The 55,284-nt window shown below is 70.3% G+C and carries 51 protein-coding genes (2 of these 51 running past the window's edge); 24 read left to right on the top strand and 27 right to left on the bottom strand.

Annotated elements, in window-relative coordinates; translation table 11 throughout:
* From purU to PARN5_RS0107665, 5 genes are all read right to left on the bottom strand, one after another.
* On the bottom strand, window positions 1-330 hold the 5' end (the start) of the coding sequence (purU, locus tag PARN5_RS0107685; protein WP_017999191.1) for a formyltetrahydrofolate deformylase. It extends 555 nt beyond the left edge of the window; the window shows 330 of its 885 coding nt (coding positions 1-330); it begins with the start codon at window positions 328-330; the stop codon falls past the left edge of the window.
* A gap of 130 nt (window positions 331-460) precedes the next feature.
* Window positions 461-1,345, bottom strand: a complete 885-nt coding sequence (folD, locus tag PARN5_RS0107680) for a bifunctional methylenetetrahydrofolate dehydrogenase/methenyltetrahydrofolate cyclohydrolase FolD (RefSeq protein WP_026155261.1) — start codon at window positions 1,343-1,345, stop codon at window positions 461-463.
* A 219-nt stretch (window positions 1,346-1,564) separates the two neighbouring features.
* Entirely contained in the window at window positions 1,565-4,345 is a 2,781-nt protein-coding gene (locus PARN5_RS0107675; RefSeq protein WP_017999189.1) for a patatin-like protein, read from the bottom strand.
* 108 nt (window positions 4,346-4,453) lie between these two features.
* Entirely contained in the window at window positions 4,454-6,172 is a 1,719-nt protein-coding gene (locus tag PARN5_RS0107670; RefSeq protein WP_017999188.1) for a hypothetical protein, read from the bottom strand.
* Complete coding sequence (locus tag PARN5_RS0107665; RefSeq protein WP_017999187.1) at window positions 6,172-7,314, bottom strand: iron-containing alcohol dehydrogenase; 1,143 nt, start codon at window positions 7,312-7,314, stop codon at window positions 6,172-6,174. Before PARN5_RS0107665 ends, PARN5_RS0107670 begins: the two co-directional genes overlap by 1 nt.
* A 184-nt stretch (window positions 7,315-7,498) precedes the next feature.
* On the opposite strand from PARN5_RS0107665, the gene PARN5_RS0107660 reads away from it, so the two are divergent.
* Entirely contained in the window at window positions 7,499-8,266 is a 768-nt protein-coding gene (locus PARN5_RS0107660) for a DeoR/GlpR family DNA-binding transcription regulator (protein WP_026155258.1), read from the top strand.
* Between the two features lie 6 nt (window positions 8,267-8,272).
* Here the strand turns inward: PARN5_RS0107660 and kynU are convergent, their stop codons facing one another.
* Both kynU and PARN5_RS0107650 read right to left on the bottom strand, forming a co-directional pair.
* A complete protein-coding gene (gene kynU / locus PARN5_RS0107655; protein ID WP_017999185.1) occupies window positions 8,273-9,517 on the bottom strand; it encodes a kynureninase in 1,245 nt (414 codons plus the stop codon).
* Window positions 9,518-9,542: 25 nt separating this feature from the next.
* The gene (locus PARN5_RS0107650) at window positions 9,543-10,193 is read right to left on the bottom strand and encodes a carbonic anhydrase (RefSeq protein ID WP_017999184.1); all 651 of its coding nucleotides are present in this window, start codon (window positions 10,191-10,193) and stop codon (window positions 9,543-9,545) included.
* A gap of 144 nt (window positions 10,194-10,337) precedes the next feature.
* Between PARN5_RS0107650 and PARN5_RS0107645 the strand changes: the two genes are divergently transcribed.
* The 5 genes from PARN5_RS0107645 to PARN5_RS0107625 all read left to right on the top strand — a co-directional run bounded on the left by PARN5_RS0107645 (window position 10,338) and on the right by PARN5_RS0107625 (window position 15,389).
* Window positions 10,338-10,715 (top strand): hypothetical protein, encoded by a 378-nt coding sequence (locus PARN5_RS0107645; protein ID WP_017999183.1) that lies wholly within the window; start codon window positions 10,338-10,340, stop codon window positions 10,713-10,715.
* 61 nt (window positions 10,716-10,776) lie between these two features.
* Window positions 10,777-12,171, top strand: coding sequence for a leucyl aminopeptidase family protein (locus tag PARN5_RS0107640; RefSeq protein WP_017999182.1), 1,395 nt, complete (start codon window positions 10,777-10,779; stop codon window positions 12,169-12,171).
* A complete protein-coding gene (locus tag PARN5_RS0107635) occupies window positions 12,168-13,019 on the top strand; it encodes an NlpC/P60 family protein (protein ID WP_017999181.1) in 852 nt (283 codons plus the stop codon). The genes PARN5_RS0107640 and PARN5_RS0107635 overlap by 4 nt, the downstream gene beginning before the upstream one ends.
* A gap of 20 nt (window positions 13,020-13,039) precedes the next feature.
* Window positions 13,040-14,095, top strand: a complete 1,056-nt coding sequence (locus tag PARN5_RS0107630) for a saccharopine dehydrogenase (RefSeq protein ID WP_017999180.1) — start codon at window positions 13,040-13,042, stop codon at window positions 14,093-14,095.
* Window positions 14,096-14,186: 91 nt separating this feature from the next.
* Window positions 14,187-15,389, top strand: coding sequence for a PQQ-dependent sugar dehydrogenase (locus PARN5_RS0107625; protein WP_017999179.1), 1,203 nt, complete (start codon window positions 14,187-14,189; stop codon window positions 15,387-15,389).
* A gap of 5 nt (window positions 15,390-15,394) precedes the next feature.
* Here PARN5_RS0107625 and PARN5_RS0107620 read toward each other — a convergent pair whose 3' ends face one another.
* The 10 genes from PARN5_RS0107620 to PARN5_RS0107575 form a co-directional block, all read right to left on the bottom strand.
* Entirely contained in the window at window positions 15,395-15,766 is a 372-nt protein-coding gene (locus PARN5_RS0107620; RefSeq protein ID WP_017999178.1) for a DUF3775 domain-containing protein, read from the bottom strand.
* A gap of 45 nt (window positions 15,767-15,811) precedes the next feature.
* Complete coding sequence (locus tag PARN5_RS0107615) at window positions 15,812-16,459, bottom strand: sulfotransferase family 2 domain-containing protein (RefSeq protein ID WP_017999177.1); 648 nt, start codon at window positions 16,457-16,459, stop codon at window positions 15,812-15,814.
* The gene (mutL, locus tag PARN5_RS0107610) at window positions 16,456-18,261 is read right to left on the bottom strand and encodes a DNA mismatch repair endonuclease MutL (protein WP_026155257.1); all 1,806 of its coding nucleotides are present in this window, start codon (window positions 18,259-18,261) and stop codon (window positions 16,456-16,458) included. The genes PARN5_RS0107615 and mutL overlap by 4 nt, the downstream gene beginning before the upstream one ends.
* Window positions 18,262-18,358: 97 nt before the next feature.
* Window positions 18,359-19,672 (bottom strand): pitrilysin family protein, encoded by a 1,314-nt coding sequence (locus tag PARN5_RS0107605; RefSeq protein WP_017999175.1) that lies wholly within the window; start codon window positions 19,670-19,672, stop codon window positions 18,359-18,361.
* Window positions 19,669-21,060, bottom strand: a complete 1,392-nt coding sequence (locus tag PARN5_RS0107600) for a pitrilysin family protein (protein ID WP_017999174.1) — start codon at window positions 21,058-21,060, stop codon at window positions 19,669-19,671. The genes PARN5_RS0107605 and PARN5_RS0107600 overlap by 4 nt, the downstream gene beginning before the upstream one ends.
* An 86-nt stretch (window positions 21,061-21,146) precedes the next feature.
* The gene (locus tag PARN5_RS21805; RefSeq protein ID WP_017999173.1) at window positions 21,147-21,719 is read right to left on the bottom strand and encodes a DUF3035 domain-containing protein; all 573 of its coding nucleotides are present in this window, start codon (window positions 21,717-21,719) and stop codon (window positions 21,147-21,149) included.
* 32 nt (window positions 21,720-21,751) lie between these two features.
* Entirely contained in the window at window positions 21,752-22,402 is a 651-nt protein-coding gene (gene lspA, locus PARN5_RS21800) for a signal peptidase II (RefSeq protein WP_017999172.1), read from the bottom strand.
* A 38-nt stretch (window positions 22,403-22,440) separates the two neighbouring features.
* Window positions 22,441-24,030, bottom strand: a complete 1,590-nt coding sequence (purH, locus tag PARN5_RS0107585; RefSeq protein ID WP_017999171.1) for a bifunctional phosphoribosylaminoimidazolecarboxamide formyltransferase/IMP cyclohydrolase — start codon at window positions 24,028-24,030, stop codon at window positions 22,441-22,443.
* A gap of 37 nt (window positions 24,031-24,067) precedes the next feature.
* The gene (locus PARN5_RS0107580; protein WP_017999170.1) at window positions 24,068-25,717 is read right to left on the bottom strand and encodes a heparinase II/III family protein; all 1,650 of its coding nucleotides are present in this window, start codon (window positions 25,715-25,717) and stop codon (window positions 24,068-24,070) included.
* A gap of 39 nt (window positions 25,718-25,756) precedes the next feature.
* Window positions 25,757-27,019, bottom strand: coding sequence for a transcription antitermination factor NusB (locus PARN5_RS0107575; RefSeq protein ID WP_017999169.1), 1,263 nt, complete (start codon window positions 27,017-27,019; stop codon window positions 25,757-25,759).
* Between the two features lie 54 nt (window positions 27,020-27,073).
* Between PARN5_RS0107575 and PARN5_RS21795 the strand changes: the two genes are divergently transcribed.
* The 6 genes from PARN5_RS21795 (at window position 27,074) to PARN5_RS0107545 (ending at window position 33,686) form a co-directional block, all read left to right on the top strand.
* Window positions 27,074-27,247 carry a DUF1674 domain-containing protein gene (locus PARN5_RS21795; protein ID WP_017999168.1) on the top strand — a complete coding sequence of 58 codons (174 nt, stop codon included), beginning with the start codon at window positions 27,074-27,076 and terminating at the stop codon, window positions 27,245-27,247.
* Between the two features lie 158 nt (window positions 27,248-27,405).
* A complete protein-coding gene (locus PARN5_RS0107565) occupies window positions 27,406-28,560 on the top strand; it encodes an efflux RND transporter periplasmic adaptor subunit (protein ID WP_017999167.1) in 1,155 nt (384 codons plus the stop codon).
* On the top strand, window positions 28,560-31,658 hold the full coding sequence (locus PARN5_RS0107560) for an efflux RND transporter permease subunit (protein ID WP_017999166.1): 3,099 nt from the start codon (window positions 28,560-28,562) through the stop codon (window positions 31,656-31,658). The genes PARN5_RS0107565 and PARN5_RS0107560 overlap by 1 nt, the downstream gene beginning before the upstream one ends.
* Complete coding sequence (gene selD, locus PARN5_RS0107555; RefSeq protein ID WP_017999165.1) at window positions 31,655-32,698, top strand: selenide, water dikinase SelD; 1,044 nt, start codon at window positions 31,655-31,657, stop codon at window positions 32,696-32,698. Before PARN5_RS0107560 ends, selD begins: the two co-directional genes overlap by 4 nt.
* Before the next feature lie 93 nt (window positions 32,699-32,791).
* Window positions 32,792-33,208: a hypothetical protein gene (locus PARN5_RS0107550; protein WP_157403952.1), complete on the top strand. Its 417-nt coding sequence runs from the start codon at window positions 32,792-32,794 to the stop codon at window positions 33,206-33,208.
* Between the two features lie 61 nt (window positions 33,209-33,269).
* The gene (locus PARN5_RS0107545; protein ID WP_017999163.1) at window positions 33,270-33,686 is read left to right on the top strand and encodes a PaaI family thioesterase; all 417 of its coding nucleotides are present in this window, start codon (window positions 33,270-33,272) and stop codon (window positions 33,684-33,686) included.
* Here the strand turns inward: PARN5_RS0107545 and PARN5_RS0107540 are convergent.
* The gene (locus tag PARN5_RS0107540; protein ID WP_017999162.1) at window positions 33,683-34,378 is read right to left on the bottom strand and encodes a fumarylacetoacetate hydrolase family protein; all 696 of its coding nucleotides are present in this window, start codon (window positions 34,376-34,378) and stop codon (window positions 33,683-33,685) included. The two genes, PARN5_RS0107545 and PARN5_RS0107540, sit on opposite strands and share 4 nt — an antisense overlap.
* Before the next feature lie 113 nt (window positions 34,379-34,491).
* Between PARN5_RS0107540 and PARN5_RS0107535 the strand changes: the two genes are divergently transcribed.
* From PARN5_RS0107535 to PARN5_RS0107525, 3 genes are read left to right on the top strand one after another with little or no spacing between them, the layout of a single operon-like run.
* Window positions 34,492-35,145: a protein-L-isoaspartate O-methyltransferase gene (locus PARN5_RS0107535; RefSeq protein WP_017999161.1), complete on the top strand. Its 654-nt coding sequence runs from the start codon at window positions 34,492-34,494 to the stop codon at window positions 35,143-35,145.
* Between the two features lie 23 nt (window positions 35,146-35,168).
* A complete protein-coding gene (locus tag PARN5_RS0107530; protein WP_017999160.1) occupies window positions 35,169-36,572 on the top strand; it encodes a TolC family outer membrane protein in 1,404 nt (467 codons plus the stop codon).
* 27 nt (window positions 36,573-36,599) lie between these two features.
* Window positions 36,600-37,538, top strand: coding sequence for a hypothetical protein (locus tag PARN5_RS0107525; protein WP_026155253.1), 939 nt, complete (start codon window positions 36,600-36,602; stop codon window positions 37,536-37,538).
* 479 nt (window positions 37,539-38,017) lie between these two features.
* Here PARN5_RS0107525 and PARN5_RS0107520 read toward each other — a convergent pair whose 3' ends face one another.
* The 3 genes from PARN5_RS0107520 to surE are packed head-to-tail and all read right to left on the bottom strand — an operon-like array spanning window position 38,018 to window position 40,648.
* Window positions 38,018-39,166: a LysM peptidoglycan-binding domain-containing protein gene (locus tag PARN5_RS0107520; protein ID WP_017999159.1), complete on the bottom strand. Its 1,149-nt coding sequence runs from the start codon at window positions 39,164-39,166 to the stop codon at window positions 38,018-38,020.
* Window positions 39,167-39,197: 31 nt separating this feature from the next.
* Window positions 39,198-39,848, bottom strand: a complete 651-nt coding sequence (locus tag PARN5_RS0107515) for a protein-L-isoaspartate(D-aspartate) O-methyltransferase (protein ID WP_017999158.1) — start codon at window positions 39,846-39,848, stop codon at window positions 39,198-39,200.
* 8 nt (window positions 39,849-39,856) lie between these two features.
* Complete coding sequence (gene surE / locus PARN5_RS0107510; RefSeq protein ID WP_026155252.1) at window positions 39,857-40,648, bottom strand: 5'/3'-nucleotidase SurE; 792 nt, start codon at window positions 40,646-40,648, stop codon at window positions 39,857-39,859.
* 188 nt (window positions 40,649-40,836) lie between these two features.
* On the opposite strand from surE, the gene PARN5_RS0107505 reads away from it, so the two are divergent.
* Entirely contained in the window at window positions 40,837-41,760 is a 924-nt protein-coding gene (locus PARN5_RS0107505; protein ID WP_017999156.1) for a sulfite exporter TauE/SafE family protein, read from the top strand.
* Window positions 41,757-42,560: a TIGR02186 family protein gene (locus tag PARN5_RS0107500; protein ID WP_017999155.1), complete on the top strand. Its 804-nt coding sequence runs from the start codon at window positions 41,757-41,759 to the stop codon at window positions 42,558-42,560. The genes PARN5_RS0107505 and PARN5_RS0107500 overlap by 4 nt, the downstream gene beginning before the upstream one ends.
* Here PARN5_RS0107500 and PARN5_RS0107495 read toward each other — a convergent pair.
* From PARN5_RS0107495 to PARN5_RS0107475, 5 genes are all read right to left on the bottom strand, one after another.
* The gene (locus PARN5_RS0107495; protein WP_026155251.1) at window positions 42,557-43,699 is read right to left on the bottom strand and encodes a GNAT family N-acetyltransferase; all 1,143 of its coding nucleotides are present in this window, start codon (window positions 43,697-43,699) and stop codon (window positions 42,557-42,559) included. The genes PARN5_RS0107500 and PARN5_RS0107495 overlap by 4 nt on opposite strands.
* A 63-nt stretch (window positions 43,700-43,762) precedes the next feature.
* The gene (locus PARN5_RS0107490; RefSeq protein ID WP_017999153.1) at window positions 43,763-44,524 is read right to left on the bottom strand and encodes a glycerophosphodiester phosphodiesterase family protein; all 762 of its coding nucleotides are present in this window, start codon (window positions 44,522-44,524) and stop codon (window positions 43,763-43,765) included.
* Window positions 44,521-44,961 (bottom strand): RidA family protein, encoded by a 441-nt coding sequence (locus tag PARN5_RS0107485; protein WP_017999152.1) that lies wholly within the window; start codon window positions 44,959-44,961, stop codon window positions 44,521-44,523. Before PARN5_RS0107485 ends, PARN5_RS0107490 begins: the two co-directional genes overlap by 4 nt.
* A 9-nt stretch (window positions 44,962-44,970) precedes the next feature.
* A complete protein-coding gene (locus tag PARN5_RS0107480; protein ID WP_017999151.1) occupies window positions 44,971-45,435 on the bottom strand; it encodes a YbjN domain-containing protein in 465 nt (154 codons plus the stop codon).
* A gap of 42 nt (window positions 45,436-45,477) precedes the next feature.
* Window positions 45,478-48,906 (bottom strand): AAA family ATPase, encoded by a 3,429-nt coding sequence (locus tag PARN5_RS0107475; RefSeq protein WP_017999150.1) that lies wholly within the window; start codon window positions 48,904-48,906, stop codon window positions 45,478-45,480.
* 151 nt (window positions 48,907-49,057) lie between these two features.
* Between PARN5_RS0107475 and PARN5_RS0107470 the strand changes: the two genes are divergently transcribed.
* Entirely contained in the window at window positions 49,058-49,411 is a 354-nt protein-coding gene (locus tag PARN5_RS0107470; RefSeq protein WP_017999149.1) for a CidA/LrgA family protein, read from the top strand.
* Window positions 49,408-50,124: an LrgB family protein gene (locus PARN5_RS0107465; protein WP_017999148.1), complete on the top strand. Its 717-nt coding sequence runs from the start codon at window positions 49,408-49,410 to the stop codon at window positions 50,122-50,124. Before PARN5_RS0107470 ends, PARN5_RS0107465 begins: the two co-directional genes overlap by 4 nt.
* Window positions 50,125-50,172: 48 nt before the next feature.
* Here PARN5_RS0107465 and PARN5_RS0107460 read toward each other — a convergent pair whose 3' ends face one another.
* A complete protein-coding gene (locus tag PARN5_RS0107460; protein ID WP_017999147.1) occupies window positions 50,173-50,493 on the bottom strand; it encodes a DUF6280 family protein in 321 nt (106 codons plus the stop codon).
* 349 nt (window positions 50,494-50,842) lie between these two features.
* Here PARN5_RS0107460 and efp point away from each other — a divergent pair, with 349 nt between their 5' ends.
* The 5 genes from efp to mmsB form a co-directional block, all read left to right on the top strand.
* Window positions 50,843-51,406, top strand: coding sequence for an elongation factor P (gene efp / locus PARN5_RS0107455; RefSeq protein WP_017999146.1), 564 nt, complete (start codon window positions 50,843-50,845; stop codon window positions 51,404-51,406).
* Window positions 51,407-51,499: 93 nt separating this feature from the next.
* On the top strand, window positions 51,500-51,805 hold the full coding sequence (locus PARN5_RS0107450; protein WP_017999145.1) for a GNAT family N-acetyltransferase: 306 nt from the start codon (window positions 51,500-51,502) through the stop codon (window positions 51,803-51,805).
* A gap of 273 nt (window positions 51,806-52,078) precedes the next feature.
* Complete coding sequence (gene chvE, locus PARN5_RS0107445; RefSeq protein WP_017999144.1) at window positions 52,079-53,143, top strand: multiple monosaccharide ABC transporter substrate-binding protein; 1,065 nt, start codon at window positions 52,079-52,081, stop codon at window positions 53,141-53,143.
* Between the two features lie 61 nt (window positions 53,144-53,204).
* On the top strand, window positions 53,205-54,779 hold the full coding sequence (mmsA, locus tag PARN5_RS0107440; RefSeq protein ID WP_017999143.1) for a multiple monosaccharide ABC transporter ATP-binding protein: 1,575 nt from the start codon (window positions 53,205-53,207) through the stop codon (window positions 54,777-54,779).
* Window positions 54,772-55,284, top strand: the 5' end (the start) of a protein-coding gene (mmsB, locus tag PARN5_RS0107435; protein ID WP_017999142.1) for a multiple monosaccharide ABC transporter permease. The gene runs 672 nt beyond the window's last position; only the first 513 of its 1,185 coding nucleotides appear in the window; its start codon is at window positions 54,772-54,774; its stop codon lies off the right edge, out of view. Before mmsA ends, mmsB begins: the two co-directional genes overlap by 8 nt.

The raw sequence follows: 55,284 nt of genomic DNA, 5'->3' as shown, positions 1-55,284 counted from the left end.
CGCGCCGATGCGCCAGCGATACAGAAGGTCGTTCAGGCAGTGGCCGAAGCGGCTGACCATGATCACGACCTTCATCTTCTCGGCCTCGTCATGGAAGGCGGAGACCATGCCGAAGGCCTTGGCGGTCTCGGCGAAATCGGCGCGCAGCTCCTCGAGGCCGACGCCCTCCTCGGACAGGAAGCTGACGCGCATGAAGAACTGGTCGTTCTCCATGTCGTCGAACTGGCTCGAGTCGGTGATGTTGCAGCCCTTCTCGGCAAGATAGCCCGAGATGGCGGCAACGATGCCCCGCGTCGTCGGGCAGGCTACGGTCAGGCAGTATTTGGTCATCGTGCTCTCCACTGTGCCCGGGCGGGGGCCCGGCTTCTTTCTTGTGCAAATATCCCGGGGGAACGCGCCCGTGGCCCCACCCTGGGGCCGCGGGCGCGTGGGGGCAGAGCCCCCGCGCCCCCCGGCAGTCTCAGCCGACCAGCTCGGGGTCGGGCAGCCCGTTCGCCCGGCAACAGGCGGTCAGCGTATTGGCCAAGAGGCAGGCGATGGTCATCGGCCCGACGCCGCCCGGCACCGGGGTGATGGCGCCGGCGACCCGGGCCGCGCTGTCGAAATCCACGTCGCCGACCAGCCGGGTGCGGCCATCCTCCTCGATGCGGTTGATGCCGACGTCGATCACCGTGGCGCCGGGCTTGATCCAGTCGCCGGGGATCATCCGCGGCCGGCCGACGGCGGCGACCAGGATGTCGGCGGTGCGGCAGACCTCGGCCAGGTTCCTGGTGCGGCTATGCGCGATGGTGACGGTGCAGCTGTCGCCCAAGAGCAGCTGCGCCATCGGCTTGCCGACGATGTTCGAGCGCCCGACCACGACCGCGTTCAGCCCCGAGAGATCGCCCAGCCGGTCGCGCAGCATCAGCAGGCAGCCCAGGGGCGTGCAGGGCACCATGCTCTTCTGCCCGGTGCCCAGAAGGCCGACGTTCAGGATATGGAAGCCGTCGACGTCCTTGGAGGGCTCGATGGCGTTGATCACCGCCTCGGCGTCCATATGCGCGGGCAGCGGCAGCTGCACCAGGATGCCATGCACCGCCGGGTCATGGTTCAGTTTCTCGACCAGCGCCAGCAGCTCTTCCTGCGCCGTCTCGGCCGGCAGCTTGTGCTCCCAGGAGGCCATGCCGGCCTCGCGGGTCTGGATGCCCTTGTTGCGGACATAGACCTCCGAGGCCGGGTCCTCGCCCACCAGCACCACCGCAAGACCCGGCACGATCCCCCGCGCCTTCAGACCCGCAACCCCGGAGGCAACACGCCCCCGCAAACCCAAAGCAAACGCCTTCCCGTCAATGATCGTCGACGTCATACACCGTTCTCCTTCGCTTTCCGCCCCTGCCGGCCGGTTCGTTCCGACCGCCATTGCGGATAGCGCAGGCACCGAGACCTGCAAACCCATACCTTGGCTGAGGCTTGCCCGGTTCCGGTCGCGCCCGTCTTGCCATTTTCGCAACCTTTTTCAGGCCGATCCCCGCCGCGGCCGGGCAGTTTTGCGACGGAAGGATGCGATTTTGCGACCCGGCTTGCGTCAGCCCAGCAGAGATTTTGCGACAGTGACAAGGCCGGTCGCCATCAACCCCACGGCGATCAGCCCCAGGAACCAGCGCAGCGCCTGCGGCAGCGTGCCGCGGCCGCGCAGATAGCGGCCGAAGGAATAGAGCACCAGCCAGACCGCCACCGACAGGACCAGCACGAGCCAGCCGGCCCGGGCCATATCCGAGCCGGTCCACCAGCCGAGGAACCCGACCAGCAGCCCGGCGAACATGGCCAGATACAAGAGCTTGTCCGCGACCATGCGCCGATAGCTGCCCGGCATGGCAAAGCGCGTGAAGCCCGAGAGCAGCCCGCCGCCCGCCCGCAGCGCCGCCGCTGCCCGGGCGCCCAGCATGCCCAGGATGCCGTCGTCGGGCAGGTCGTCGATCATCCGCGACAGGATCGCCATGCTGCGGCTGCTCCAACCGGCGATCTGCGGCGCGCGCGGTCCGATCGGCTTCAGCTCGCTATAATTGTCGCGAAACCGCCCCAGGTCCAGGGCCGGGGCGTCCTTGACCCCCAGCGCGCGGGCGGCGGTGTCCTCGAAGGCGTCCTCGTCGACCTGGGCGTCGCGCAGCTTGGCCTTCAGCAGCGCCAGCCGCCGGCCCTGGCCGGTCTTGTCGGCATATTCCTCGGCCAGGATGCGGTTCTGCAGCCGGTCGGTCCAGAGCTGGCGTTCCTCGGGCGTGCGGTCCGACATCAGCGCGGCAACGATGCGCTCGGCCCCGTCGAGCCGGCCCCAGAGGATGTCGTGTTCGCGCCAGTCGCGGTTCAGGAAGCCGCCGAAGGCGCCGACCGCGATGCCGGCCAGTTTCGCGGGCCGCGGGTTCAGGGCGCTGTCGGCCGGGCTGATGCGGAACACCTCGACCTGCGCATGTTCCTGCACGTCCGAGCCTTCGAGGAAGGGATAGGTCATCACGTCGTGCCAGTGGAAGTCCTCGTAATCGGCCAGGATCTCCGGCAGGTCGCGCAGCCCCTCGCGGATGCGGGCGCTGCCCTTGTCGAATTCGCGCCGCATGTCGGTGCCGAGTTGCCGCAGCGCCCGGTCGACCAAGGGCCGGATCGCCGGCAGTTCATAGACCTTGCGCGCCAGCCGGTAGCGCCGCTCCAGCGTCGGTTGCTGCATGGCCTCGCTGTAATGGGCGGCGATCTCGGCCGTCAGCGTCTCGATCTCGGTCCTGGTCAGCAGCCGGGCGGCATCGGCTTCGCGCGGGTCGGCCAGGCGCCGCACCGCGACCAGTTCGCGCTCGACCAACTTGCGGGCCGCGCGCAGCAGCGCGGGGGATTGCGGCGCCGGCGGGTTGTCCGCGTCCAGACTGTCGTCGATCTGCCGGCGCAGGTGGATCAGCCGCCGCAACCGGAAGCCGATGTCGTAACGCGACAGGAAGGCGTTCTCGGTTTCCCGGCCATCCTCGCGATAGGCCGAGAAATGCCGGTCGCGCCAGGCGCGCAGGATCTGGCGCAGATACAGCGCCTCGTCCGAATCCGGCGCATAGCCCGCCAGCCGGGCGACGATGGCGGTCAGGCTGTCGGTCGTGTCATAGACCCGCAGGTGGTGATAAAGCGCATAGCTGTCGCCATAGTCCCGGCCCGTCAGCAGGTCGGCCAGGTCCAGTTCGGTCAGATCACGCGGCTTTTCGCGCAATTCCTGCTCATGCGCTGACCGATGGATATGGGCCTTGTCCTTCTTCCAGCGCGCCTGCAGGGTGCCCAGCCGTTCCAGACGGTTGTTCATCCGGGTGATGGCGCGGATGTCGTCGCGGATCACCTCGGTCCGCGGCAGGGTCGAGGCGGCCAGCCGGGCGTTCTGCAGGAAATCCACCGGCTCGGGCGGCTGCGGCCGCAGCACGCCGGTCCTCTCGTCGCGTTCGGGTCGTGGCGCCGGGAAGGGATCGATGAACAGAAGCTTGCGCTCGCCCGGCAGGGTGGTGGGGCGGAACGGGATCAGGTCGATGGCATGGCTGAAGGGACGGTTGTCCAGATAGCCGCCGTCGGCATAGATGCGCTGTTCGTAATCCGCGAGCCCCTTGCGGAAGAAGCGGCTGAATGCCTGGTCCTTGGCGCCGTCCGGCATGTCGGCAAAGCGCATCGGCGGAAAGGCCACCGGAAAGGACGAGGTGCAGCGCGCCGCGAAGGCCAGCATGGCGTCGTTTTCCGGGGTGAAATCGTTGCGCCGTTCCTGTTCGAAGGCGAAGTGAAAGACGGTCTTGTGAACCTTTTCCTCGAGCCGCGCCCCGGTCAGGTGGATCGGCGCCGGCACGCCGCGCAGGTCGGTGGCGGTCACGAACAGGTCGACCATCTCGGCCAGCGGCGCGCCGTCGCCGCGGATCGCCGCGATGGTTTCCAGCAGCACGTCATACATATGCGCGCCGTCCAGAAGCGATTCGGTCGGGGCAAAGGGGTTCAGCCTTGCGGCGCCGTCGTTCAGCAGCTTGTCGATGTCGGCGTCGACGGTCCAGGCCTTGCGCAGCACCGCCATGTCGCGGCTGCCGACCACCAGCGCCTTGGCCAGCGCCACGCCATTGATGCCGCCGGCCGAGGTGCCCGAGATGATGTCGATGACGAAACGCTTGCGCCCGCCGCGCGGGCCGGCCAGCGCGCGCGACAGATCGCGATAGATCCTCTCGCCCTCGTCCAGCGCCGCGTCGGGCAGGTTCGAGCTGCCGCGCACCATGCGCAGCAGTTCCTGCGCGATGCCATTCATGTAGATGGCAAGCGAGACGCCGCCGTAAAGCACGACGGCGAAACGCACCTCGCCGGTGGCCTCTTCAACCATGACACGCTCTCCCGAACCAAGGCGGGCCCCCGGTCGGAAATCCCAAGAGCCATTCCGTTTCAGCAGGATAGGCGGATATGCCGCTTTTGTCTTGGCGAATTTCGCGCCTCAGGCGAGCGGCCGGTCGGCCAGGTCCAGCTCTTGCAGCGCGTCATAGGCGGCGATCACGGCGGCGCGCTGCGCCTCATGCGCGGCGGTGAAGGCATCGCCCAGCAAGGTCTGGTCGGGGCATTCGGTGATGAGCAGCAGCGGCGTCGCGGCGCGGGCGTCCTCGGTCAGCACGCGGGCAAAGCCGCCGGGCGCCTCGGCGGTCAGGCCGTGCTGGCGGGCCAGCGCCAGTTGCGCGGCATTGCGCGCCGCAAGGCCGGGCACCTGGCGCAGCCGGGCCGTGACCGCCTCGGCCAGCCGGGCGGCGATGGCGTCCCAGCCGGGATGGTGGCGCAGGATCAGGAAGAAGCCGCGCGGCATGGTCCAGCTTTCGAAGCCGCGCGGGACATAGCCGCTGAAGGGCCGCAGCCATTCATGCGCCGGATAGCCGTGCAGGCTGACATGCAGCAGCGCCCCCGACAGGTGATGCGCGACGGCGCGGATCTCGGCCTCGGCCCGGGGCGCAGCGCGATATTCCAGGTCGTCGCCCAGGGCGGTATAGCGCGCGGCATGCAGCAGGTGGCGCGGATTGTCGCGCGCCAGTTCCTGACGCAGCGCATAGCCGTCGGGGTTCTCCAGCGGGCAGAGCGTGAAATGCGCCCCCTCGCGCCGCGCCAGGTCGCGCGCCGCCCGCAGGGCGCCGACCGGCCCCGAGACCTCGTTCGCGTGCTGCCCGGCCGAGATCATCATCGCCCGGTCGCGCCCGGGCAGATACAGCGCCGGCACCACGCGCCCGGCGGCCGAATGCGCCTGGAAGCGCCGGCCCGGCAGCCGCGCCAGTTCCTCGGCGATCTGCCCGGGCGACAGCGGCTCGCGCGCATCGTCCAGCGCCTGCTGGCCGGGATCGGCCGGGCCGCTGTCCCAGGGCCGGGTGGTGATGCGCAGGCTGTGGTCGGGGCCATGGCGGACGCCGGGCACGATCTGGCCCGGCCGCAGGCTGCGGTCGCCCGCGGGACGCGCCAAGCGCTGCCGGAACTGGTCCAGCGCCGAGAAATACAGGTCCTCGTGCAGCGCCTCGATGACCGAGACCGCCTCGTCGCCATGCCCCAGCGCCCGGTCGCGCACCGGCAGCGTCACCGCGATGTCGAGGCGCTGGAAGAACGGCTCGGAGAGCCAGGGCTGGGTGGCCAGGCAGCGCATGGCATCGCGGAAGATCGCCTCGCAATCGGTCAGCAGCGGCCCGCCCTGCCCGTCCTGCACCAGCCAGCCGCAGGGCGACAGCGCCGGATGGCCCGACTGGTCGCGGTGCATCCGGTTCGGCGCCAGCACCGTGACCTCGCGCCGCTCGCCCGAGACATAGCCCAGGCTGACGCGATAGGCCGGCATGGCGGCGCTGTCCGGGCCTTCCTGGAAATCGAAGGCGGTCAGCGGGAACAGCGCCGGCAACGGATAGGCTTCCAGCAGGAAGCGGCCGGGCGCGGCCTCGGGGTGGCGCGGGCAGGTGATGCTGGCCTCGGCCAGGCCGGCGGTCTCGATCTCTTCCAGGAAGGCGTGCAGCAGCGGCTTCAACGCCGAGCGGCAGCGGGCCTTGACGCCGCGCCGGGCCAGCGCCAGTTCGGTGGCGCGGCGGGTGGGCGCGTCGTCGAAGCTCCAGATCTCGGCCCGGGCGCAGGTCAGGTCGCGGATCAGGCAGGACAGGGTGGCGGGGTAACGCGCCTGGAACAGCAGTTTCTCGGTCATCAGCCGGCCTTGCGCAGAACCTCGCAAAGCTGCGCGGCCGAGGGCGCGAAGGGATTGCCCTTCATCGACGAGCTGGCGAGCGAGGCCTCGGCCACCGCCTGATGCCGCGCCGGATCCAGCCCCTGCGCCTGCAAGCCCGGCAGGCCGGCGGCGCGCGCCCAGTCGGCCAGGGTCTGCGGCGCATCGGCCGCCGCGCCGCCGAAGCCCGCGGCGATCTCGCGGCAGATGTCCTCGACGCGGACCGGGTCGGGGGCGTGGTCGCGGTTCATCGCCAGCACCGGTCCCAGCAACACGCCGCAGATCGCGCCATGCGCGGCCGGGGCCACGCCGCCGATCACCCCGGCGAGGCCATGGACGGCGCCAAGCCCGCCGTTCGCCAGCGCGATGCCGCCGCACAGGCTGACCCAGGCCATGGTGTCGCGCGCCTGCGCGTCCTCTGCGTCCATCAGACGCTTCAGCGCCCGCAGCCCCGGTGCGATCACCGGCCGCACCAGCGCATCGGTGAAGGGCGTGGCCTTGCACGACACATAGGGCTCGATCACCTGCGCCAGCGCGTCCAGCCCCGAGGCCAGCGTCACCGCGCGCGGGCAATGGTCGGTCAGCGCCGGATCGACGATGGCCAGCCGCGGCAGCATCCGTTCGTCGCGGATCGAGACCTTGCGGCCATGTTCGGGCAGGCCGATGACGGCGTTGCGCGTCGCCTCGGCCCCGGTGCCGGCGGTGGTCGGCAGCGCGACATAGGGCAAGGGCGCCGCCGCCAGCGGCAACCCGCGGCCCACGACCTCGAGATGGTCCATGATGCCGCCCGGCGCCGGGATCAGCCCGGCCAGCGCCTTGCCCAGGTCCAGAACCGCGCCGCCGCCCAAACCCGCGACCCAGTCGGCGCCGAACGCCTTGGCGCGGGCCAGCGCCTCCTCCAGCATCGGCAGCGTCGGCTCGGCCCCGCAGGCGATGGGCAGCACCTCGGCCCCCTCGGCCCGCAGCGCCTGCAAGAGCCAGGCCGCGCGGTCCGGGTTCGCGCCATGCACCAGAACGCCGCGCGGGCCAAGCGCGCGGATCGCCGCCGGCGCCTTTTGCGCCTCGCCCCGGCCAAAGGCGGTGCGGGCCGGCAGGGCAAAGGCGAAGGGCGCGATCGGGGTCATGGGGGCCTGTCCTTGAAAAACCGGCGGCAGGCTGCACCGCCCCTGCCGCGGGGTCAAGCGGCTTTCGTTTCGCCCCGGTTCCGCCCCCATGCGAACATCGGCGCCGCTGCATCGCGGCGTAGGGAACGCTTGCGCGCGCCTGCGCTTCGCCTAAGGTGAAACCGTTCCAGCCATGGAGAGCCCCTTGGCCCTCAGCATCCGCCAGAGCGAAATCCTTGAACTCGCCCGCGCCGAGGGGCGGGTGCTGGTCGACGACCTGGCCCAGCGGTTCGAGGTGACGCTGCAGACGATCCGCCGCGACCTGGGCGAAATGGCCGAGGCCGGGCTTCTGGACCGCGTCCACGGCGGCGCGGTGCCGCGCGCCGGGGCGGTGAACCTGGGCTATGAGGCGCGCCGGCGCATGCATGCCGAGGCCAAGGCCGCCATCGGCGCCGCTTGCGCCGCCGAAATCCCCGACAATTGCAGCCTGATCCTGAACCTCGGCACCACGACCGAGGCGGTGGCCCAGGCGCTGGTGCATCATTCCAACATCACCGTCGTCACCAACAACATGAATGTCGCCAATATCCTGCTGGCCAATCCGGGCTGCGAGATCATGGTGGCGGGCGGCGCGCTGCGGCGCTCGGACGGCGGGCTGGTGGGCGAGCTGACGACGCAGTTCTTCGAGCAGTTCAAGGTCGATTACGCGGTGGTCGGCACCTCGGCCCTGGACCATGACGGCGATCTTCTGGACTTCGACCTGGCCGAAGTGCGGGTCAGCCGCTCGATCCTGCGCCAGTCGCGCCATGCCTTCCTGGTCACCGACCATTCCAAGCTGGGCCGCCCGGCGCCCGCCCGCATCGGCAGCCTGTCCGAGCTTGACGCGGTCTTTACCGACCGCCCGCTGCCCGAGGATCTGGCCCGGCGCTGCGCCGAATGGGGCACCGAGGTCAGGGTCTGCCCGCCGGGCTGAGCGTCCTCAGGTCACCGCCGTGCGCAGGGCGAAACGCGGGTCGCGCCAGCTTTCGCTCGCCAGCACATCGGCCAGCGTCTCGGCGGCGTCCAGCACATCGACATGGCGGGTGTAAAGCGGCGTGAAGCCGAAGCGCAGCGTCGCGGGCGCACGGAAATCGCCGATGACGCCGCGCGCGATCAGCGCCTGCATCACCTCATAGGCATGGTCGTGCCGGAACGCGACCTGGCTGCCGCGCAGCGACGGATCACGGGGCGATTCCAGCACCAGGCCGCGGCCCTGGCAAAGCCCCTCGACCAGCTGGATGAAAAGCTCGGTCAACGCGACGCTTTTTGCCCGCAGCACCTGCATGTCAACCCGGTCCCAGACCTCCAGCGCGCCCTTCAGCGCCCGCATCGACAGCATGGGCTGGGTGCCGCATTGAAAGCGGCGGATGCCGGGGTCGCCCTGGAAGCCGGTCTCGAAGGCGAAGGGCCGCGCGTGCCCCCACCAGCCGCTGAGCGGCTGCCGCGCCTGGTCCTGGTGCCGCGTCGCGACATAGATGAAGGCCGGCGAGCCCGGCCCGCCGTTCAGGTATTTATAGGTGCAGCCGACGGCGAAATCCGCCTCGGCCGCGTCCAGCGCGACCGGCAGGGCACCGGCGGAATGGCACAGGTCCCAGATGGCGATGGCGCCGGCCTGATGGATTCGCGCCGTCAGCGCCGCCATGTCGCGCAGGGCCCCGGTCTTGTAATTCACATGATTGACCAGCACGGCCGCCACGTCGCCGTCCAGCATGTCCTCGATCCGCGGCGCATCGACGCCCTCCAGCCGCAGCCGCGTGCCGGGCAGGGTCGAGACGACACCCTCGGCGATGTAAAGGTCGGTCGGGAAGCTGCCGGATTCGGCGACGATGCTGCGCCGACCGGGACGCAGCGCCAAGGCGGCATGCAGGGCCTTGTAGATATTGACCGAGGTCGTGTCCGCCACCACCACCTGCCCCGGCGCCGCGCCGACCAGCCGGCCGATGCGGTCGCCCAGGTGCAGCGGCAGGTCGAACCAGCCGGCACTGTTCCAGCTGCGGATCAGCCCCTGCGCCCATTCCTGCGTCGCGGCCTGGGCCAGTTCGGCTTGCGCCGCATGGGTCGCCGGACCCAGCGAATTGCCGTCCAGATAGACCTCGCCCTCGAGCAGGATGAAGGCGTCGCGCAACCCGCGCATCGGGTCGCTGGCATCCATCGCCGCGATGGCGGAACGGTCCGGCAGGGTCATGGCATGTCCTTGTGACGGGGCCCGGTCAGGCGATATCGACGAAGGCGTCCACAGCGGGGTCGTATTGTTCGAGCAGCCCGCCGGCGATGTCATGCAGCACGCCATGCAGCGACAGGTCGCCCGATTCGACCGCCGTCCTGATGAAGGGGAAGGTCATCAGATTCTCCAGCGACACCAGCACCGCCTGCCGCTCCAGCGCGCGGACCTGCTGTTCGGGCGGCAGGTCGGCCACGCGGTCGTAGCCGGGGCGCAGGATGTCCATCCAGCGGCCGACGAAGCTGGATTTCTCTTCCAGTTCCGGGGCATGGCCCGAGCACATGGCCAGGCAGCCCTGCACGCCGCCGCAGCTGGTGTGGCCCACCACCACCAGATGCGCGACCTTCAGCGTGTTCACCGCATATTCCACCGCGGCCGAGGTGCCGTGCTGCTGCCCGTCGGGCGCATAGGGCGGCACCAGGTTGGCGATGTTGCGATGGATGAAGAACTCGCCGGTATCCGCCCCGAAGATCGAGGTCACATGCACCCGCGAATCACAACAGGCGATGACCATGGCGCGCGGATGCTGACCGTCCTCGGCCAGGCGGCGATACCAGACGCGGTTTTCCTGAAAGGCGGTCGCGCGCCATCCGTGATAGCGTTGCACCAGGTAATTCGGCAGTGGACGGGCTTGGTTCATGGCTTCCTCATCTACCGTTCGTGCGGTTTCATAACCACTCGAATGATAAAGTTCGAGAGGTTTAGCGCGCCGCCCATAACCTTTTCTTGAGGGATTGGTGACAGATTGCGCTGACGTGACCGCCGCAGCTGCCCGGAAGAAGCAATGTCGAAAATCGCCATCCTGTCCATGAACGACGCCATTCGCATCGACCTGCAGCGGCTGGAACAGATCGTCCGCGAACTGGGCGAGGATTGCGCCGCCCAGGTGATCGGCGCCGCGCTGGAGGAGCTGGCGCGGTCGCTGCGCCGCACGGTGCTGGCGGCGCAGGAAGGCGACCTGGGCGCGGTGGTCGCCCATGCCGACCAGCTGTCGCGGCTGGCCTGGCAGGTCGGGCTGGTGACGCTGGCCGGCGTCGCGATCGACGTCGGCGCCTGCGCCGAGCGCCGCGACGCAACGGCGCTCGCCTCGACCGTGGCGCGGCTGGACCGGATCGGCAACCGCTCGCTGACCCAGATCTGGGATCCCGGCGCGCCGTCGTGACTTGCGACCCGCGCGCCGAACGCTAGGCTGCGGGCAAGGAAAACCATGACGAGCCCTGCCGATGATTCCCGAATTCGCCGATCCCGCCGCCCCTTCGCTGCCGCTCTGGCTGGTGCGCAGCGGCGATGCCGGTCCCCTGCTGCCCCCTGGGCTCGGCGCACCGGCGGAAAGCTGGGCCCGGGCGCAGGGCTTTGCCGGCAAGCCGGGGCAGATCTGCCTGCTGCCCTCGGCCGAGGGCGCGCTGGCCGGCGCGCTCTTCGGGCTGGGCGCGGCAGACCGGCCGCCGGGGCGCGAGCGTTTCCCGCTGGCCCGCGCGGCCGAGGCGCTGCCGGCCGGGAACTGGCGGCTGGAAAACCTGCCCGAAGGCTTCGATGCCGGGCGTGCCGCCCTGGGCTGGCTTTTCGCGCAATACCGTTTCGACCGCTACAAGGCGGCCGAGCCGGCGCGCGCCCGGCTGGTCTGCCCCAAGGGGGCAGAGCCGCGCCGACTGCTCGCCCTGGCCAGCGGCGAATACCTGGCCCGCGACCTGATCAACACCCCGGCCTCGGACATGGGCCCGGAAGAGCTGGAAGAGGCCGCCCGCGCCCTGGCCGCTCGCCACGGCGCCACGGTCGAGGTGACGCGCGGCGCCGGCCTGCTCGAGGCGAATTTCCCGATGATCCATGCCGTCGGCCGCGCCGGCGCGCAGGAGCCGCGGCTGATCGACCTGCGCTTCCCGGGCAGCGGCCCGCGCCTGACGCTGGTCGGCAAGGGCGTCTGCTTCGACACCGGGGGGCTCGACATCAAGCCCCCGTCCTCGATGGCGCTGATGAAGAAGGACATGGGCGGCGCCGCGAATGTCCTGGGCCTGGCCGAGACCATGGCGAGCCTTGGCCTGACCCGGGGCCTGTCGCTGCGCGTGCTGATCCCGGCGGTGGAAAACGCCATTTCCGCCAATGCCTTCCGTCCCGGCGACATCCTGACCAGCCGCAAGGGCCTGACGGTCGAGATCAACAACACCGATGCCGAGGGCCGGCTGGTGCTGGCCGATGCCCTGGCGCTGGCGGCCGAGGAATCGCCCGCGCTGCTGATCTCGATGGCGACGCTGACCGGCGCGGCGCGGGTGGCGCTGGGGCCGGAACTGCCGCCCTTCTTCTGCGACGACGACGCCACCGCCGCCGCCATCCAGTCCGCGGGCATGGCTGCGGCCGACCCGGTCTGGCGCCTGCCCTTCTGGGAGCCCTACGAGACGATGATCGAGCCGGGCATCGCCGATCTCGACAACGCGCCCTCGGGCGGCTTCGCCGGCGCGATCACGGCGGCGCTGTTCCTGCGCCGCTTCGCCGCCGGCGCCGGGCGCTATGCGCATTTCGACATCTACGGCTGGCAACCCTCGGCCGCGCCGGGCCGGCCCAAGGGCGGCACCGGCCAGGGCATGCGCGCGCTGCTCGACGCGCTGCCGGAGCTCTTGGCATGAGCGCCGGCTTCGACCGCCGCCTGACCCCGGCGACCGAGCGGGTGGCGCTGGAATCCCTGCGCGGCCGGCTGGCCCGCCCGGCCTATACCGCCGGGCGCCCGGCGCGGCTGGCGCTGCCGGTCGCCGACCTGTGCCGCGCGCCGCTGGGCACCCGCGACCGCCAGGTGAATTTCGGCGCCGCGCTGGTGGTGATCGACCAGCAGGACGGCTGGGCCTTCGTCCAGGCCCTGGCCGACGGCTATTGCGGCTGGCTGCGGGCCGAGGCGCTGGACCACGACCTGCCAGAGGTCACCCACCGCGTCAGCGCCCCCGCGACGCATGTCTACAGCGGCCCCGACCTCAAGACGCCCGAGACCATGGCGCTGTCGCTGGGCGCGCGGCTGTCGGTGACCGGCGTGCAGGGCGGCTTTGCCCGCCTGGCGCGCGGCGGCTGGGTGCCAGAGCAGCACATCTGCGACCAGCCGGCGCCCGACCCGGCCGCGGTGGCCGAGACGCTGCTCGGCACGCCCTATCTCTGGGGCGGCAACAGCCGCTGGGGCATCGACTGCTCGGGGCTGGCGCAGGGCGCGCTGATGGCCTGCGCCATCGCCTGCCCCGGCGACAGCGACATGCAGCAGGCGGCTTTCCCGCCCGCCTCCGGCGAGATCCGCCGCGGCGACCTGCTGTTCTGGCCCGGCCATGTCGCCATGGCGCTGGACGACCAGCGCATGATCCACGCCACCGCCTTCGCCATGGCCGTCATCATCGAGCCCATCGCCGCAGCCATCGCCCGCATCGACGCCGCTGGGCAGGGCCCCTTCCACGGCGCCCGCCGCCCGCCGGCCGGTGCCCGCGCCCCCTTCCCCTGACGCCCGAAAGGAAGCCCGCCATGGTCCATCTCTGGCTCCGCAGCGAATCGCGCGCCAACGAGCAGCGCGCCGGCCTGACGCCCGAGGGCACGCGCCGGCTCCGCGCGGGCGGCTTCCGCATCACGGTCGAGGACAGCCCGCACCGCATCCTGCCCACCGCCGATTATGCCGCCGCCGGGGCCGAGATCGCCGCCCCGGGCAGCTGGTCCGACGCCCCCGCCGATGCCATCGTCTTCGGGCTGAAGGAACTGCCCCCGGGCGGCCCGCTGATCCACCGCCACATCATGTTCGGCCATGCCTTCAAGGGCCAGCCGGCCGGCCAGGCTTTGCTGCGCCGGTTCCGCGACGGCGGCGGGCGGCTTCTGGACCTGGAATACCTGACCGACGACAGCGGCCGGCGGCTGGCGGCCTTTGGCCATTGGGCGGGCTTCGCCGGGGCTGCGGTCTCGCTGAAGGCCTGGGCGGCGCAGCGGCGCGGCTCGATCTGCGGCCCGGTCGCGGCCTGGCCGACGCAGGAGCAGCTGAAGGCCGAACTGCGGGCCGAGCTCGACGCAACCGGCGCGCCGCGGCCGCGCGCGCTGGTCATCGGCGCGCTCGGCCGGGTCGGCGGCGGGGCCCTGGCGCTGCTGACGGCGATGGGGGTCCAGGCGACGCGCTGGGACATGGCCGAGACGGCAGGCGGCGGCCCCTTCCCGCAGATCCTGGCGCATGAGCTCTTCATCAACTGCATCCTCGCCGGGCCGCAGACGCCGGTCTTCGTCGCCCCCGACGCGGTCGAGCCCGGCCGGCTGCTGACGGTGATCGGCGACGTGGCCTGCGACCCCTCCAGCGATTTCAACCCGGTGCAGGTCTATGACCGCGTGACCGATTGGGCGCAGCCGGTCACGCGGGTGGCCGAGGCGCCGCCGCTCGACGTGATGGCGATCGACAACCTGCCCTCGCTCTTGCCGCGCGAAAGCACGCTCGACTATGCCGCGCAACTGCTGCCGGTGCTCGAGGATCTGGACCGCGGCGGCCCGGGGCCATGGGCGCGGGCCGAGGCGACATTCGCCGCGCAGCTGGCGCGGCTGGATTGATGGCCCGCCGGGTCGGAACAAGCCGCGCCGCCGGGGGTTGGGTCGCAGATCCGCGCCGCCTCGCGCACGCCGCAGCAGAAAGGACGACGACATGACGCCATCACGACGCCCCGCGGCCCTTGCCCTGCTGGCCCTGCTGCTGGCCGCCCCGGCCGCGCGGGCCGATTTCAACGATGCGCCGCCGAACGCCAGGGGCCAGACCCCGGCGTTTCAGGGCCAGACCCGGGCGCCGGTCATGCCGCAGGCCCTGCGCCTGGCCCGGACCCCGCTGGTCGAGGGGCTGCACGATCCCTGGGGCATGGCGCTGCTGCCCGACGGCAGCCTGCTCATCACCGAAAAGCCGGGCGCCATGCGGCTTTACCGCGAGGGCAGGCTGTCCGCGCCGCTGAAGGGCCTGCCGGCGGTCGACGACGACGGCCAGGGCGGCCTTCTGGACGTGGCGGTTCGGGCGGATTTCGCCCGCACCCGGCAGGTCTGGTTCAGCTTCTCGCAGCCGCGCCAGGGCGGCGAGAACGGCACCGCCGTCGGCACCGGCCGCTTGTCCCGGGACGGCACGGCACTGGAAGACGTGAAGGTGATCTTCGAAGGCCAGCCCGGCATCGATTCGCAGCAGCATTTCGGCTCGCGCCTGGTCTTCGACCGCGACGGCGCGCTGTTCGTGACCACCGGAGAGCGCGGCCTGCCGCCCGATACGCCGGTCGCGCAGGACAAGAACAACCACCTGGGCAAGGTGCTGCGCATCGACCCCGCGACCGGCGCGGCGCTGTCGGGCAATCCCTTTGCCAAGGGCGGCGGCCAGCCGCAGATCTGGTCCTTCGGCCATCGCAACATCCAGGCGGCGGCGCTGGATCCGCAGGGCCGGCTCTGGACCGTCGAGCACGGCCCGAATGGCGGCGACGAGTTGAACCAGCCGCAGCCCGGCCGCAACTATGGCTGGCCGATCATCAGCTATGGCCAGAACTACGACGGCAATCCCATCGGCGCCGGGCTGACCGCGCAAGAGGGGATGGAGCAGCCGGTCTATTACTGGGATCCGGTGATCGCGCCCAGCGGCATGACCTTCTACCAAGGCGCGATGTTCCCGGAATGGCAGGGCGACGCGCTGATCGGCGGCCTGCGCGCCGAGGCCGTGGTGCGGCTGAAGATCGAGAACGGCCGCGTGACCGGCGAGCAGCGCCTGGCCGAGGGCATCGGCCGCGTCCGCGACATCGAGGTGGCGCCGGATGGTGCGCTGCTGGTGCTGATCGACGGCGATCCGGGCAGCCTGGTGCGGCTGACGCGGCGCGGCCGCTAGCCTGGCTAGACCGGGCGCTGCAGGTCGTCCTCGGCCGCTTCGGGCGAGATCCCCAGCGCCTCCATCCCGGCCTCCAGATAGTCGGCCAGCTGCGGCTCGCCCAACAGGTAATCCTCGGTCGGGCTGCGCCGCTCGGCCTTGGCGGTGGCGATGGCCTCCTCCAGGTCCTCGGGGCCGAAGGTGTCGCGACCGATCCACATCACCGCGACCAGGCTGGCCTGCTCGTCCTCGTTCAGGCTGGCGATGAACTCGGTCAGTTCGGTCTGGGTGCCATGGCCCGTGCGCTGGCCGCTATGCGCCCAGGGGTTGACGCCGCTGTCGTATTCGCGGGCGCGGATGATGACATGGGCAAGTTTTTCGGGACTGATTTCCAGCATGGCGGCACCTCTCTTTCCCGACTGTCGCGCCATGCGCGGCCGGGGTCAATCGGGATCGAAGCGATAGCCGAAGCGGGCGATGTCCTCGGCCGCGAGCCGCGCCAGCAGGGCGGCGCCCGCGTCGTCATAGGCCGCGCGCCAGTCGCCGTGACCCGAGCGATTCTCATGCGGCAAAGGCCGCAGCCCGAACCCCAGATGCGATTCCAGCGCCGGCAGGTCGGCGTCCAGATGCTCGAGCCGCAGGCAGAGACCCGCGACCGCGCCCGTGCTGGCCGTCAGGTAATGCCGCGCCGGCACCGCAAGCTGGCGCTGCGTCAGCGGGTGGCGCAGGAAATCGCCGAATTCCAGCGCCTTGGCCAGCCGGACCGAGGCGTGGTCGAAGCCCTGCCCGCGCAGCCAGCGGTGATAGCTGACCGCCCGCGCCCAGGGGTTCCGCACCAGGGTCAGCACCAGGTAATCGGCAAAGATCGCCGGATCGACCAGCCCCTCGATATCGGCCAGCGTCGAATGCTTCCACAGCCGCCCCCGCGCCGGCGCGTCCTTGACCCGCTTGCGGCGATTGCGGCCCTTGGGCGTGTCGGACAGGATGATGTCGTCGCGCCCGACCCGCGCCTCCAGCGCCAGGGTCAGCGAGGTGCCGCCGGTTTTCGGAATATGCACGAAGACATAGCGATGCCGGTGCGAGACGATCATCGCCCGAAGAGCCGCTCGATGTCCGAGAGCTTCAGTTCGATCCAGGTCGGGCGGCCGTGGTTGCACTGGCCGGATTTCGGCGTGCGCTCCATCTCGCGCAGCAGCGCGTTCATCTCGTCGCCGGACATGCGCCGGCCCGAGCGCACCGAGCCGTGACAGGCCATCGAACTCAGCACCGCATCGACCCGCGCCCGCAGCCGGTCCGAGGCACCCTGGTCGGCCAGATCGTCCAGAATGTCGCGGATCAGCCGCGCCGCATCCAGCCGCCGGATCAGCGCCGGCACTTCGCGCACCGCGACGGCGCCGCCGCCAAAGGGCTCGATCACCAGCCCCAGCTGGGCCAGGTCGTCGGCGATGGACAGGATGCGCTGCGCATCGGCATCGGAAAGCGCGACGATCTCGGGGATCAGCAGCGCCTGGGATGCGATGCCATTGGCCTCGGCCTGCGCCTTCAGGCGTTCATAGACCAGCCGCTCATGCGCGGCGTGCTGGTCGACGATGACGATGCCGCCGGCGGTCTGGGCGATGATCCAGTTCTCATGCAGCTGCGCCCGGGCGGCGCCCAGCGGCGCCTCCTCGGCCGGTGTCTCGGGTTCGGGCTCGACGCGGGCGGTCGGAGCCTCGGCAAAGCCTGGCGCCTGGAAGGCCAGGCTCGCCGCGATCGCCGCCCCCGAAGGACGCGCCGGGGCATAGCTCGCCTGATATTGGCGCGGCGCCGGTTCCGGCCGCGCCGCCGCCAGCGCCGCCGTGGCCACGGTGGTGGAACTGCGATGCCCGGCCCCGGCCAGCGCGTGGCGCAGGGCGCTGACCACCAGCCCGCGGGCGATGCCGGGTTCGCGGAACCGCACCTCGGCCTTGGCGGGATGCACGTTCACATCGACCGCATGCGGCTCGCAGGTCAGAAACAGCACCGCCGCCGGATGCCGGCCCGAAGGCAGCACGTCCATATAGCCCGCCCGCAGCGCCCCGGTCAGCAGCTTGTCGCGCACCGGCCGGCCGTTCACGAACAGGTGCTGCGCCACCGCCGCGCCGCGCGAATAGGTCGGCAGCGCGGCAAAGCCGGTCAGGCCGATGCCGTCCCGCTCGGCGTCGATGGGCAGGGCATTGTCGATGAACTCGCGCCCCATGACCCGCGCCAGCCGGGTCTGCAGGGCGCCGAACAGCGCGCCCTGCTCGGCATCGGCGCGAAACAGCAGCTTGCCCTCGTCCTCGTCGGTCAGGGTGAAGCCGACAAAGGGCTCGGCCATGGCCAGGCGGCGGATGACCTCGGCCACGGCCTGGGTCTCGGCCCGCTCGCTGCGCAGGAATTTCAGCCGCGCCGGGGTGGCGAAGAACAGGTCGCGCAACTCGACCACGGTGCCGCGATTGCCGGCGGCGGGCCTGACCGGCCCGATGCGCCCGCCCGAGACCGCGATCTGCGCCGCCTCGAAGCCCTGCGCGCGGCTTGTGATCACAAGACGGCCGACCGCGCCCAGGCTGGGCAGCGCCTCGCCGCGAAAGCCGAAGCTGCGGATGTCCAGCAGGTCGCTGCCGTCGATCTTGCTGGTGGCGTGGCGGGCCAGCGCCAGCGGCAGGTCGTCGCCCGTCATGCCGCAGCCGTCGTCGCGGACCCGGATCAGCGCCTTGCCGCCCTTGGCGATGGCCACCTCGATGCGGGTCGCGCCGGCATCCAGCGCATTCTCGACCAGTTCCTTGACCGCCGAGGCCGGGCGCTCGACCACCTCGCCCGCCGCGATGCGGTTGGCGGCCGCCTCGTCCAGTTGCCGGATCACCGGGCGCATCTTGTTTGCGTGACTGTTCATACCCACCAGATCTAGCATTTCGGTCACAGATTCGCTAGCTGCCCGCGCATCCCGCTCTGGCCTTCTTCGTTGTCCAAATACCCCAGCCACCGCACCGTCAGTCGGTGGCTGCGACCCCCTCGGGCCGCCCGACCAGCACGAAGCGGATCTGGTCGGAATGCAGCAGGCGCTGCGCGACGCGCTGCACGTCCTCGGCCGTCACCGCCTCGATCTTGCCGTTGCGGGTGTTCACGTAATCCGCCGGCAGGCCGATCAACTGCATCCCGGCCAGGATGCCGGCGATCTTGCCGTTGCCGTCGAAGCGCAGCGGGTATTCGCCGGTCAGGTAGGTCTTGGCGTCGTTCAGTTCCTTCTCGGTGACGCCGCCCTCGGCGAAGCGGTCCCATTCGCTGCGGATCAGGCCCACCGCCTCGGCCACCTTGTCATTGGCGCTGGCCATGCCGCCCTGCCAGGTTTCGCCGTAAAGCCCGTTGGCCAGGCCGGTGCCGACGCCATAGGTCAGCCCGCGCTTCTCGCGGATCTGGTCCATCAGGCGCGAGGAAAACCCGCCGCCGCCCAGGATATGGTCGGCGACATAGGCGGCGAAGTAATCCGGGTCCGACATCGGCAGGCCTGCCTGGGCAAAGCTCACCACGGTCTGCGGGCTGTCCCAGTCGATCACCGTCACGCCGCCCTTCAGCGCCAGCGTGGCCGGCTGCGGCAATGGCGCCGAGCCCTTTTCCGGCAACCCGCCCAGTAGCCTGTCGATCAGCCTGCCCAGGTCCTCGGCCGAGATGTCGCCGGCGGCGGCCACGACCACGCGGTCGCGGGCCAGCACCCGGTCCTTGGCGGCGACCAAGTCGTCGCGGGTCAGCGCCGCCACCGATTCGGCGGTGCCGTTGATCGAGGTCGCATAGGGATGCTCGCCCCAGGCCAGCCGGGCCAGCTCCTTGGTGGCGATGCTTTGCGGATCGGTCGCCTCGGACCGGATCACCGCCTGCAGCTGCGCCCGCACCCGCTCGACCGCATCGGCGTCGAAGCGCGGCTCGGTCAGGGCGGCGCGCAGCAGATCGGCGGCCTGGTCGCGGTTCTCGGTCAGCATCCGGGCATTGACGGTCAGCGCGTCGTCGCCGACGTCGAAGCGGTTCTGCGCCCCCAGCCCCTCGACCGCCTCGGCATAGGCGACCGAATCCCTATCGCCCGCGCCCTCTTCCAGCAGCGCGGTCATCAGGCTCATCTGCCCGCGCTTGCCGGGCGCGTCGAGGCTGGCGCCGCCCTTGAACATCAGCGACAGCGCGGTGAAGGGGATCGAGTGATCCTCGACCAGCCAGGCCTTGATGCCGCCGGGCGAGGTGATCTCTTGGATCTCGATGGCGCTGGCGGGCAGTCCGGCCAGCGCGACGAAGACGAAGGTAACAAGCGCGCGGATCATTCGACGTCTCCGGTCTGGGCGGCGGGCAGGGGCTGGGGCGCGGCCGAGGCATCGGCGCCGGGCTGCGGCAGCAGCCAGCCGGTCACGGTGGCGGGGTTTTCCAGCACCAGTTTCGCGGCGGCGGTGATGTCCTCGGGCGTGACGGCGGCCAGCACGTCGGGCCAGTCGTTCACGTCCTCGACCGTCAAGCCGGTCGCCAACCCCTGGCCATAGTCATAGGCGCGGCCATGCGCCGAATCCTGGGCATAGACCCGGGCGGCGCGGATCCGGGTCTTGACCCGTTCCAGCTGCGCCGCATCCGGGCCATCGGTCAGGAACCGCTTCAGCGCCGCGTCCAGCGCCGCCTCGGCATCGGCATTCTCGACCCCCGGCGCCGGCACCATCGACAGGCCGAAGGTGGTCGGATCGACCGAGAACCCGTCATAGGAGGCATCGACGTAAAGCGCCTTGCCGGTCAGCACCAGTTCGCGCGCCAGAACCGAGGTCTGGCTGGACCCCGCCAGCAGTTCCGCCAGCACGGTCAGCGCGGCGGCGGTCTTCTGATCCTCGTGCTTGCGCTGCGGCGCGATCACCGTGCGCAGCATCACCGGCTGGGCGACGCGGGCATCGACCCGCTCCATCCGGCGGGGCGAGCGCTGCACCGGCTCCTGCGGGCGCGGCAGCCTGGTCGAATCGGGCTTGGCGGCGATGGGGCCGTAATATTGCTGGGCCAGTTCGCGGGCCTTCTCGGCCGTCACATCGCCGGCGATGACCAGCACCGCGTCGTTCGGGGCATAATGCGCATCATACCAGGCGATGGCATCGTCGCGGGTCAGCCCCTCCATCTCCTGCCGCCAGCCGATCACCGGCCGGCCATAGGGGTGGTTGTAGAACTGCACCGCGCTGCGTTCTTCCGAGAATTGCGCGCCCGGGTCGCTGTCGGTGCGCTGCGAGCGTTCCTCCAGCACCACCTGGCGCTCGGCCTGCCAGTCGTCCTCGCCAATGCGAAGGTTCGCCATGCGGTCGGATTCCATCTCCATGACCAGCGGCAGGCGGTCGGCGGCGATGCGCTGGAAATAGGTGGTGTAGTCGTAGCTGGTAAAGGCATTGTCCATGCCGCCGTTCGCGGTCACGGTCTTCGACAGCTCGCCCGGCCCCAGCTTGTCGGTGCCCTTGAACATCAGGTGTTCCAGGTAATGCGCGATGCCGGACTTGCCCGGCTGTTCGTCGGCCGAGCCGATCTTGTACCACACCATCTGCACCACCACCGGGGCGCGGTGATCCTCGATCACCACGGCCTCGAGGCCGTTTTCCAGGGTGAAATGGCTGATGCCTTTCGGCATTTCGGCCAGCGCGGGGCTGGCGGCCAGCACCAGCGCCAGCGGGGTCAGGCGGGCAAGGATCGTCATGGGCAGGCTCCGGTTCCGGGTCGCGCCCAGACCCTGCCCGCGAAGCCCCGGCCGCGCAAGCCCGGGCCCCGTCATCTAAGCGTGATCTAGTCGCGCAGCACCGGCGCGTTGTCGGCGGGGCGCACCGCCTCGACCTTGGCCACGCCCGCGGGCGGCGCCGAGGGCAAGAGCACCCCGGTCGGGCGCCAGCGTTCCAGCTCGGCCCAGCTGTCCAGCGTCATCGGCTCATAGGCGCGGTAATAGACATTGGTGCGCGCCAGCACCTCGAGCAGGCGGCGCGAATGCCGGCTGCGCCAGGCGACATCCTCTTCGGCCGTGACCTGACGGATGCCGGCGTCGCGGCCCAGCCGCGAGGCATAGGAGATCAGCGCGCCATCGGCGGCCCCCACGCCCTGCGCGGCCAGCTGGCCCGGATTGCCGCCCAGCGCCGCCACCGCATCGGCCTGCGGCGTCGGGTCGGTGATGTTCGCGCCGCCCGGCGTCGGTGCCGGCAGCGCCGACAGGTCGGCCGGCATGGTCAGCGGCTTGGTGGGCAGGATGGCGAATTCGTCGGGGCTGGAGCGGCCGGACGAGATGTTCATCAGGTGCGGATCGGTGCTGCAGGCGGCAAGGCCCAGCACGGGGCCCAGCATGGTCATCATCAGCGCGATCGCCCGCATCTTTGCGTCCCTCATGTTCTTCTGGCGCCGTTCTAGCGTGAATTCCCGGCCCCGTCACGGGTCTTGTCGTCCAGCGCCAGCTCGGGCTCGTCCGGGCCGGCCGGGGCGGGGTTTTCGACCGGCGCGGGTTTCGGCGTCCGCGGCTTCGGCGGCGCGCGGCGCTTCTTCGGCGCGGGCTTCTTCTGCGGCGGCAGCAGCACCAGCCCCAGCGCGCCGGCAAAGATCGCGATGTCGGCGACGTTGAAGCTGTAGGGATTCTGCCAGCCCGGCAGCGACATGTTCAGGAAATCCGCCACCGCGCCATACATCAGCCGGTCGACGACATTCCCCAGCGCCCCGCCGATCAGGAACCCGGCCGAGACCTGGGCAAAGCGCGAGGGCTTGGCCCGCCCGATCCAGACCCCGACCCACAGGCAGACCGCCAGCGCGATGGCGATCAGCACCCAGCGCATCACGTCCACGTCGCTGGCGAACAGGCCGAAGTTCATGCCCTGGTTCCAGGCCATGCGCAGGTTCAGCCAGGGGTCGATCAGGTCGATCTCGCGGATGCGGTCCAGCTGCATGACATGCACGACCAGGTATTTCAGCGCCTGGTCCAGCAGAAAGACCAGCGCCGCGGTCAGCAGGACCGGCCGCCAGACGCGCGGCGGCGGCGCCTTCCTGCTGCGCCGCCTGGGGGCCACCGGGCTTTTCCGGGGCTTCGGAGTCGCCGTCGTCGCCATCAGTGCCGGAAGTGCCGCTGGCCGGTAAAGACCATCGCCAGGCCCAGCCGGTCGGCGGCCGCGATCACCTCGTCGTCGCGCATCGAGCCGCCGGGCTGGATCACCGCCCTGGCACCGGCCTCGGCCAGCGCCTCGATGCCGTCCGCGAAGGGGAAGAAGGCGTCGGAGGCCACGGCCGAGCCGATGGTCAGCGCCTGGGCCAGGCCCAGCGCCTCGGCCATGTCCTCGGACTTGCGCTTGCCGATGCGGGTCGAATCGACGCGGCTCATCTGGCCGGCGCCGATGCCGACCGTCGCCAGGTCCCTGGCATAGACGATGGCGTTCGATTTCACATGCTTGGCCACGGTCCAGGCAAAGAGCAGGTCCTGCAGCTCGGCCTCGGAGGGCTGGCGCTGCGTCACCACCTTCAGGTCCGAGGGCAGGATCACGCCATTGTCGCGGCCCTGCACCAGGAAGCCGCCGGCGACCTGGCGGAAGCTGATCCCCGGCGCTGTCGCATCGGGCAGCCCGCCGGTGGTCAGCAGCCGCAGGTTCTTCTTGGCGGCGAAGATCTCCTTCGCCTCGTCACTGGCGTCGGGGGCGATCACGACCTCGGTGAAGATCTCGGTGATGGCTTTCGCCGTCTCGGCGTCGAGCCGGGTGTTCAGCGCGATGATGCCGCCGAAGGCCGAGGTGCGGTCGCAGTCGAAGGCGCGGCGATAGGCATCGACGGCGCTGTCGCCGCGGGCCACGCCGCAGGGGTTGGCGTGCTTGATGATCGCCACCGCCGGGCCTTGGCCTGGATCGAACTCGGCCACCAGCTCGAAGGCGGCGTCGGTGTCGTTGATGTTGTTGTAGGACAGTTCCTTGCCCTGCCATTGCCGCGCCGTGGCGACGCCCGGACGATCCGAGCCGTCGCGATAGAAGGCCGCCGACTGGTGCGGGTTCTCGCCATAGCGCAGGGTCTGGGCCAGTTCGCCGGCAAGGGCGCGGCGGCGCGGCGCCGCCTCGCCGATCTGCGCCGCCATCCAGGTCGAGACCGCCGCGTCATAGGCTGCCGTCCGCGCATAGGCGATCTGCGCCTGGCGCTGGCGGAAGGCAAAGCTGGTGGTGTCGTCGTTGGCGTCCAGTTCCGCCAGCACGGCGGCATAGTCCTGCACGTCCACGACCACGGTGACGAAAGCGTGGTTTTTCGAGGCGGCGCGGATCATCGCCGGGCCGCCGATGTCGATGTTCTCGATGCAGTCGTCGTAATCGGCGCCCTTGGCCACCGTCGCCTCGAACGGATAGAGGTTCACCACCAGCAGGTCGATCATCTCGATGCCGTGGCTGCGCGCCGCCGCCATGTGCTCTTCGTTGTCGCGCAGCGCCAGCAACCCGCCGTGCACGACCGGGTGCAGCGTCTTGACGCGGCCGTCCATCATTTCGGGAAAGCCGGTCACGTCGGCCACGTCCCGGACCGTCAGCCCGGCCTCGCGCAGCGCCTTGGCGGTGCCGCCGGTCGAGAGCAGCTCGACCCCCCGCGCCGAAAGCGCCCGCGCGAAGTCCAGGAGGCCGGTCTTGTCGGAAACGGAAATCAGCGCGCGCTTCAGCGGAATGCGGTCGGTCATCGGTCGGGCCCCGTGATGGAATGGCGGATTTGGCCCGTCACCTAGCGCCGGAACGGGCCAAGGTCCAGCCGATCTGGATGGCGCGGCCCTGCAAGCTGGCGGAAATCACGATCTGGCGCGACGGGCGCGGCTCGGCCAGCGCCCGGTCCAGCAGGCAGGATGCCTCGAGCCGGGCCTGCCCGACGCCGTCATGGGAAAAGACCCATGCGTCGCCGGTGGGCAGGGTCAGATGCACCTCGGCGCCGGCCATGCGGGCCTGCACCTCGGGGTGCAGGTGGAAGCGGATCTCGAAACCCAGCCCTTCCTGGGGGCGGACCTGATCCAGCCGCGCCTGGGCGCTGGCGTCCAGCGCCGCCAACGAATCCTCGCCCCTGAGGCCCAGCCCGTCGGGATCGAGCCAGAGTTCGCGCAGATGGGTCAGCCCGTGGCTCGCCAGCCAGCCGTCATGGCCGGCCAGCAGATGCGCGGGTTCCGGCGCATGCACCGGGCCGCAGTCCGGGGCGGTCAGGTTGCCCAGCGCGTCGCAATCGCCGGCCCAGACCAGGTCCGGGCGCTCGGCCAGGATGTCGGGCTCGCCCTCCTGCCGGTTCGGGTTCAGCCGCGAGGAGGACAGGCCGGCGAGGCACAGCGCCGAATGGCAGGGCGTGGCCCGGCTCGCCTTGGCCCAGAGCGGGCCGAAACCGTCGCCGGGGCCGCAGTTCACGATCAGCGGCTGGCGCGCCACGGTCAGCTCGAAAGCCAGAGTCGAGGCATGGGCCCGCACCGCCGCCGGGCCGCCGGGCGGCGGCGCCGCGTCCAGGATCAGCGTCGTGCGCGCCCGCGCCATGCGAGCAAAGCCCATGGCAAGGCCATGCGCGGGCAGCGCCGCGCCATCGGCCGCGCGCAGGCAGCGGTCCAGCCGCCCCGCCGCGCCGCGCCCGCCGCCGTGGAAACAGGGCAGCGCGCCATCGGCATGGCGCAGCGCCCGCAGGACCGGCGCGATCTGGCCGATGATGCCGCGCAATTCGGCCGGCGCATCGAGCCCGGCCTCGTCCGCGACCTCCTGCGCCCAGACCAGCAGCGCCATGGCATCCAGCAGCGATTCGGGCGCCCGCGCCTCGGTCAGGGTGTCGAGCCCCATGGCGTCGGCCTCTTCGGCCAGCGCGATCAGCGCCGGCAGGGCCAGCGCCTGGCGGTCGCGCAGATACATGGCGCCGATGGCGAGCCCGGCCAGCGCCTCGAGCCGGCAAAGCCCGTCCTCGCTGTCATACCAGCTGTCGCGCAGGTGGTTCAGGTGCTGGTCGAGGGCGCGGAAATAGGGCCCGGCGCCATCGCGGTCGAGACCCGGCAGGATCATCCCGGCATGGAAGATCCAGCGCAGCACGCGGCGGCCGGCGATCTCGGGCGCCCATTCCGGCGCGTCGGGCCGGGCCTCGGGGTGGCGGCGGATCCAGCGCAGGACATGCTCCTGCGCCACCGCGCGGGCCTTGGGCGTGCCGACCGCGGCCAGGTCGTCGAGCCAGCCGAAGCCGTTCAGCTCGGCCGCGATGCTGGGGGCCAGGTCGGCGGCGAAGAAATCGCCGCTGACGGCGATGCCGCCCAGGTGCATCTCGCCGGCGACGATATGCTCGCCCCGGCCGGGGTGTCCTATGGCCTTGGGTTCGGGGCGGCGCAAAAATCCCCTGGGCGCGGCAGCGATTTCGGTCATGGGCAACGCATTGATTAGGACGGTGCAACCTTAGGGCGGCTAAGCGGATTTCCGCAAGCGCGCGATGAAGAAGCCGTCCATACCGCCGCGTTCCGGCCACAGGTCCGGCCGCAGCCGCAAGCCGCCCTGTTCGGTGATCCAGCCGGGCTCGATCCCCGGCGCCTGCGGCGGCTCGACAGCCAGGCCGGGATGGCGCGCGAGGGCGGCGGCCAGTTGCTCCTCGCCCTCGGCCGGCAAGAGCGAGCAGGTGGCATAGACCAGCCGGCCGCCGGGCTTCAGCAGCGAAGCCGCGTGGTCGATCAGCCGGGCTTGCAGCGCGGTCAGGTCGCGCAGGCCGGCGCCGTCGCGGATCAGCGGCAGTTCGGGGTGGCGGCGGATGGTGCCGGTGGCTGAGCAGGGCGCATCCAGCAGCACCGCATCCAAGGGCGCCCCGGGGCGCCAGGTCAGCGCGTCACCCGCGACGATTTCGGCGGCAAGGCCGCAACGGGCAAGATTTTCGGCCACGCGGGCGAGCCGCGATGCCGAGATGTCCAGCGCCGTGACCCGCGCGCCCGCCGCCGCCAGTTGCAGCGTCTTGCCGCCCGGCGCGGCGCAGAGATCGGCCACGGTCTCGCCCGGCTGCGGGTCGAGCACGCGCACCGCCAGCGCGGCGGCGGCATCCTGCACCCACCAGTCGCCGGCGTCATAGCCCGGCAAGGCCGAGACCTGGGTGCCGGCCGGCAGCCGGTGCGAGCCGGTGGGCAGCGCCTCGCCCGGGCAATCCGCGCCCTTGGGGGTCAGGTCCAGGGGCGCGCCGGCCTCATGCGCGGCCTCGATGGCGCGGGCGACGGGTTTGCCCCAGGCGGCGACGACGGGCTTGCGCAGCCAGCCGGGCATGTGCTGCGGCGGCAGTGCGGCCCAGGTCTCGGCCGAAGCGGACACCTTGCGCAGCACCGCATTCACCATGCCCGAGGCCGCCTGGCCCTTGGGCCCCGAGGCGCGGGCCAGCGCCACGGCGGCATTGACCGCGCCATGCGGCGCCTCGCCCAGGGCCAGCATCTCGACGGTGGCGAGGCGCAGGATGCGCTGGATCTCGGGGCGCGGGCGGCGGGCAAGGAAGGGCGCGAGCAGCGCATCGGCGCGGGACTGGCGGCGCAGCACCTCGCGCGCGAGGCGGCGGGCGCGGGCGCGGTCGGGCGGCGCGGCACCCTCGATCAGCGCCGCGGCCTCGTCGAGCGTCGCGCCCTCTTCCACCGCGGCGAGCAGGCGCAGCGCGCCCGAACGGGCGCCGTCCCTGCCCGATCTGTCCTGTGACTTGTCCAAACCCGACCCCTTGCCTAGATTGGCAGGGTCTAGCGCGAAGCAGGGGAAACCGCCATGACCGACCGCAAGGATCTGCCGCCCGCCGCACAGCGCGCCCTGGCCGAGGCCGAGGCGCGCCGCAAGGCGGCCAAGCCGCTGGATCTGCCCGTCGAACTGGGCGGCCGGGACGGGCCGGAGCCGGTGCGTTTCGGCGATTACGAGAAAAAGGGCCTCTGCGTCGATTTCTGAGCCGTTTTCGCCCGGCCGCCCGGTCGGCATGGGTATTTGGAAAACGGTGAAAGCCGCCGCTGGCGAATCCGTGATCCGCTGCGGGGCGGTCGTTTACTTGCCATTGGGATTTGGCCGCTAAACAATGCGGCAAACCACCAAACCGCAAGGGACGGCAGATGGCCTTCGGGCAAGCGATCTTGAGACAGGCGGCGCTGGCCTTGCTGCTGGCCGGGCAGGCCTTGGCCCAGCAGGGCGAGCGCGGGCCGCAGGGGCCGCGCGAGGTGGGCGTCATGGTCGCGGCCGAGCAGGACGTGCCCTATACCGTCACCCTGCCCGGCCGCGCCATCGCCTTTCAGCAGACCGGCATCCGGCCGCAGGTCGGCGGCGAGGTGCTGGAGATCGCCTATGATCCCGGCAAGCCGGTCAAGGCCGGCGACGTGCTGTTCCGGCTGGACCCCGAGACGCTGGCCGCCGCGCTGGCCGCCGCCGAGGCCGCGGTGGCCGGGGCCGAGGCCAGCCTGACCCAGGCGCAGAACACCGTCACCCGCTATCGCCGGCTGGAGGGTTCGGGCGTGTCGGCCGTGGAACGCGCCAATGCCGAGGTGGCGCTGAAACAGGCCGAGGCCGATCTGAAATCCGCCGAGGCCGCGCGCGATGCCGCCCGCCTGTCGCTGGACCGGACCGAGATCCGCAGCCCGATCGACGGGGTGCCGGACGTGCCGCAGGTCTCGGTCGGCGACCTGGTCACGGCGAGCCAGTCCGAGGCGCTGACCACCATCACCCAGCTGGACCCGATCTATGTCGACGTCTCCGAAAGCTCGGCCCGGCTCTTGCGCAACCGGGCGCGCATCGACGCCGGGCAGCTGACCACCAATGGCGAGACGCCGGCCGAGCTGATCCTGGAGACCGGCGAGACCTACCCTGGCAGCGGCCGCATCGTCAGCCCCGGCATCCTGGTGTCCACCACCACCGGCACCGTGCCGATCCGGCTGCGTTTCGACAATCCGCAGGCGCTGATCCTGCCCGGCCAGTTCCTGCGCGTCCGGCTGACCCAGGGCAGCACCCGCGCCGTGCTGGTGCCGCAGCGCGCCACGCGGCGGGCCGCGGACGGCACCCTGACCGCCTTCGTCGTGCGCGAGGGCAAGGCCCAGCAGGTCACGCTGAGCGAGCAGGGCAGCTGGAACAACAGCTGGATCGTCAGCCAGGGCGTCAGCCCCGGCGAGCAGCTGATCCTGGACGGGTTGCAGGACCTGCGCCCCGGCACCGAGGTCACGACCGTCCCCGTCACCATCGACGCCGAGGGCGTGGTGCGCGAGGCGGTGGAAGGCTGATGGCGAAGTTCTTCATCCACCGCCCGGTCTTTGCCTGGGTGCTGGCCATCGTGACCATGCTGGCCGGGGCCTGGGCGGTCCTGGGCCTGCCGATCTCGCAATATCCCGACATCGCGCCGACCACGGTGCGGATCACCGCCAATTATTCCGGCGCCACGGCGCGGGCGGTGCAGAATTCCGTCACCACGCCCATCGAGGACGTGCTGACCGGGCTCGACGGGCTGCTCTATACCACCTCGATCTCCTCGACCGGGCGCTCGGCCCTGGTGCTGACCTTCGACGACAGCGTGACGCCCACCGATGCCTTGAACGAGGTGCAGGCCAAGGTGCGCTCGGTCGAGGGCCGGCTGCCCGGGCCGGTGCAGAACGACGGGATCAGCATCAGCCGGACCTCGACCTCGACGCTGATGGTCGGCGCGCTGGTCTCGACCAGCGGCAAGCAGTCCACCATCGAACTGGGCAACCTCTTGGAGCAGGTGGTCGAGGGGCCGGTCAAGCGCACCGAGGGCGTCGGCGGGGTCAATGTCTTCGGCTCGGGCTATGCCATGCGGATCTGGATGGACCCGCTGCGGCTGGCGCAGTTCCAGCTGACGCCGACCGACATCACCACCGCCGTGGCGCAGCAGAACAGCACCGTCTCGGTCGGCGCGCTGGGCAGTCAGCCGGTGGTCGAGGGCCAGCAGTTCACCGCCACGGTCACGGCGCAGAGCCAGCTGACCTCGGTCGAGGATTTCCGCAACATCCTGCTGAAGACCGGCGCGGACGGCGCCGCCGTGCGACTGGGCGACGTGGCCGAGGTCGCGATCGGCCAGGTCAGCTATGGCCGCGATTCGCGCTTCAACGGCATGAATGCCTCGGGCTTCGCGGTGAACCTCGCCTCGGGGGCGAATGCGGTCGAAACCTCGCGCGCGGTGCGCGCGACGCTGGACGGGCTGGCCTCGGCCCTGCCCGAGGGGGTCGAGCTGCAGGTCGCCTATGACACCGCCCCCTTCGTCGAGCTGTCGATCGAGAAGGTCTGGCACACGCTGCTGGAAGCCATCGTGCTGGTCTTCCTGGTCATCCTGATCTTCCTGCAGAACTGGCGCGCGACGCTGATCCCGATCATCGCCATCCCGGTCGTGCTCTTGGGCACCTTCGCCATGCTGGCGGCGCTGGGCTATTCCATCAACACGCTGACCATGTTCGCCATGGTGCTGGCCATCGGCTTGCTGGTCGACGACGCCATCGTCGTGGTCGAGAACGTCGAGCGCGTCATGGCCGAAGAGGGGCTGGACCCGGTTGCCGCCACGGAAAAGAGCATGGGCCAGATCAGCGGCGCGCTGATCGGCATCGCCCTGGTGCTGTCGGCGGTGTTCCTGCCGATGGGCTTCATGCCCGGCTCGACCGGGGTGATCTACCGGCAGTTCTCGGTGACCATCATCACCGCCATGGTGCTGTCGCTCGCCGTGGCGCTGATCCTGACGCCCGCCATGTGCGCCACGCTGCTGCGCCGCGGCCACGGCGCGCCGCGCCTTGCCCCGGCGCGCTGGTTCAATGCTGGGTTCGAGCGGCTGACCTCGGGCTATTCCGCCACCGTGCGGCGCAGCCTGCGCCGGCCGCTGCTGGTCATGCTGGTGCTGGCGGCGATCAGCTACGGCGCCTTCGACCTGTTCGGGCGGCTGACCACGACCTTCATCCCCTCCGAGGATCAGGGCGTGCTGCAATCGCGCATCACCCTGACCGAGGGTTCGACCGCGCAGCAGACCGCCGCCGTGGTGCGCGAGATCGAGGATTACATGCTGACCGAGGAAAAGGACGTGGTCAGCTCGGTCTTTGTCGCCATGGGCTTCGGCAGCTCGGGCACGGCGCAGAACCAGGCGACGATCTATGTCCGGCTGCATCCCTTCGACCAGCGCGCCGACGCCTCGCAATCGGCGCGCGCGCTGGCGCAGCGCGCGAACAAGCATTTTTCCGGGCACCGGGCCGGACGGATCTTCTTCATGCAGCCGCCGGCGATTCCGCGGCTGGGCGATACCTCGGGCTTCACCATGTATGTCATGGACCAGGCCGGCGCCGGCATCGAGGCGCTGACCGAGGCGGCCGAGCGGCTGGAGGAACAGGCCGGCCAGGATCCGCGCGTGCAGAACCCCGAGGCGCAGAACTCCGAGGACGACGCGGCGCTGAGGATCGACATCGACCAGCAGAAGGCGGAAAGTTTCGGCATCTCGGTGCCCGCGGTGAATTCGATGCTGTCGACGATCTTTGCCGGCACCGAGGTCAACGACTTCGCCCTGGGCGCGCAGCTGCGCCCGGTCATCGTGCAGGCGGCGGCGGCGAACCGCATGCAGCCCGAGGACATCGACAGCTGGTATGCCCGCAATGCGCAGGGCGAGATGGTGCCCTTCAACGCCTTCATGACCACCCGCTGGGAGCCGGTCGAGCCGCGGCTGGCGCGCATCGACGGCGTCGACGCCATCGAGATCGAGGGCGAGCCCGGCCCCGGTTCCAGTTCCGGCAGCGCCATGGACGCGATGGAGGAGCTGGTCGCCGCCCTGCCCGGCAATTACGGCATGGCCTGGACCGAGCTGTCCTATCAGGAACGCCAGGCCGGCAACCAGGCGCCCTGGCTGTTTGCCCTGTCGGCGCTGGTGGTGTTCCTGTCGCTGGCGGCGCTTTACGAAAGCTGGTCGATCCCGTTCTCGGTCATGCTGGCGGTGCCGGTGGGAGTGCTGGGCGCGGTGGTGGCGGCCCTGGCCTTCGACCAGTCGAACGACGTCTATTTCAAGGTGGGCATCCTGACCACCATCGGCCTTGCCGCCAAGAATGCCATCCTGATCGTCGAATTCGCCCGCGACCTGCAGCAGTCGGGCCGCTCGGCCGTCGAGGCGGCGGCGCTGGCCGCGCGCCAGCGGCTGCGGCCGATCCTGATGACCTCGCTCGCCTTCATCCTGGGCGTGCTGCCGCTCGCGGTGGCGCGGGGCGCCGGGGCGGGGGCGCAGAATTCCATCGGCATCGGGGTGATGGGCGGGATGATCGCCGCGACCTTCCTTGGCATCTTCATGGTTCCGGCCTTCTACGTTACGGTGCGCCGGCTGACCGACAGGAGGGCGCGGAAATGAACGAACACCCCAGACTGACCTCGCTGGCGCATGGCGGCGGCTGCGGCTGCAAGCTGGCGCCCTCGGTGCTGCGGGAATTGCTGGCGGGCCAGCCGCTGGCGCAGGCCTTTCCGCAACTGCTGGTCGGGACCGAGACCTCGGACGACGCGGCGGTGTATCAGGTGGACGAGAACACCTGCGTCATCGCCACCACCGATTTCTTCATGCCGATGGTGGACGACCCGCGCGCCTTCGGCCGCATCGCCGCGACCAATGCGATCTCCGACGTCTATGCCATGGGCGGCCGGCCGATCATGGCGCTGGCGATCCTGGGCATGCCCATCGACAAGCTGGCCCCGGAGCAGATCCGCGAGATCCTGGAGGGCGGGCGCGAGATCTGCCATCAGGCCGGCATCCCGGTCGCCGGCGGCCATTCCATCGACGCGCCCGAGCCGATCTATGGCCTCGCGGTGATCGGGCTCTGCCACCCGTCCGAGCTGCGCCGCAATGCCGATGCGCGGCCGGGCGACGCGCTGATCCTGACCAAGGGGCTGGGCGTCGGCATCTATTCCGCCGCGATCAAGAAGGGCGCGCTGGACCAGGCCGGCATCGACGAGATGGTCGCCTCGGCCACCACGCTGAACAAGGTCGGGGCCGAGCTGGCCAGGCGGGCCGCTGTGCATGCCCTGACCGACGTGACCGGCTTCGGCATCCTGGGCCATGGGCTGGAGATCGCCCGCGGCGCCGGGCTGCGCCTGCAGCTGGAGCAGGCGGCGCTGCCCTTGCTGAGCCGCGCGGCGGAACTGGCCGAGGCCGGGTTCTTCACCGGCGCCTCGCTGCGCAACTGGGCCGCCTATGGCGCCGAGGTGGCGCTGCCCGAGGGCCTGGCCGATTGGCGCCGGCACCTGCTGACCGACCCGCAGACCTCGGGCGGGCTTCTGGTCGCCGTGGCCCCCGAGGCGGCGGATGCGGTGCTGGCGCAGATTCGCGGCGCCGGTCATCCGCTGGCCGCCGTGGTCGGGCATTGCGCGGCGGGCGAGCCGGGAATCGCCGTCGCCTGACGGTTCTTTGGGTATTTATGGAGCAAAGAACTCCGGCCGGGGGCAGGAACCGCCGGCGCCGGACGGCGTTGGGCCGGCAGGAGGATCGAGCCCATGTCCCGGATCACGTCCCAGTTCGCAATGCCCGCCGCCCTGCTGGGCCTGACGCTGGCGCTTGGCGCGCCGCTGGCGGCCCAGACGGCCCCGCAGACCCCGGCCCAGGCCCAGGCCGCGCTGGAGAACGGCGTCGCGCCGACCTCGGTGCCCGGCCCGGCGCAGCCGGTGGCGTCCGGCGCCGGCGAATGCCCGCCCACCGCCGCCAAGGCCGAGCCGGCGACGCCGCAACAGGGCGGCGCGGGCGATGGCACGGCGCCGGAGAATACCGGCTCGACCGGCTGGACCGGCGGCACCGGCGGCTCGCAGATCGGCACCAACCCCTCGGGCGCCACCCATGCCACCAAGACTTGGCACGCCCCGACCGCGCGCGGCCTGGATCTGAACGGCCGGCCCGAGCCTGCCCCGGCCTGCTGAGCACAGATTGACGCGGTCGCCCGCCACGCCGAAGATGCCGGCGCCACAACCGGGAACCGCGATGACCGACAGCCCGACCGCCCTTGGCGAGATCCATTCGCCCTATTCCGAATCGCTGGGCATGCAGGTCGTCTCGGCCACGCTGAAGGAGGTCACGCTGCGCATGCCGGTCACCCGGCCCCTGACCAACCGCAACGGCGTGCTGCATGGCGGCGCGATCATGAGCTTGGCCGACCACGCCGCCGGCACCGCGACCCATCTGCGCCTGCCCGAGGGCGCCGCCACCACCACGCTGGAAAGCAAGACGAATTTCCTGCGCCCGATCCGGCTGGGCGACGTGGCCGAGGCGCGGCCGAAACCCTTGCACCTGAGCCGCACGACGATGATCTGGCAGACCGACATCCTGCGCGGCGACGGCCAGCTGGCCGCCGTGGTGATCCAGACCCAGCTGGTGCTGGAGTGGCGGGAGCCGGCCTAATCCGCCGCGCCCAGCACCAGCTCGACCGGGGCCAGCCCCTCGATACCGCCCGACAGCCGGTCGCCCGGCACCACCGCGCCGACGCCGGCGGGCGTGCCGGTCATGATGAGGTCGCCCGGCGCCAGGTGGTAGTAATGCGACAGGTCGGCGATCAGCTCGGGAATCGACCAGACCATGTCGTCGATGCGGGCCTCCTGCCGCAGGGCGCCGTTGACCGCCAGCCGGATCGCCTGCGCCGCCGGGGTGAAATCCGCGGCCGGCGTCAGGGCGGCAAGCACCGCCGAGCCCTCGAAATCCTTGCCCAGCGACCAGGGCCGCTGCTTGGCCTTGGCCTTGGCCTGCAGGTCGCGCCGGGTCATGTCCAGCCCGGCGCCATAGCCCCAGACCGCCGCCATCGCCTGCTCCGGCGCCACCCGGAAGGCCGGCGCGCCGATGGCCACGACCAGCTCGATCTCGTGATGCAGATCCTCGGTCCCGGGCGGATAGGGCAGCACGGCGCCGCTTTCCAGCACCGCGCGGGCGGATTTGGTGAAATAGAACGGCGCCTCGCGGTCGATCTCGCCGCCCATCTCGGCGGCATGGGCGGCATAGTTGCGCCCGACGCAGAAGATGCGGTTCACGGGAAAGCGGCCGGCCTGCCCGGTGACGGGCAGCGCGGCGACGGGGGGCGGGGCGAAAAGATAGGCGCTCATGCCTGCGACCTTGCCACGGTCACATCCTTGCGGCAATGGCATCGCCCGCCGTTGCCCAGCCCGGAATTTCGTGGCAAGAGGTGCCATAGCCAACCGAAAGCAGAGTTCGCAGAATGACCGATTTCGCGCAGCGACGCACCATGATGGTCGACACCCAGGTCCGTCCGAACGAGGTGACCAGCTATCCCGTGATCGAGGCGATGCTGACCGTCCCGCGCGAACAGTTCGTCCCCGACTCGCGCCGCGACGTGGCCTATGCCGGCGAAAACATCGACCTGGCCCCCGACCGCGTCCTGCTGGAGCCGCGCACGCTGGGCCGGATGATGGACGTGCTGGCGCTTCAGAACAGCGACCTGGTGCTGGACGTGGCCTGCGGCTACGGCTACGGCGCCGCTGTCATGGCCCGCATCGCCGAGGCCGTCGTCGCCGTCGAGAGCGACGAGGCCATGGCCGCCGAGGCCGAGGCCCGGCTGGCGGCACAGGACGTCTTCAATGTCGCCGTGGTCCGGGGCCCGCTGGCCGAGGGCTGCGCCAGCCAGGCCCCCTATGACGCCATCCTGGTCGAGGGCGCCATCGAGATCTTCCCCGACGCCCTGGCCGAGCAGCTGCGCGAGGGCGGCCGCGTCGTCGCCCTGTTCCGCGAGGGCAATCTCGGCACCGTGCGCCTGGGCCGCAAGCTGGACGGCCGGGTGAACTGGCGCTTTTCGTTCAACGCCGGCGCGCCGCTTTTGCCGGGCTTCGCGAAGCCGCGGGGCTTCGTCTTGTGAGTGCCGACAGGAAAGGCCATGGCATGTTTCGCGATACGCTGAGGAAATGGCGGCGCCCGCTGCTGGCGGCCCTGCTGGCGGGGGCGACCGCGCTGCCCGCCACGGCCGAAACCCTGGCCGACGCCATGGTCGATGCCTATCGCCACTCGGCGCTGCTGGACCAGAACCGCGCCGTGCTGCGCGCCGCGGACGAGGATGCGGCGGCCGCCATCGCTGCCCTGCGCCCGGTGCTGCAATGGGTCGCCGAATACACCTATCAGAACATCGAGGGCTTCGACGCCAACAGCGCCAGCATCGGGCTGCAGGCCTCGATGACGCTCTACGACTGGGGCCGCAGCGCCATTGCCATCGACATCGCCAAGGAAAGCGTGCTGGGCACCCGCGCCGCGCTGGTGGGCGTCGAGCAGGACGTGCTGCTGGGCGCGGTCGAGGCCTATCTGAACGTGCGCAGCGCCACCGAGCAGGTCGAGCTGCAGGCCAATTCCGTGCGGGTGATCGGCCAGGAACAGCAGGCCGCGACCGACCGTTTCGACGTGGGCGAGATCACCCAGACCGATGTGGCCCAGGCCGATGCCGCGCTGGCCGAGGCGCGTGCCAGCCTGGCCTCGGCCGAAGGTGATTTGCAGATCGCGCGCGAGAATTACCGCGCCGCCACCGGCAAGATGCCGGGCACGCTGGCGCCGCCGCCGCCCTCGCCCAAGCTGCCGGCGACGCTGGAGACGGCGCGCGACATCGGCCGGCGCACCCATCCGCTGATCCGCCAGGCCCAGCGCGAGGCCGCCGCTGCCGAGCTGGGCGTCGCCGCCGCCGCCGCCGAGCGCAACCCCGAGCTGACCGGCTCGGCCGGGCTGACCAAGCAGCATAGCCGCTCGCAGGGGGTCCTGGGCGGGGCGAGCTCCACGTCCCGGGACAGCGCCTCGGTGTCACTGAGCCTGTCGCAGACGATCTATTCCGGCGGCCGCCTGCCCGCCGCGCATCGCAAGGCGATGGCGCAGCGTGATTCGGTCCGGGCGGCGCTGCTGAACGTCTCGCGCCAGGTCGATCAGGCCGTAGGCACCGCCTGGGCGGGAATCGACGTGGCCCGGGCGCAGATTCGCGCCATCGATGAACAGATCGTTGCCGCGCAGCAGGCCTATAATGGCGTGCGCGAAGAGGCGACGCTGGGCGCAAGGACGACTCTGGACGTCCTGGACGCCGAACAATCGCTGCTGGAGGCCCGCGCGAACAAGATTACGGCGGAAGCCAATCTCCAGTTAGCACATTATCAACTATTGTCCGCTATGGGTTTGTTGACGGTGGAAAACCTGAAACTGGGGATACCGACCTATGACCCATCGGCCTATTACAACGCGGTGCAGGACGCACCCTTTACCAGCAGGCAGGGCGAAAGCCTCGACCGCGTCTTGCGCGCGATCGGCAGGGACTGAGCCCGCCCTCGAATCCGGGGGCGCATCATGCAGCATGAGCTGATGCGCCATCCGGCGCCGCCCCCCGGGGCGGACAACGTCGGCGACGTGCTGGCCTCGATTCGCCGGCTCATCGCCCAGGATGAGGCAGGCTGCCGCATCCCGAACCAGGCGCTGAACACGCTTCCCGCCCAGGACATCGCGCCGCGCATCCGCGTCGAGCCGATGGCTGCGGTCCCGCCCGCGGCTGCGCCGCTGGTGCTGGACAGCACCGACCTGATCGCCACCGCCGCGGAGGAGGAGGCGCGCGAAACCACCGCCGCGCCTGCCGAAGCGCCCGCCGCGGCGGCCGGCCCCGAGGCGGCGTTGGCGGAACCCGTGGCGGAGATGCCGGCAGAACTGTCGGCGGAGGTCGTGGATGAGGTCGTGGCCGAGGTTGCGGCGGAGGCCGTGGCAGAACCCATGGCCGAAGCTCCGGCCCCGCCCGAACCCGAGCCAGGGGTCCGGGACAGCGACTTCGGCGACTGGCTGAAGCTGCCCCTGACGGGACCGACCCATGCAGCCTTTGCCGCCGCCTGGCCGCAGCCGCTCGCGGCCGAGGCCCGCGCTGACGATCCCGCCGAAACCGCATGTCCGGATGCGGCCGCCCAGCCGATCCGGGCCTTCGGCCCCTTCCTCGAACACACCACCACCACGAACGCGCAAATGGAGGAAACCATGCTGCATGCGAATTCCACCGTGACTCCGATCAATCCCCTGGCCGAGGCGCATGCCGCCGCCGAGGCGCTGAACCGCGAAAGCGAACAGCACCTGTTCGCGCCGCAGGACAAGGACACCCAGAAGGGCACCCACCTGCGCGGCATGATCCGCGAGGCGATCCGCCAGGAGCTGCAGGGCGAGATCGGCAACCGGCTGAGCCGCAACCTGCAACAGATGATCCGTCACGAGATCGAGCTGACCCTGCGCCAGATGTGCGAACAGGAATGACGGCCCCGACCGGCGGTCCCGCGTCCCCGGATCGGAACCGCCGCACCGCCGCTTGCAGCCGCAGGGCTGCGGCCGCGGCACGGCCCGCCGCGCCAAGCGGCAAATCTGTGGCGTTCTGAGACCGCGAGACGGCAGGACATTGGCGGAACCGGCAGCGCGCTGCGACCGCAGGGCCATCTGCCGAGGCCCTGTCAGAACCCCGGACCCGCGAATCTGGCCGGAAGCATTTCCGCCGCCTGGCGCTTCAGGCAGGGCCGAGCCGGGCTTTCGCACGATCCGAAGGAACGATGTTTCGAGTCACTGGCCGCCTGTCTGGCAGCTTCGGCCCAAGGCGGCCTCCGGGGCGCCGGCTTCCGCTGATCCTGGGATGGGCTTGGCTGGGTCTGGCTTCGGCCCAAGGCGGCTCCAGGGCGCCGGCTTCGCGGCGCCGCATCAGCCCTGCCTTCGGCCCCTGACCCGGCCGGCCCCGGCCCCGCCGGTCAGTTCAGGTATTTCTCGGGATCGACGCTGTCGAAGCCGTTGCGGACCTCGAAATGCACGACGCCCTGGCTGCGGACCTTGCCCAGCGCGGTGCCGGCACCGACGGCCTGGCCCTTGCTGACGGCGACATCCTCGATGCCGGCATAGACGGTCATCAGGTTGCCGTCATGGCGCACCACCACGATCGGCACATTGTCGGTGTCGCGGGTGATCGCCGCCACGGTTCCCGACCCGGCGGCGGCCACCGTGCTGCCGGCAGCGGCCGAGATGTCGATGCCCTCGTTCTTGCCCTTCTGATAGGTGCGGATGATCGCGCCACTGGCGGGCATGCGGAACCGGCCATTGCCCGAGGCGGCGGTGCGCGTCTTGCCCAGGTCCGGGCTGGCGGGCTTCGCCACCGGGCTGCCGGCGGGCGTGGTCTTTTCGCTGGGCAGCGGCTCGGCCGAGGAGGGCGGGCGCGGCGTCGGGCTGCCGCTGCCGGGCGCGGTCACCACCGCCGTGGCCGGGGGCGCCTTGCCGCCCGCCACCGGGATCAGCAGCCGCTGCCCGGTGCGCAGCGTCATCGACGACGAGAGCCCGTTCCACGCGGCCAGGTCATTGACCGAGACATTGTACTTGCGGGCGATGGACCAGGCGGTTTCGCCGGTGGCGACGACATGCTGGCGCGGCTGGCTTGCCGCCGGCTGGGTCGGCGCACCCGTGCCTGCGGCCGCCGCAGCGGCCGGTTGCCGGACGCCCTGGCCGGCGAAGGGATCGCTGACCAGCCCGGTCGAGGTGGCGACCGGCGCTCCGCCCGCCACCCGGCGCGGCAGGGCGACCACGGCGCCGGGGTTCAGCACGGTATTGGCATTGATCGCGTTGTAGCTCGCCAGTTCGCCGGCGTTCAGCCCCAGCCGCGCCGCGATGGTGGCGACCGTGTCGCCCTGGCGGGCGATGGCGACCTGGTAGCCGGGATAGGAGATCACCCCGCGCTGGTCCGGCGCCGGCCGCGGCTGCGCCCGCGCCGCGGCCTGGGCGGTGTCGAAGCCGCCGCCCCAACCGCGCAGGTCGGGGTCGAAATTGCTGAAATCCAGCCCGCCCTGCGGCCCGCAGGAGACCAAGCCCGCCACGGCGCCGGCGGCCAGCGCCCATTGCCTGATTTTCGCCATCTGCCCGTTCCTCACTCAGCACGGCCGGGGGTCATGTCTGTCCCAACCCCTCGACCAGCGGCACGAAGCGCACCTGCCGCAATTCGTCGTAATCATAGCCGTTTTCGTCGCGCCGCACCCGGATCAGCGTCTGCACCGCATCCGACTGCCCGACCGGCACCACCATGATACCGCCGATCTTCAACTGCGCCAAGAGCGGCCCGGGCGGATCCTCGGCCGCCGCCGTCACCATGATGCGATCGAAGGGCGCCTGCTCGGGCAGCCCGTGCGAGCCGTCGGCGACCATGGCGGTGATGTTGGTCAGGCCGAAATGGCGGAAGATCGCCTCGGCCTCGGCGACCAGCCGGCGGTGGCGGTCCAGCGTATAGACCCGGCGGCAAAGCAGCGACAGGATCGCCGCCTGGTAGCCCGAGCCGGTGCCGATCTCCAGCACCTTGTCGCGCGGCCCGACCTGCAGCGCCTGGGTCATCAGCCCCACGACCGAGGGCTGGCTGATGGTCTGGCCGCAGGGGATCGGCAGCGGCGTGTCGTCATAGGCGCGATCCTCGAAATGGCCGCGCACGAATTCGCCGCGGTCGATGCGCTCCATCGCCTCGAGCACGCGCGGATCGGTGACCCCGCGCTGCCGCAGCGCGAACAGGAAGCGCATCTTGCGTTCGGCAGTCTCGGGATCGTCGCTCATGCCCGGGTTCAGCCCTCGTCCAGCAGGCCGCTCAACTCGGCCAGGGTTTTGTGACAGGTCAGGTCGGGCCGCATCGGCGTCAGCGAGATATAGTCGCGCATGTTCGCGTCCACGTCGCTGTCCGGCGTGGCCGGCGCGGTCTGCGAGCCGCCCATCACCCACAGGAAGCGCCGGCCGTTCGGCGCGTGATAGGGCTCGATCTCGAAGCGCACGCCGCGGCGGCGGCCCTGCGGCGCGACGCGGGTGCCCTTGACCGAACCCGCATCGCAGGGCGGGAAGTTCAGGTTGTAGAACAGCCGGAAATCCGCGTCCGAGGTCCAGTCGCCGTGATCCAGCAGCCGCCGGATCAGCCGCGGCCCATGCACCCGCGCGCATTCATACGGATCCTCCAGCCCGGCGGTGCGGCTGCCCATGTATTGCGACAGCGCGATGGCGGGCAGGCCCTGCAGCGCCGCTTCCATCGCGCCGCCGACCGTGCCGGAATACATCACGTTCTCGCCCGAGTTGTTGCCCCGGTTCACGCCCGACAGCACCAGGTCGGGCGGATCGTCCTTCATCACGTCCATGGCCGCCAGCACGCAATCGGCCGGCGAGCCCTCGGCGGCAAAGCGGCGCGGGCCCAGCTCGGCGATCAGCGTCGGGTGGACATAGCTGATGCAATGCGCCACGCCCGATTGCTCGAAGGCGGGGGCCACGGTCCAGACCTCGCCGCCGGGGCCGGCGACCTCGGTCGCGATCTCGTGCAGGGTCACGAGGCCCGGAGCGTTGATGCCGTCGTCATTGGTGATCAGAATGCGCATGTTCGTCCCTGTGCGGCGAAGCGCGCGGACAGCGCCGGTGCCGCCCGCATCATCGCCGGTTATCTGCCGGTGGTGCAATGCTTATCCATGCCACGGCGCTGCGACAACCCGCAGGCGACATGCGCGGGACGTTTGACGCGAAGCCCGGGCCGAGGCAGGATCGAAAGAAGAAACGGGCCGGGCAGGATATGCAGATCTATCTTCCCATCGCCGAGGTGGTGGTCAACAGCTTCACGCTGGTGGGCCTGGGCGGCATCGTCGGGCTGATGTCGGGCCTGTTCGGCGTCGGCGGCGGCTTCCTGATCACGCCGCTTCTGTTCTTCATCGGCATCCCGCCGGCCATCGCGGTGGCGACCGGCGCGAACCAGGTCGTGGCCTCATCCTTTTCCGGCGTGCTGGCGCATGTGAAGCGCAAGACCGTCGATTTCCGCATGGGCTGGGTGCTGCTGGGCGGCGGCCTCGTCGGCTCGTCGCTGGGGGTGCTGCTGTTCAACCTGCTGTCGCGGCTTGGCCAGGTCGATCTGGTGGTGCAGCTCTGCTATGTCGTCTTCCTGGGCCTGATCGGGGCGATGATGCTGCAGGAAAGCCTGCGCGCGCTGCGCCGCACCCGGGTCAGCGGCCCGATCAAGCCGATGCGCCGCAACCAGCACGGCTGGGTGCACAAATGGCCGCTGAAGATGAAGTTCCGCGCCTCGGGCCTGTATATCAGCGCGATCCCGGTGCTGATGGTCGGGGCGGCGGTGGGCGTGCTGGGCGCGATCATGGGGGTCGGCGGCGGCTTCATCATGGTGCCGGCGATGATCTATCTGCTGGGTATGCCGACCAAGGTGGTCATCGGCACCTCGCTGTTCCAGATCACCTTCCTGTCGGCCTATACCACGCTGATGCACGCGGTCTCGTCGAACACGGTCGACGTGATGCTGGCGGTGCTGCTGATCGTCGGCGGCGTCATCGGGGCGCAGGTCGGCACGCATTACGGCGCCCGGCTGCGGGCCGAGCAGCTGCGCATCCTGCTGGCGCTCTTGGTGCTGGCGGTCTGCGGCAAGCTGGCGCTCGACCTGTTCCTGCGCCCGGACGACCTTTATTCCATCACGCCGGGGATCCTGAAATGATCCGGCGCGCCGCCCTGGCCTGGCTGGCCCCGATGCTTCTGGCGCTGGCGCTGCCGCTGTCGGCGCAAGAGGCCGAGCGGCCCGAGCCGCCCGAGCGCATCGTCGCCGGCCTGTCGCGCGACGACGTGGACATCACCACGAATTTCGACGGCTCGGACATCATCATCTACGGCGCCATCAAGCGCGAGACGCCGATCCCGCCCGGCCAGCCCTTGGACGTGATCGTCACGGTCGAGGGGCCGGCCCGCGCCATCACCGTGCGCCACAAGGAGCGGCGCTTCGGCGTCTGGGTCAACACCGGCCGGGTCGGCATCGGCGCGGCGCCCAGCTTCTACGTGGTGGCGACGACCCGGCCCCTGGGCCGGATCCTGAACCCCAAGGACGACCAGCGCTTCCGCATCTCGATCCCGCTGGCGATGCGGGCCTTTTCCGGCCAGGCCGACGTTCCCGACGTGGTGCCCTATACCGAGGCTTTCGTGCGCCTGCGCCGGCACGCGGACCTCTATCGCCAGGACGACGGCGCCGTGCGCCTGGCGCAGCAGACGCTGTTTCGCGCCGATGTGCGCCTGCCCGCCAACCTGATCGAGGGCTTCTACAGCACCCGCATCTTCCTGTTGCGCGACGGGCTGGTCACCGACAGTTTCCGCGCCCCGATCGAGGTGCGCAAGGTCGGGCTGGAGCGCTGGCTCTATCGGCTGGCGCTGGACCAGCCGTTCCTTTACGGCATCATGTCGCTGGCCATCGCGGTGGCGGCGGGCTGGGGCGCCTCGGCCGCCTTCCGGCTGCTGAAGCGGCCCTAGGGCGAGATCTCGCCGCGGCGGAACGGGCCAAGCTCGGCCAGATAGTCCATCTCGGCATCCACCGCCTGCCGCTCGCGGTGCAGGAAATCGGCGATGGCATCGTGGAAGCCCTGGTCGCGCACCCAATGCAGCGAATGGGTCCGGGTCGGCAGATAGCCGCGCGCCAGCTTGTGCTCGCCCTGCGCCCCGGCCTCGACCCGCGAAAGGCCATGCGCGATGGCCCAGTCGATGGCGCGATGATAGCACAGCTCGAAATGCAGGAAGGGGTGGTCCTCGACCGCGCCCCAATAGCGGCCGTAAAGCGCGTCCGGCCCGATCAGGTTCAGCGCCCCGGCGATGGGACGGCCGTCGCGCTCGGCCAGGACCAGCAGGCAATCGTCGCGCATGGTCTCGTGCAGCCGGTCGAAGAAGGCCCGCGTCAGATAGGGCCGGCCCCATTTGCGCCCGCCGGTGTCCTGGTAGAAGCCCCAGAAGGCGTCCCAATGCGCGGGCTCGATCTCGTCGCCGCGCAGGCTGCGGATGCTGCCGCCGAAAGCCTGCGCCCGCTCGCGTTCCTTGCGGATCGCCTTGCGCTTGCGCGACGACAGCTGCGCCAGGAAATCCTCGAACGTGCCATAGCCCTGGTTCAGCCAGTGGAACTGCTCGCTGGCGCGGGACAGGAAACCGGCCGGTTCGGCCAGCGCCGCCTCGGCTTCGGTGCAGAAGGTGACATGCGCGCCCGACAGGCCGGATTGCCGGGCGATCTGCGCCATGGCCTGCAACAGCGCCAGCCGCACCGGCGCCTCGGGCGCGATCAGCCGCGGCCCGGTCACCGGGGTAAAGGGCACGGCGCATTGCAGCTTGGGGTAATAGCGCCCGCCGGCGCGCTCGTAAGCCTGCGCCCAGGCGTGGTCGAAGATGTATTCGCCCTGGCTGTGGGTCTTCAGATAGCAGGGCGCGACGCCCGCGACGCGGCCATCGACCCGCGCGACCAGATGCGAGACATGCCAGCCCGTGCCCTCGCCGACCGAGCCGGATGCCTCCAGCGCCGACAGGAAGCGATGCGTGGTGAAAGGATTCGCCGCCGCGCCGCAGCCGTCCCATGCGGCGGCGGGCAGGGCAGAGATCGCGGGCAGGACGGAGACGGTCATTTCGCTCATGCGGCGAAACATAGGCGCGCCGCCCGGCTTTGTCAGCGGGCGGCGGCAGATTCAGGCGGTTCTTCAGGCGGTCTCTGGCCGGTAATGCTCGAAGGTGATGTTGTCGGCGACCCGCCGCGCCTCGGCCTCTTGCACAGGGCTGCGGATGGTCCAGCACAGCACCGGCACGCCGCGCGCCTTCAGCGCCGCCACCGCCGGATTGCCCAGATCGCCCCGGTCATGCGAGATGAAGCTGGCGCCCACATCGTCGAAATCCGCGATGGCCGCCAGCCGGGCGCGCGTCGAGGCGTCCAGCATCTGCCATTCGCCCGCCTCATAGCCGCAGGTCGTCAGCCCGACGGCGATGCCGGGCGCCGCCTCGTGGAAGGCCGCGACGACATGCGGGTTGAAGGACATGACCGCGACCGGCCCGTCATAGCCCGCCAGGGCCTCGGCCACGCGGCGCGGCAGCGCGCCCACCTCGGGCCCCGAGGCGATGGTCGGATCCTTGATCTCGATCAGCAGCGGCACGCGGCCGGCGACCTCGTCCAGCATCTCGCGCAGGGTCGGGATGGTTTCGCCGGTTTCCAGCAGGTGCAGCCGCGCCAGTTGCGCCGGGGTGCTGGAGGCGACGGTGCCGTTCTCGATATCGGTCAGCCGCGCCAGTTCATAATCGTGGAACACCATGGGCGTGTCGTCCATGGCGCGCTGGATGTCGCATTCGATGGCATAGCCCTCGGCGATGGCGGCGCGGAACGCCGCCATGCTGTTTTCCGGCCGGCTGTCATTGTGCAGCCCGCGATGCGCGATGGGCAGGCGCAGGAAATCGGGATGCAGGCCCATCATTCGATCTCGAACACGGCTTCGATCTCGACGGCGACGCCGCGCGGCAGCGCCGGGGCCGAGACGGCGGCCCGCGCATGCCGGCCCTTGTCGCCAAAGACCTGCACCATCAGGTCCGAGCAGCCGTTCACCACCTCGGGCTGTTCGGTGAAATCGCCGGTCGAATTGACGAAGCCGCCCAGCTTGACCACGCGCTTGACCCGGTCCAGCGAACCCAGCGCCGCCTTGGCCTGCGCCAGCAGCGACAGCCCGCAGCCGCGCGCCGCCTCGGCGCCCTCGGCCGTGGTCAGCTCGGCGCCGACCCGGCCCCTGGCGGCCGAGATCTGCCCCGAGACGAACAGCATCTGCCCCGAGATCACGTAAGGGACATAGTTCGCCGCCGGCGCCGGGGCGTCGGGCAGCGTGATCCCAAGCTCTGCCAGTTTCGTCTCGATGGTCATCGCATCCTCCTACCAGTCGATGTAATCGCGGAATTCGCTCATGGCGAGCCGCCAGCTCGCCAGCGTCTCGTCGAAATTCTTGCGCCCGATGCCGTCGCCCGCAAGGCCGATGTCCATTTCCAGGAAGGCGTCGCCGCTATCCGACACCACGACTGTCGCAAACGGGTTCGACAGGTTCCACTGATTGGCCAGCTGCGGCGTCATCGGCGCCGGCAGGGTGAAGCCCGACACGAATTGCATCCGCTGGCACAGCGGCTGGCAGTCATAGAAATAGACGTTGAAGCGAATGTCGTCGATCTGGCTTTCCAGCACCGGCAGCCCCTCCAGATCGGCGCCGCGGCTGACCGGCAGCCCGCTTTGCGCCATCAGCTCGCCGATCTGCCCGGGGTCGCCCAGCACCGGCGCGGAAAGCTCGGCCATGGCCGGAAAAACCGGAAGAAACGCCAGAATGGCGAGGGGAAACAGGACACGCATCACGGACTCCGGGGAAGCTCAGCGCTGATAGCGCATCGCGCGTCAGGCGACCAGAGCCTCGGCGCGTTTCAGGTCCACGGAAACCAGCTGGCTGACGCCCTGTTCGACCATGGTAACGCCGAACAGCCGGTCCATGCGCGCCATGGTCACGGCATGGTGGGTGATGACCAGGAATCGCGTGTCGGTGCGCCGCGTCATCTCGTCCATCAGGTCGCAGAACCGGGTGACGTTGGCATCGTCCAGGGGCGCGTCAACCTCGTCCAGCACGCAGATCGGCGCCGGGTTGGCCAGGAAGACGGCAAAGATCAGCGCCAGCGCGGTCAGCGTCTGCTCGCCGCCCGAGAGCAGGCTGAGCGTGCTGAGCTTCTTGCCGGGAGGCTGGCACATGATCTCCAGCCCGGCCTCCAGCGGGTCGTCGGATTCGACCAGCACCAGCCGCGCCTCGCCGCCACCGAACAGATGCGTGAACAGCGTGGTGAAATTGGCGTTCACCGTGTCGAAGGCCGAAAGCAGCCGCTCGCGCCCCTCGCGGTTCAGGCTGCCGATGCCCTGGCGCAGCTTGCGGATCGCCTCGGTCAGGTCGGTCTTTTCGGCGGCGAGCCGGTCGCGCTCGGTTTCCAGCTCGCGCTTGTCCTCGTCGGCGCGCAGGTTGACGGCGCCCAGGGCGTCGCGTTGCTGGCGCAGGCGGGCGATCTGCTCTTCCAGCGCCTCGGGGGCGATGTCCTCGACCTCGCCCAGCAGTTGCAGCAGCGATTGCGGCGTGGCTTCCAACTCCTCGTGGATGCGCGCCTTGGCGGCGGATTCGGCCTCGGTCGCGGCCTCGGCGCGGGCCTCGCGCGCGGCGCGGGTCTCGCGCGCATCGGATGCGGCGCGCTCGGCCTCGCGTTCGGTCTCGGCGGCAAGCCGCAGCGCCTGGTCGGCGGCGGACAGCGCGGCGCGGGCCCGGGTCAGCCGGGCGCTGGCCTGCGCCTCGGCCTCGGTCAGCACTTCGCGGCGCTCGGCCAGGATCTCGGGCTGGGCCTCGGCCGCTTCCAGTTCCTCGGCGGCAGCCTCGCGCCGGGCCGAGAGTTCGGCCGCACGGCTGCCGGCCTGGTCCAGCCGCAGGCGCCAGCCGGATTCCTCCTTGGCGATCTCCTGCAACCGCCTGGTCCGGGCCTGGGCCTCGCGCCGCAGCTCCTCCAGCGCGCCGCGCCGGGTCATGGTGGCGATGCGCGCCGCCTCGACCCCGGTGCGGGCATATTCCACCGCCGCCGCCGCGGCGCCGCGGTCGGGCAGTTCGGCAAGCGCGCGCTCGGCCTCGGCCAGCCGCTGCCTTGCGTCTGCGGCATCGTCGCGGTGCCGCGCCAGTTCCGCCCGGGCCGATTCGGCGCGGCTTTGCGCCATGGACAGGTCGGATTCGGCGCGGGTCACGGCGCGCACGGCGTCGGACAAGCCGCGCTCGGCCTCGCGCCGGTCGTCGCGGGCGCGCTTCTCGGCCTCGGTCGCGGCGGTGTGACGGTCGCGGGACGCCTGGTGTACGGCCTGTGTACGCGCGGCACGCGCCTGCGCCGCCTCGGCCTGGGCGGTCAGCTCGGCCAGCTGGTTGACCTTCTGCAGATGCAGCGCGGCGGCGGACGAGGCCTCGCCCGCCATCACCCGCAGCCCGTCCCAGCGGAACAGATCGCCTTCGCGCGTGACCAGCCGCTGCCCCGGCAGCAAGCCGGCCTGCAGCGCCGCGCCGGTCGCGGCATCGGCCACCAGCCCGACCTGCGACAGCCGCCGGGCCAGCGCGGCCGGGGCCTCGACATGCGCGGCCAGCGTATCCGGCATGGCTTCGCCATAGGGCGGCAGCGCGTGCCAGCCCGAGCCCTCGGTCGCCAGCCCGGCGCGCAGATCGTCGCCCAGCGCCGCGCCAAAGGCCGCCTCATAGCCGCGCGCCACGCGCACCAGGTCCAGCACCGAGCCGCCGCCCTGGCCGCGTTCCACCAGCCGCTTCAGCGCCGCCATCTCGGCATTCAGCGCCGAGACCTCGCCCTCGGCCTCGGCCCGGGCGGCGCGGGCCTCGGCTTCCTCGGCCTCCAGCCCGGCGCGGGTTTCCTCGGCGCCGGCCAGCCGTTCCTCGGCCTGCTCGACGCGGTCGCGCGCGGCTTCCTGCGCCTCTTCGGCGGCCTCGCGCGCGGCCTCGGCCTCGGCGCCGGTGTCGGCGGCGCGGGCCACGGCGGTCTCGGCATCCGCGGCAGCGCGGGTGGCGCGGTCCAGCATCTGGCGCAGGTCATGGGCCAGCCGCTCGGCCGAATGGTGCCGCGCGGCCAGGCGGGCGGATTCGTCGGTCAGCTCGGCCAGCTTGGCCTCGACCTCGCGCAAGGCCTCGGCGGCCTCGGCGGCGGCTTCCGAGGCGATGGCCAGACGGTCCTCATGCCCCTGCCCGGCCTTGTCGAGCTCGCGCCTTTCCCATTCCAGCCGGTCGATCACCTCGCCCGCGTCGCGGTTCAGCGCCGATTCCCGCTCGATGTCGCGGTCGAGCTGGGCAATGCGCGCCAGCAGGGTCTGGATCGCCTGGGCGGCGCGGGCCTCGGCCTCGTCCAGCGCCTCGCGCTCGATGGTGGCGCGGGACAGGATGGCGCTCGCGACCTGCTCCTCTTCGCGCAGCGGCGGCAGCTTCGCCTCGGCCTCCTCGCGGGCGGCGATGGCGCGGCGGGCCTGCGCCTCGGCCTCAGTGGCGGCGCGGATCGCGGCGCGCAAGGCCTCGGCCGTGGCCGCCTTGACCTGCTCGGCCTCGGCCCAGCGGCGATAGAGCAGCACCCCCTCGGCCCGGCGCAGCGCGGCGCCGATCTCGCGATAGCGGGCGGCGGCGCGGGCCTGCCGGGCCAGGCTGGCGGCCTGGGTCGAGAGCTGGTCCAGCGTGTCGTCGACGCGGGTCAGGTTGGCCTCGGCCGCGTTCAGCTTCAGCTCGGCCTCGTGCCGGCGCTGGTAAAGGCCCGAGATCCCCGCCGCTTCCTCGAGGATGCGGCGGCGCGCCTTGGGCTTGGCGTTGATGAGTTCGGAAATCTGCCCCTGCCGCACCAGCGCCGGCGAATGCGCCCCGGTCGAGGCATCCGCGAACAGCATCTGCACGTCCCGCGCCCGCACCTCTTTCCCGTTGATGCGATAGGCCGAGCCGGCGTCGCGGGTGATGCGGCGGGTGATGTCCAGCGTGTCGGCATCGTTCATGCCGGCGGGCGCCAGCCGGTCGTGATTGTCGATCGTCAGCGTGACCTCGGCATGGGCGCGGGCCGAGCGGCGCGCGGTGCCGGCGAAGATCACGTCCTCCATGCCCTCGCCGCGCATGGCGGTCGGGCGGTTCTCGCCCATGACCCAGCGCAGCGCCTCCAGCAGGTTCGACTTGCCGCAACCGTTCGGGCCGACGACGCCGGTCAGCCCCTCGTGGATGACCAGGTCGGTCGGGTCCACGAAGCTCTTGAATCCGTTGAGGCGAAGGCGATCGAAACGCAAGATGCGGCCATCGGGTTGGGTCAGAATTGGGGGATTCTTGGCAATTGCACCCACAAAGTCAACCAAAAGCCCCAGATATGGCGGGCCCAGCCAGGTTATCCACAAGATTTAAGGGTTCAACACAAGACCAGGGCAATGCTAACCTGTGGCCATGATTCCCGCGCTCGCCATCCTTCTGTCGTTCCAGCTTGTCGGTGAGGTCGCCACCCGCGGCCTGGGCCTGCCGCTGCCCGGCCCGGTTCTGGGACTGTTGCTGCTGGTCGGCAGCTGCGCCCTGCGTCCGGCGCTGGCCGAAATGCTGCGCCCGGTCGTCACCGGCCTTCTGGCGAATCTGTCGCTGTTCTTCGTCCCGGCCGGGGTCGGCGTCATCGCGCATCTGGGCCAGTTCCGCAACGACGCGCTGGCCATCGCGCTGGCGCTGACCGTCTCGACCGCGCTGGCCATCGCCGTGGGCGCGCTGGTCTTTACCGCCGTGGTGCGTTGGCGGGGCGGGGCCGAGGAATGACCGACGCCGCGCTGATCTGGAGCTATCTGTCGCAAGAGCCGCTCTTGTGGCTGACCGCGACGCTGATCGCCTATTTCCTGGGCGACAGCTTCTTTCGCCGCATGAACCGGCAAAGCTGGGCCAATCCGGTGCTGGTCGCGGTGATCCTGCTGTCCCTGGTGCTGTGGCTGACCGGAACCGGCTACCAGACCTATTTCGAGGGCGCGCAATTCGTGCATTTCATGCTGGGGCCGGCCACGGTCGCGCTGGGGATGCCGCTTTACGACAACCTGCGCCGGGTGCGCAAAGCCCTGGCTCCGCTGGTCGCGGCGCTGGTCGCCGGCTCGGTGACGGCGGTGGTCTCGGTGCTGGCGATCGGCAAGGCCTTCGGGCTGAACGAGGTGATGCTGGCCAGCCTGGCGCCGAAATCGACCACCGCCCCGGTCGCCATCGGCATCGCCGAGGGGCTGGGGGGCGAGCCGACCATCACCGCCGTGCTGGTGCTGCTGACCGGGATCTTCGGCGCGATCATCGCCACGCCGCTGCTGAACGCGCTGGGGATCCGCGACTGGCGCGCGCGCGGCTTCTCGCTGGGCGTGGCCGCGCATGGCATCGGCACCGCCCGCGCCTTCCAGGTGAACGAGACCGCGGGCGCCTTCGCCGGCATCGGCATGGGGCTGAACGCGGTGCTGACCTCGATCATCGCACCGCTGGCGCTGCACCTGTTCCAATAAGAAAGGCCGCCCCGAAGGACGGCCGGAAAGGCGCGGTTGCGGCCGGGCTCAGGCCGCTTCGGCTTCCTCGGCGGCGTGGCGACGCTCGCTTTCCTCGCGCGACAGCGCGACCGAGGTGCGCACGCCCTTGGACACGAATTCCATCAGCCCCTTCACCACCCGCTCGTTCGGGTCGATGCCGGCGCAGGACAGCACCTCGCGCCCATCGCGCGAGCGCGCCCAGCGGGCGATCTGGTCGGGGCCGTTGCCATATTTCTTGTCATCCGCGATCGCGTCGTCGAGCGCAGCCAGCACCACGGCCGCAAACAGCTTGCGGGCACGCTGACCTTGTTCGAAATTGAAAGCCGAGCCATCCACGAAATCGCGCATATTCGTTATCCTGTTGTTCTTTTATTGCCTTGCAGCCTGGCCTTATTGCCAAAATCGCTGCACCTCTTGCCTCGTTAGGCGGCAGGGGCCGGCTTAGCCGATCCGTGCCGTGATTCGGTATGCCCTGCGCCGCATGACCGCCATGCACCAGATGCAAGCCCCGGCGGATAGCCTCAATAACCGCGAAAAGCAACGATCTTGCGACAGTTGGACACCCCCTGCCGCCCTTGACAACGCCGTAAAGGCGTTTCGGTTGCCTTGGGACACGGCAATGGATATAGGTCGCCGCAAAGGCGGTTCAACCCCGTGGCCCCGCCAATGATTCCTCAATATTTCCAAGGTTATCCGAATGGCCAAGATCAATGGCAACGAAATCAAGCCGGGTGTCGTCCTGGAACATGACGGCGGGCTCTGGGCCGCGGTCAAGGTCAGCCACGTCAAGCCCGGAAAGGGCGGCGCCTTCGCCCAGGTCGAGCTGAAGAACCTGCGCGACGGCCGCAAGCTGAACGAACGCTTCCGGTCCGAGGACAAGGTCGAGCAGGTCCATCTGGAGTTCAAGGACCAGCAATTCCTTTACGAAACAGATGGTAAGCTGGTCTTCATGGACAGCGAGACCTTCGAGCAGACCGAACTGGACGCCGACCTGCTGGGCGACCGCCGCCCCTTCCTGCAGGACGGCATGATGGCCGCGGTGGAGTATTACGGCGACGAGGCGCTGTCGGTGCGCATTCCCCAGAAAGTGATCTGCAAGGTCGCCGAGACCGAGCCGGTGCTGAACGGCCAGACCGCCGCGAAAAGCTTCAAGCCGGCGATCCTGGACAATGGCGTCCGGGTGATGATCCCGCCCTTCGTCGGCGTGGACGAGGCCATCGTCGTCAATACCGAACTGTTCGAATATTCCGAGCGCGCCTGAGCGCCGCCGCGGGCCGGGCTCCGATGACGCAACGTCACGGATCCGGCCCGGCTTTCATGCGTTACCTCCGCCGCATCAACACGGAGCAATCGCATGAGCCAACCCACCATTCCCGTCGCCCATGAAGACTACGGCAGTTCCGGCCGCTATGTCGTCAGCCTGCCCGGCGTCTCGGGCGAGGCGGAACTGACCTGGCGCAACGGCGGCCCGGGCATCATCGTCGCCGACCATACCTATGCGCCCGACGCCATGCGCGGCACCGGCGTCGCCGCCGCCATGGTGCGCCGGCTGATCGTCGACGCCCGCGCGCGCGGCGTGATGATCGTGCCGGCCTGCAGCTATGTCCGCGCCCAGTTCGAGCGCCATCCAGAGTGGTCCGACCTGCTGGCCGACGGCTGACGGCGCGGCCGGATTCCCGCTCCGGTCATGTTAGCGCCAACTATCATGACGATTTTGATATGCAGATCTTCTTTCAGAATATTTGACGGACATATCGGGCAGGACTAGCCTCGCGGTCAGGCCGGCGGTCCATGACCGTTGCGGCGCCGAATGTCCGGGCCCGCCCGCATTTCGCGTCCCGCGCCGACACAGGGGAAGGCTCCGGCCGGACAGGACCGTGGAGGCGGCCACCGGCACGGCGCGCAATCGACAGGGAATCGATAGGGAGGAGTCATGCTGAATCTCAGGAAACTCGCCGGGGCGCTGGCCTCGGTCGCGGTGCTGTCTCTGCCGGGGCTGGCCGCGGCCGAAGGCATGGTCGGGATCTCGATGCCGACCAAGACCTCGGCGCGCTGGATCGACGACGGCAACAACATGGTCAAGCAGTTCCAGGAAGCCGGCTACCAGACCGACCTGCAATATGCCGACGACGACATCCCGAACCAGCTGTCGCAGATCGAGAACATGATCACCAAGGGCGTGAACGTGCTGGTGATCGCCGCCATCGACGGCACCACGCTGTCGAACGCGCTGGCCAATGCGAAGGCCGCCGACATCAAGGTCATCGCCTATGACCGGCTGATCCGCGACACGCCCGACATCGACTATTACGCCACCTTCGACAACTTCAAGGTCGGCGTCGAACAGGCCAATACCCTGGTCGAGGGGCTCAAGGCCAATTTCCCCGACGTGAAGCCCTGGAATGTCGAGCTGTTCGGCGGCTCGCCCGACGACAATAACGCCTTCTTCTTCTACGATGGCGCCATGTCGGTGATCCAGCCGCTGATCGACGACGGCTCGGTGGTGATCCCCTCGGGGCAGATGGGCATGGACAAGGTCGGCACGCTGCGCTGGGACCCGGCCACCGCCCAGGCCCGCATGGACAACATCCTGTCGGCCAACTACACCGACAAGCATGTGAACGGGGTGCTTTCGCCCTATGACGGGCTGTCCATCGGCATCCTGTCCTCGCTGAAGGGCGTCGGCTACGGCTCGGGCGACATGAAGATGCCCATCGTCACCGGCCAGGACGCCGAGCTGCAATCGGTCAAGTCGATCCAGGCGGGCGAGCAGTATTCGACCATCTTCAAGGACACCCGCGAGCTGGCGAAAGTCACCGTCGGCATGGTCGATGCCATGATCAAGGGCGAAGAGCCGCAGGTGAACGACACCAAGACCTATGACAACGGCGTCAAGGTCGTGCCCTCCTACCTGCTGGAGCCGGTCGCCGTCACCGCGAAGAACCTGCAAGAGGTCCTGGTCGGCTCGGGCTACTATACCGAAGACCAGCTCAAGTGATCCTGGCCGCGCGCCGCCGGCCCGACCGGCGGCGCGCTTCCTGCGAAAGGGGGGGACCGGGATGGACGCCATTCTGGAAATGCGGGGGATCACCAAGGAATTCCCCGGGGTCAAGGCACTCGACAACGTCAACATGACCGTGCGCCGGGGCGAGATCCGCGCCCTGGTCGGCGAGAACGGCGCCGGCAAGTCCACGCTGATGAAGGTGCTTTCGGGCGTCTATCCGCATGGCAGCTATCAGGGCGAGATCCTGTACAACGGCCAGCCCATGGCCTTCCGCGACATCAAGGACAGCGAGGAAAAGGGCATCGTCATCATCCACCAGGAACTGGCGCTGGTGCCGCAGATGTCGATCGCCGAGAACATCTTCCTGGGCAACGAGATTGCCACGCGCGGCGTCATCGACCGCCAGGAGACCAACCGCCGCACCGCCGAGCTGCTGGCCAAAGTGGGCCTGCGCGAAAGCCCCGAGACCAAGGTCGGCTCCCTGGGCATGGGCAAGCAGCAGCTGATCGAGATCGCCAAGGCGCTGTCGAAAAAGGTCGACCTGCTGATCCTGGACGAACCGACCAGCTCGCTGAACGAGCATGACAGCGACGCGCTCTTGCGCCTGCTGGCAGGGTTCCGCGACCAGGGCATGACGGCGATCCTGATCTCGCACAAATTGAACGAGATCAGCCAGGTCTGCGACAGCATCACCGTGCTGCGCGACGGCTCGACCGTGGCCCATCACGACGGCATGGTCGCGGAATCGCAGATCGTCCGCGACATGGTCGGCCGCGCCATGGACGACCGCTATCCGCCGCGCGAGCCCAAGATCGGCGAGGTGGTGATGCAGGTCCGCGACTGGAACGTCGCCGACCCGCTGCGCGACGGCCGGCTGCTGGTCAGGAAGGCCAGTTTCGAGCTGAAGCGCGGCGAGGTGCTGGGCATCGCCGGGCTGATGGGCGCCGGCCGCACCGAGCTTGCCATGAGCATCTTCGGCCGCTCGATGGGCGACTGGAAATCGGGCAGCGTCCGCATCCACGGCCGCGAGGTCGAGCTGACCACGGTGCCCAAGGCCATCGCCGCCGGCCTTGCCTACGTCACCGAGGACCGCAAGTCGCTGGGCCTGGTGCTGGAGGACACGATCCGCCGCAATATCCCGCTGGCGAACCTTGCCGGGATTTCCACGCGCGGGGTGGTGGACCGGCAGCGCGAGGGCGCCGTCGCCCGCGACTATCGCAAGCGCATCAACATCCGCTCGCCCTCGGTCGAGCAGAAGACGGTGAACCTGTCGGGCGGCAACCAGCAAAAGGTCGTGCTGGCGAAATGGCTGTTCGCCGAACCCGAGATCCTGATCCTGGACGAGCCGACCCGCGGCATCGACGTCGGCGCCAAATACGAGATCTATACCATCATCCGCGATCTGGCGGCCTCGGGGAAATCCATCATCGTGATCTCCTCCGAGATGCCCGAGCTTCTGGGCATCACCGACCGCATCCTGGTCATGAACGAGGGCCGGCTGGTCGGCGAACTGCCCACCGCCGAGGCGACGCAGGAAAAGATCATGTCCATCATCATCCGCTCGGGCCACGACCTGACCGACGAGTCGGTCACGCCCCAGGAAATCGAGGCAGAGGCCGCCCATGTCTGACACGACCGAGACCCGCCAAGGCGACACCTTCGGCTTCATCCGCCGCAATATCCGCGAATACGGCATCCTGTTCGCGCTGATCATCATCATGGCCTTCTTCCAGGTGGTGACCGGCGGCATCCTGTTCCGGCCGGTGAACCTGACCAACCTGTTCCTGCAGAACAGCCATATCGTCATCATGGCGGTGGGCATGCTGCTGGTGATCGTGGCCGGCCATATCGACCTGTCGGTCGGCTCGGTCGCGGCCTTCGTCGGCGCGCTGGCGGCGCTGATGATCGTGCGCATGGGCCTGCCGATCCCGCTGGTCGTGGTGCTGGCGCTGGTCGCCGGCGCGGTGATCGGCGGCATCCAGGGCTATTGGATCGCCTATTGGAAGATCCCCAGCTTCATCGTCACCCTGGCCGGGATGCTGGTGTTCCGCGGGCTGACCATGTGGATCCTGCAGGGCCAGAACATCGGCCCCTTCCCGCGCGGCTTCCAGATGATCGCCTCGGGCTTCATCCCG

This window comes from Paracoccus sp. N5 (genome assembly GCF_000371965.1).
GTDB lineage: Bacteria > Pseudomonadota > Alphaproteobacteria > Rhodobacterales > Rhodobacteraceae > Paracoccus.
This window is presented reverse-complemented; position numbering and strand designations above follow the sequence as displayed.

What these genes read in the sequence shown, in the direction of transcription:
- folD (WP_026155261.1), bottom strand. Translation starts at nt 1,345, where the DNA reads ATGACGTCGACGATCATTGACGGGAAGGCGTTTGCTTTGGGTTTGCGG.
- PARN5_RS0107675 (WP_017999189.1), bottom strand. Translation starts at nt 4,345, where the DNA reads ATGGTTGAAGAGGCCACCGGCGAGGTGCGTTTCGCCGTCGTGCTTTAC.
- PARN5_RS0107670 (WP_017999188.1), bottom strand. Translation starts at nt 6,172, where the DNA reads ATGACCGAGAAACTGCTGTTCCAGGCGCGTTACCCCGCCACCCTGTCC.
- PARN5_RS0107665 (WP_017999187.1), bottom strand. Translation starts at nt 7,314, where the DNA reads ATGACCCCGATCGCGCCCTTCGCCTTTGCCCTGCCGGCCCGCACCGCC.
- kynU (WP_017999185.1), bottom strand. Translation starts at nt 9,517, where the DNA reads ATGACCCTGCCGGACCGTTCCGCCATCGCGGCGATGGATGCCAGCGAC.
- PARN5_RS0107650 (WP_017999184.1), bottom strand. Translation starts at nt 10,193, where the DNA reads ATGAACCAAGCCCGTCCACTGCCGAATTACCTGGTGCAACGCTATCAC.
- PARN5_RS0107645 (WP_017999183.1), top strand. Translation starts at nt 10,338, where the DNA reads ATGTCGAAAATCGCCATCCTGTCCATGAACGACGCCATTCGCATCGAC.
- PARN5_RS0107640 (WP_017999182.1), top strand. Translation starts at nt 10,777, where the DNA reads ATGATTCCCGAATTCGCCGATCCCGCCGCCCCTTCGCTGCCGCTCTGG.
- PARN5_RS0107635 (WP_017999181.1), top strand. Translation starts at nt 12,168, where the DNA reads ATGAGCGCCGGCTTCGACCGCCGCCTGACCCCGGCGACCGAGCGGGTG.
- PARN5_RS0107630 (WP_017999180.1), top strand. Translation starts at nt 13,040, where the DNA reads ATGGTCCATCTCTGGCTCCGCAGCGAATCGCGCGCCAACGAGCAGCGC.
- PARN5_RS0107625 (WP_017999179.1), top strand. Translation starts at nt 14,187, where the DNA reads ATGACGCCATCACGACGCCCCGCGGCCCTTGCCCTGCTGGCCCTGCTG.
- PARN5_RS0107620 (WP_017999178.1), bottom strand. Translation starts at nt 15,766, where the DNA reads ATGCTGGAAATCAGTCCCGAAAAACTTGCCCATGTCATCATCCGCGCC.
- PARN5_RS0107615 (WP_017999177.1), bottom strand. Translation starts at nt 16,459, where the DNA reads ATGATCGTCTCGCACCGGCATCGCTATGTCTTCGTGCATATTCCGAAA.
- mutL (WP_026155257.1), bottom strand. Translation starts at nt 18,261, where the DNA reads ATGAACAGTCACGCAAACAAGATGCGCCCGGTGATCCGGCAACTGGAC.
- PARN5_RS0107605 (WP_017999175.1), bottom strand. Translation starts at nt 19,672, where the DNA reads ATGATCCGCGCGCTTGTTACCTTCGTCTTCGTCGCGCTGGCCGGACTG.
- PARN5_RS0107600 (WP_017999174.1), bottom strand. Translation starts at nt 21,060, where the DNA reads ATGACGATCCTTGCCCGCCTGACCCCGCTGGCGCTGGTGCTGGCCGCC.
- PARN5_RS21805 (WP_017999173.1), bottom strand. Translation starts at nt 21,719, where the DNA reads ATGCGGGCGATCGCGCTGATGATGACCATGCTGGGCCCCGTGCTGGGC.
- purH (WP_017999171.1), bottom strand. Translation starts at nt 24,030, where the DNA reads ATGACCGACCGCATTCCGCTGAAGCGCGCGCTGATTTCCGTTTCCGAC.
- PARN5_RS0107580 (WP_017999170.1), bottom strand. Translation starts at nt 25,717, where the DNA reads ATGACCGAAATCGCTGCCGCGCCCAGGGGATTTTTGCGCCGCCCCGAA.
- PARN5_RS21795 (WP_017999168.1), top strand. Translation starts at nt 27,074, where the DNA reads ATGACCGACCGCAAGGATCTGCCGCCCGCCGCACAGCGCGCCCTGGCC.
- PARN5_RS0107565 (WP_017999167.1), top strand. Translation starts at nt 27,406, where the DNA reads ATGGCCTTCGGGCAAGCGATCTTGAGACAGGCGGCGCTGGCCTTGCTG.
- PARN5_RS0107560 (WP_017999166.1), top strand. Translation starts at nt 28,560, where the DNA reads ATGGCGAAGTTCTTCATCCACCGCCCGGTCTTTGCCTGGGTGCTGGCC.
- selD (WP_017999165.1), top strand. Translation starts at nt 31,655, where the DNA reads ATGAACGAACACCCCAGACTGACCTCGCTGGCGCATGGCGGCGGCTGC.
- PARN5_RS0107550 (WP_157403952.1), top strand. Translation starts at nt 32,792, where the DNA reads ATGTCCCGGATCACGTCCCAGTTCGCAATGCCCGCCGCCCTGCTGGGC.
- PARN5_RS0107545 (WP_017999163.1), top strand. Translation starts at nt 33,270, where the DNA reads ATGACCGACAGCCCGACCGCCCTTGGCGAGATCCATTCGCCCTATTCC.
- PARN5_RS0107540 (WP_017999162.1), bottom strand. Translation starts at nt 34,378, where the DNA reads ATGAGCGCCTATCTTTTCGCCCCGCCCCCCGTCGCCGCGCTGCCCGTC.
- PARN5_RS0107535 (WP_017999161.1), top strand. Translation starts at nt 34,492, where the DNA reads ATGACCGATTTCGCGCAGCGACGCACCATGATGGTCGACACCCAGGTC.
- PARN5_RS0107530 (WP_017999160.1), top strand. Translation starts at nt 35,169, where the DNA reads ATGTTTCGCGATACGCTGAGGAAATGGCGGCGCCCGCTGCTGGCGGCC.
- PARN5_RS0107525 (WP_026155253.1), top strand. Translation starts at nt 36,600, where the DNA reads ATGCAGCATGAGCTGATGCGCCATCCGGCGCCGCCCCCCGGGGCGGAC.
- PARN5_RS0107520 (WP_017999159.1), bottom strand. Translation starts at nt 39,166, where the DNA reads ATGGCGAAAATCAGGCAATGGGCGCTGGCCGCCGGCGCCGTGGCGGGC.
- PARN5_RS0107515 (WP_017999158.1), bottom strand. Translation starts at nt 39,848, where the DNA reads ATGAGCGACGATCCCGAGACTGCCGAACGCAAGATGCGCTTCCTGTTC.
- surE (WP_026155252.1), bottom strand. Translation starts at nt 40,648, where the DNA reads ATGCGCATTCTGATCACCAATGACGACGGCATCAACGCTCCGGGCCTC.
- PARN5_RS0107505 (WP_017999156.1), top strand. Translation starts at nt 40,837, where the DNA reads ATGCAGATCTATCTTCCCATCGCCGAGGTGGTGGTCAACAGCTTCACG.
- PARN5_RS0107500 (WP_017999155.1), top strand. Translation starts at nt 41,757, where the DNA reads ATGATCCGGCGCGCCGCCCTGGCCTGGCTGGCCCCGATGCTTCTGGCG.
- PARN5_RS0107495 (WP_026155251.1), bottom strand. Translation starts at nt 43,699, where the DNA reads ATGAGCGAAATGACCGTCTCCGTCCTGCCCGCGATCTCTGCCCTGCCC.
- PARN5_RS0107490 (WP_017999153.1), bottom strand. Translation starts at nt 44,524, where the DNA reads ATGATGGGCCTGCATCCCGATTTCCTGCGCCTGCCCATCGCGCATCGC.
- PARN5_RS0107485 (WP_017999152.1), bottom strand. Translation starts at nt 44,961, where the DNA reads ATGACCATCGAGACGAAACTGGCAGAGCTTGGGATCACGCTGCCCGAC.
- PARN5_RS0107480 (WP_017999151.1), bottom strand. Translation starts at nt 45,435, where the DNA reads ATGCGTGTCCTGTTTCCCCTCGCCATTCTGGCGTTTCTTCCGGTTTTT.
- PARN5_RS0107470 (WP_017999149.1), top strand. Translation starts at nt 49,058, where the DNA reads ATGATTCCCGCGCTCGCCATCCTTCTGTCGTTCCAGCTTGTCGGTGAG.
- PARN5_RS0107465 (WP_017999148.1), top strand. Translation starts at nt 49,408, where the DNA reads ATGACCGACGCCGCGCTGATCTGGAGCTATCTGTCGCAAGAGCCGCTC.
- PARN5_RS0107460 (WP_017999147.1), bottom strand. Translation starts at nt 50,493, where the DNA reads ATGCGCGATTTCGTGGATGGCTCGGCTTTCAATTTCGAACAAGGTCAG.
- efp (WP_017999146.1), top strand. Translation starts at nt 50,843, where the DNA reads ATGGCCAAGATCAATGGCAACGAAATCAAGCCGGGTGTCGTCCTGGAA.
- PARN5_RS0107450 (WP_017999145.1), top strand. Translation starts at nt 51,500, where the DNA reads ATGAGCCAACCCACCATTCCCGTCGCCCATGAAGACTACGGCAGTTCC.
- chvE (WP_017999144.1), top strand. Translation starts at nt 52,079, where the DNA reads ATGCTGAATCTCAGGAAACTCGCCGGGGCGCTGGCCTCGGTCGCGGTG.
- mmsA (WP_017999143.1), top strand. Translation starts at nt 53,205, where the DNA reads ATGGACGCCATTCTGGAAATGCGGGGGATCACCAAGGAATTCCCCGGG.